The organism is Modestobacter sp. SYSU DS0875 (genome assembly GCF_054050915.1).
The window spans coordinates 1-41,413 of record NZ_JBJHAH010000034.1 but is presented as its reverse complement, the minus strand read 5'-3'; the positions used below and the strand labels follow the sequence as shown (position 1 = coordinate 41,413).

Below are 41,413 nucleotides of genomic sequence, written 5' to 3'. Positions count from 1 at the left end.
CCCCCCCCCCCCCCCCCCCCCCCCCCCCCCCCCCCCCCCCCCCCCCCCCCCCCCCCCCCCCCCCCCCCCCCCGGGGAGGACCGGTCAGGCGGACCGGTCAGGCGGACCGGTCAGGCGGAGGTGCGCAGCAGCTCGGCCAGCGGTTCCCGGACGACGCACCGGTCGAAGGCGAACGCCCCGGCCAGCTCCGCGGCCTCCTCCGGCGGCACGCCCTCGAACGCCCGCCCGAAGTCACCGACCATCGCCTCGGCGAGCACCACGTGCCGGATGATCCCGTGCAGCCACCGGTGCTGACCCCACGGATAGGGCTGGAAGTCGGGGAACTCCCGGGCGACCAGCTGCTCGATCGGCTCGAGGACGTCCCGAACGCCGGCGTCGGTGGACCCCCAGGAGTCCACGCCCAGCCGGGCCTTCTTCGCCAGCACCGGCGCGATCCGCTGCAGGTAGGGGGACGACTGCGGCACGGTGACCAGACCCTGCAGACCGATGTCCTTGTACGTCCACAGCGCCCAGCTGGCGCCGTGCTCGCGGTAGATCTCCAGCTGGTCGCGCAGCAACTGGTACCGCTGCGCGTCGCGCTCCGGGTCGCCGGTGTAGACCGGCCCGAACTCACCGACCCAGATCGGCGTCCCGGTCTGGCGCATGTACGCCGTCCGCTCCAGGAACGTCTGCTCGACCACCGCACGGTCGACGAACTTCCCGCGGCTCACCCCCGGGTAGGGGCCGCCGTCGACGAAGCCGGGCAGCGCGTAGTCGTGCGCGGTGTAGACCGTGTTGGGCAGCGGGTCGCCCAGCTGGTCGAACTGGGTGGAGTAGCGGTTGCCGTCCAGGAACAGCACGTGGTCGGGGTCGACCGCACGGATCGCGGACTCCAGCCGCCGGTAGAACGGGCCGATCGCCTCCCCCACGGCGTCGCCGGGCTCGTTCACCGGGTTGTAGCCGGCCACCCAGGGGTTGCCGCGGTAGTGCTCGGCGAGCGCCTCCCAGAGCCCGACGACGCGGTCCTGGAAGTGCCGGTGGGTCCAGAAGTGCGCCCAGTGGGTGGGGTTGTCGCTGTGCCAGTGCTGGTTCTGCGCGCCGGGCAGGGCGTGCAGGTCGAGGATCGCGAAGATCCCGGCGCGGGCGCAGGCGTCCACCGCCTGGTCCAGCCGGCGGAAGCCCTCGGCCTTGAACTCGCCGGGGCGCATGTCGTCCTCGAAGTGCCGGTAGTTGAACGGGATCCGCACGCAGTTCAGGCCGAGGGAGGCCAGGTACGCGGCGTCGGCGTCGGTGAAGAAGTCGTCGAGGAACCGGTCGAAGAACCGCCGGTACCCCTCCTCGCCCAGCGCCGCCCGCAGCGCGCGGCGCTGCTGGGACTCCGTCCCCGGGTAGCCGGTGATGAAGTTCTCCATGTTCAGCCAGCCGCCCAGGCCCACGCCGCGGAGCACCACGGTGCCTCCGCCGGGCCCGAGGAGCCGGTCGCCGTCGACGCGGATGACCTGCTGCAGGGATTCCGTCACGGGCCGATCCTGCCCCAGTGGATCGTGAGCGGCGTCACTGGCACCATGCCGCCATGCGCGGGCTGATGCAGGACGTCCCCCTCACCATCGACACGATCTTCCGGCACGCCGAGCAGCACCACGGTGACGTCCCGCTGGTCACCAACGGCCCGGCGGGGAAGGTCCGCAGCACCTACGCCGAGTGGGCCCGGCGCACCCGGCGGCTCGGTGGCGTGCTCGACGCCCTCGGGGTCAGCGCCGACGGCCGGGTGGGCACCTTCGCCTGGAACTCCGCCCGTCACCTGGAGCTCTACTTCGCCGCGCCGTGCACCGGGCGGGTGCTGCACACCCTCAACGTGCGCCTGTTCCCCGAGCAGCTGACCTACATCGCCAACCACGCCGAGGACGAGGTGGTCTTCGTCGACCGCACGGTGCTGCCGGTGCTGTGGCCGCTGGTCGACACCCTGACCACCGTCCGGCACGTGGTGGTGATGGACGACGGCGGGGACGCCGAGGTGCCCGACGACCCGCGGGTGCTCGACTACGAGGAGCTGCTGGCAGCCGCCGAGCCGGTCGAGTTCGACATCCGGGACGAGCGGTCGGCCGCGGCGATGTGCTACACGAGCGGCACCACCGGCAACCCGAAGGGCGTCGTCTACTCGCACCGCTCGACGGTGCTGCACACGATGGCGGTGATCGCCCCGAACGGCTTCGGCATCGGCGTGGACGACGTCGCGATGCCCGTCGTCCCGATGTTCCACGCCAACGCCTGGGGCATCGCGCAGGCGGCGCCCGCGGCCGGGGCGGCGATGGTGTTCCCCGGGCCGATGATGCAGCCGCAGGCGCTGGCCGACCTGATCGTCGACGAGCACGTCACCTTCACCGCCGGCGTTCCCACGATCTGGCAGGGGATGCTGCCGCACCTGGCCGGCCGCCCGCACCGGCTGCGCAAGATCGGCTGCGGCGGCTCGGCCGTGCCGGCCGCGCTGTCGCAGGCCTACGAGGAGCAGGTCGGGCTGCCGATCTACCAGGCCTGGGGCATGACCGAGACCCACCCGGTGGCCTCCGGCGGCGTCCTGGCCCGGCGGTACGCCGGCGCGGACCCGGAGACCGTCACCGCCCAGCGGGCGCGGCAGGGCATCCCGCTGTTCGGCGTCGAGGCCCGCATCGTCGAGGCCGGCACCACCGACGAGCTGCCCTGGGACGACGTCGCCACCGGCGAGCTGCAGGTCCGCGGGCCGTGGTGCGCGCAGGAGTACTACGACGCCGACCCCGGCACCGAGCTGTCCACCCCCGACGGCTGGATGAGGACCGGCGACGTCGCCGCGATGGACGCCTTCGGCAGCATCCGGATCGCCGACCGCACCAAGGACCTGATCAAGTCCGGTGGCGAGTGGATCTCCTCGGTGGAGCTGGAGAACGCGATCATGAGCCACCCGGCGGTGGCCGAGGCCGCGGTGGTCGCGATCCCCAGCCCGAAGTGGGGCGAGCGTCCGCTGGCCTGCGTCGTGCTCAAGCCGGGCGAGACCGCCACCGAGCAGGAGGTCCTCGACCACGTGCGGCCGCAGGTGGCCAGCTGGTGGCTGCCCGACGCGGTCGAGTTCATCGACGAGGTGCCCAAGACCAGCGTCGGCAAGTTCTCCAAGAAGGACCTGCGCGCCCGCTTCGCCGAGTTCCCCACCACCCGCTGAGGGCAGAAATGGCCATTTCTGCCCTCAGCGGTCACACGACGTAGCACCCTGGTCGTCCTCCGCCCACGGTCCGCTCCTCGGTCGCTGGCGCTCCCTGCGATGCTCCCGACGACGTCAGACGACGTAGGGCGGGCGGCCGGTCTCGCTGACCATCGGGCGGCCGGCGGCGTCCCACTCGCCCATCCCGCCGCCGACGTTCACCGCGTCGTAGCCGTTCTGGTTCAGCCACGCCGCCACCCGGGCCGAGCGCCCCCCGCTGCGGCAGGTGACGTACACCGGGTCACCCTCGGGCACCTCGTCCAGCCGCGCCGGCACGTCGCCCATCCGGATGTGCGTGGCCCCGTCGATGTGGCCGGCGGCCCACTCGTCGTCCTCGCGGACGTCCAGCACGACGGCGTCCTCGGGGACCTCGGCAGCCGGCACGGTCGGGATCTGCTGAGGCATCATCACTCCATCGTGGCACGGCGTGCCACGGGTCCGCCGCCCGTTCCCGGGCGCCGGAACGCGGTCCGGGCGGCCCGCCCTGCGAGGATGGTCGGCGATGTCCGTTCCCCCACCGGCCCGGGACCCCGCCTGGCCGCTGTCCCGTTCGGCCATCGGCCTGTGGACGGTGCAGGGCGCGCTGAGCACCCTCTTCTGGGCGGTCGCGGTCGCCGGCTTCTGGCTGTTCGTGCCACCGGACGCCGGCGGCTGGGTGCAGGTGGTGCGCTGGCTCGGGGTCGCCCTGCTCGCCGTCGAGGCCGTCCTCGCCATCGGCGTGCAGCCGCGGCTGCGCTGGCGGGTGCACCGCTGGGAGGTCACCGGGGAGGCGGTCTACACCCTCACCGGCTGGCTGAACCGCACCTGGACGCTGGTGCCGATCTCCCGCATCCAGACCGTCGACGTCAACCGCGGCCTGCTGCAGACGATGTTCGGGCTGGCCACGGTGGCGGTGCTCACCGCCTCGTCGCAGGGCACGGTGCGGATCTGGCACCTGGAGGTCGACGTCGCCCGGCAGGTCGCCGAGGACCTCGCCCGCCGGGCCGAGCAGGTGCGGGACGTCGCGACGTGACCGCACCGCCCCAGCCGGAGGCGCCGGCCGGCCGGCGCACCTCCCCGCGGGTGCTGCTGGTGCACACGATCACCTTCAAGCAGGCCCGCTCGCTGGTGCCGGTCGCGCTGGCGATCGCCGCCGGGCGGGGGCTGGAGGGCGGCCCCCGGGCGGCCGTCGCGCTGGTCGTCGGGGTCACCGTGCTGTCCCTGGCGTGGGCCGCGCTCACCTGGTGGCGGTTCACCTACACCGCGGGTGAGACCTCGGTGGTGGTCACCCGCGGGCTGGTCTCCCGCTCCACCCGCACGGTGCCGATCGACCGGATCCGTGGCGTGGAGATCGAGACTCCGCCGCTGCACCGGCTGTTCGGCCTGGTGCGGGTGCGGATCGACGCCGCCGCCGGCGCCGCCGGGAACGACGAGGAGCTCGTCGTCGACGGCGTGCCCCGCGCCGAGGGTGACCGGCTCCGGGAGCACCTGCTCTCCCACCGGCACGCGGCCCCGGCGGTGGCGACCGGGCGGCACTCCGCACCGGAGCCGGCCGAGGAGGAGCTGCTGCGGCTGCGCCCCCGGTGGCTGCTGTACGCCCCGCTGATCGGCACCTACCTGGTGGTGCCGCTGGCCGCGGTCGGCGCGCTGTTCCGGCTCGTCGACGAGCTGCCCGACGGCTACCTGCCCGAGCTCACCCCCGACGTCGAGCAGCTGGACGTCGTCGACGGCTGGTTCATCGCCGCCGTGGTGGCCGGTGCGCTGCTGCTCCTGGCGGCCGCGTCGGTGCTCGGCGCCGCGGTGGTCAACTGGCGGTTCCGGCTGGTCCGCCGCGGTGGATCGCTGGTGGCCGAGCGCGGCCTGCTCACCCGCCGGCACACCGACCTGGAGGTCGACCGGATCCGCGGCTGCGCGGTGAGCGACGGGCTGGGGATGCGCCTGGTCGGCGCCGCACGGGCGACCGCCCTGGTCACCGGCCTCGGCGACGCCGCCCGGCGCGGTCAGCTGCTCCCGCTCGGCCCGCGCGCGCAGGCCTGGCTGCTGAGCGACTCGCTGGCGCCCAGCCCCGGGCCGCTGCGCCCCCACCCGAAGGCCGCGCTGCGCCGCCGGGTGCTGCGCGCGCTCGTGCCCGGCGTCGTCGTGCTGCTGGCCGGGGCGGTGCTCACCGTGCGGTCGGGCTGGTGGCCGCTGCTGGTCGTGGGCGGGGTGCTGACCGTGCTGGCCTTCCCGATCGCCCGGGCGCGGTACGCCTCGCTCGGGCACGCGGCCGGCGGCCCGACCCTGGCGGTGCGGTCGGGCTGGCTGGTCCGCGAGCACGTGGTGCTGCAGCGGCGGGCCGTCGTGGGCTGGGAGGTCCGGCAGACCTTCTTCCAGCGGCGAGCCGGGCTGGCCACGGTGCAGGCCTGCGTCGGCGCGGGCAGCGGCGGCTACGCCGCGGTGGACATGGCCGCCGACGAGGCGGCGGGCTTCGCCGTCGTCGCCTCCGGTCCCTGGGCGGGCACCCTCTCCCGCTGACCGCCCCTCAGCCGGGCAGCAGCGCTCCCAGGAGACCGGCCGCGGCGGCCGCGCCACCCCGGTCGGCAGCCACCCGGTCGACCACCGCGGCGACGTCGGCCGGCGCGGCGTGCCGGAACACCCCGCCGGAGAGGACGACGAGCCCCACCCCGCGGGCGCCGGCCCCGCCGGGCCCGTAGGCGGCCTCGGCGCGCAGGTGCCGGCGCAGCGCGACGACGGCGGCTGAGCACCGCGGCCACCTCGTCGCGCACCGCCGCGTTGCCCGCGAGCACCACCGGGACGGACCAGTCCTTCCCGACGAGGGCCGCCGCGTTGTGCCGGAGCACCGCGGCGTCGCCGCCGTCGGTGCCCGCACCTCGGCGTCCCACCCCGCGGTCGCGGCGAGCACCCCGGCGACGACGTCGTCCGGGGTGGTCGGTGCCTGCCGGGTGGCCAGCAGCCGCCCGCCCGGCAGCTCGACCAGCGCCGCCTTGGTCCACGTGGAACCGATGTCGACGCAGGCCAGCCGGGTGGTCACCGCCGGACGAGACCGGCCGTGGCGGCACCGGCGGTGAGCTCCGCCAGCCCGAACGCCTGCACCGGCCCGAGGGCGCCGACCCCGGTCACCCCACCGGCGGCGGCGCGCACCGCGGCCCAGGCGAGCAGGTCGGCGGTCATCGCGTAGGGGTCGGGGCCGCTGAGCTCGACGCGGGCGACCCGCACGCCCCGCGGATCGCGTACCTCCGCGACGACGGCGGTGCGCACGTCGCCGCGGTCCGACGGCGCCTCGGCCAGCCGGCCGGCGACCAGGTCGGTGAGCCGGGTCAGGCCGGTCTGCGCGCCCGGCACCCGCCGCACCCAGGGGGCCAGCGGCGCGAGCCGGTGGGCGACCGGGGTCGCCGGCCCGAACCAGTCCAGGCAGACGCCGACCTCCCGCAGCGTCGGGGCGAGCCCGGGCAGCGCCAGGTGTTCCGACCCGCCGACCGACAGCCCCTCGCGACGGCGCCCGGCCGCGTCGAACACCCAGGTGCGCGCGCCGGCCGGCTCGTCGACAAGCCGACCGCCGGTGAAGGCGTGCCCCTCCTCGAGCACCACCCCGGCCAGCGAGCTGAACGTCCCCCGGGAGAACGCCTGACCGCGCACCCCGTCCAGGGCGTAGCCGACGTCGACCCGGTGCGCCCGCGGGCCGGCGTCGGCCAGGGCCAGCGCGGCGGCGAGGTTCCCCGGGACGTAGTCGTGCCCGAAGGCGGTGAGCAGGGCGGCGCCGGCCGCCTCGGCGCGGGGGCCGTGCCGCTCGAACACCCGGCGGAGGAAGGGCGGCTCGCCGGTCGAGTCCAGGTAGACCGCGCCGGCCTCGACCGCGGCGGTGACCACCGGCTCACCGAGCCGGAGGAACGGGCCCACCGTGCTGACCAGCACGTCCCCGGATGCCAGCAGGGCGCGGACGGAGGCGGCATCGGTGACGTCCGCCGTCGCCGTCTCCAGCGGCCCGGCGTCGGCACCGAGCCGGTCCGCCAGGTCCGCCAGGCGGTGGGGGTCGCGACCGGCGAGCACCGGGCGGGCACCGCGGGCGACCAGCGCCGCCGCCGTCCGGCCGCCGGTGTGGCCGGTGGCGCCGAGCAGCACGATCCGGTGAGCCATGGGTGAACGGTAGGCGACCGACGCCGACCCGAACCGCTCGCGCACAACGGAACTGTCCGGTCCGCGCGTGCGATCGGGCGCGCCGGGTAGGGCGCGGGCGATGGAGACCAGCGCCATGACCCCCGAGGTGTCAGGCCGCGCCGTCCTGCCCGAGCCCGATGCGGCCGGCCAGCGCAGCGGCCTCCACCCGGGTGGACACCTTCAGCTGGCGCAGCAGGTTGGCCACCAGCCGCTTCACCGTGCGCTCGGAGACGTGCAGGGTCGTGGCGATGTCGACGGTGCTCGTGCCGGCGGCGATCAGCCGCCACAACCGCCGGTCGTCGGCGCTGAGCTCAGCCGCGATGCCCTGGTCGGCCACGGGGGCCGCGTCGTCGAGCAGCTGGCGCAGCAGCGACTCCGGGATCACCGACCAGCCGTCGAGGACGGCCAGCAGCGGCCGCACCAGCGCCTCCGGGCTGGCCGTCTTGGGCAGAAAGCCGCTGGCCCCGGCGCGCAGCGCCTCCAGGGCGGCGTCGGCCTCGGCCAGCCCGGACAGCGCGACGATGCGCACCATCGGGTCGGCCCGGCGGATCGCCGCGATCGCCCGGGCGCCGCCGGGCGGCGGCATGTGCAGGTCGACGACGGCGACGTCCGCGTGGTGCCGGCGCACCAGCGCGGCGCCCGCGGAGGCGTCGTCCGTCGTGCCCACCACGCGGACCCGGCCACCGCTCTCCGGGGGGAGCAGCAGCTCCAGGCCCCGACTGAACAACGGGTGGTCGTCGATGACGACCACGTCCACGGGGGGACGGTGCTCAGCTCCGGCTCCGGGTCCCTCCACGTCACTCCCCTCCGGTCGACCGCGCCCGGCGCGGCTGACCGGGGGCAACCCCGGAGGTGCCCGTGACCCTCGCTGCCGACACACGACCCGCGTCACTCCCCGCCCTGGTCACCGACCTGGTCCGGGCGGTGCGCAGCCACCTGCCCACGCCCGGCCAGGAGGCGGTGAGCACCGGCGACGCGCTGGTGCGCGCGCTCTGCCACGACATGCGCAGCCCCCTGGCCGCGCTGGAGTCGGTGCTCGACCGGCTGGACGGCGACGCCGCCGGCCGCCCGGAACTGCTCCAGCTGGCCCGGGACCAGGCCCACCACCTGTCCTCCATGCTGCGCACCGCGAACGCCACCGCCGGGGCACCCGAGCGGCGCGGGGTGCGCCGGCTCGCCGAGGTCATCCGGGCGTCCGTCGGCGCCTCCGGCCTGGCCGAGCACCAGCTGCGGCTGGAGCTGACGCCGGACGCCGCCGACGTCGCGGTCGCCGACGCCCGGGTGCAGCGGATCCTCACCAACCTGCTGGAGAACGCCCACCGGCACGGCGGGGGCGAGGAGGTCCGGCTCGTGGTGCGCCGCCGGGGCGGCTGGGTGGAGCTGGCGCTGACCCAGCACGGCGTGCCGGCCGAACGGGTGCTCGGGCACCTCAGCCGGCCCACCCCGCCGGTCGACCTGACCGGACTGGGGCTGTGGTCGGTGCAGCGCCAGACCCGGGAGCTGGGGGGCCGGCTCGCCTGGTGCCGCGCCGAGGACGGCGCCTTCACCCTCGTGGTGCGCCTCCCCGACCGCTGAGCAGGTCGGCCCCTGCGGGCCACCGGACGGCACGGGGGTGTCACCGGGCGCGGGCATCTGGAGTGTGTCGCCCCGAACGGGGCGGACGGCGAACGGCTCGACCAGAGGAGACGCCCGTGTTCACGCACACCCACGCCCTGCAGTACGAGGCCAAGCCCGACGGCCCGGACCCGGACTTCGCGCGCAAGCTCCAGGAGATCCTGGGCGGTCAGTGGGGCGAGATGACCGTCGCCATGCAGTACCTCCTGCAGGGCTGGAACTGCCGGCTGCCCGGGAAGTACAAGGACATGCTGCTGGCCATCGGCACCGAGGAGCTGGCCCACGTCGAGATGATCGTGACGATGATCGACCGGCTGCTGGACCACGTCCCGCTGAAGCCGGACGCCTCCGACCGCAGCAAGGAGGCCGCCGCGGGCTACGGGCAGCACAACCCGCAGCACGCGATCGTCAACGGCGCCGGCGCCTACTACCGCGACAGCATGGGCCTGCCGTGGAGCGGTGGCTACGTGACCGCGAGCGGCAACCTGATGGCGGACTTCCACTACAACGCCACCGCCGAGATGCAGGGTCGTCTGCAGGCCGCCCGCCTGTTCAACATGACCGACGACCACGGCGTCAAGGACATGCTGCGGTTCAACCTGGCTCGTGACCACATGCACCAGATGCAGTGGCTCGCCGCCATCGAGGAGCTCAAGTCCGACGGGATCGAGGGCATCCCGGTGCCCGAGGCTTTCCCGATGGACGAGGAGCTCCCCGAGTTCGCCTACACCTTCATCGACGCCTCCGACGGCCCCGACGCGGCCAACGGCCGCTGGGCCAACGGGCCGGCCCTCGACGGCACGGACAACCAGCTCCGCGCGGCCCCCATCGCGGCCAACGCCGACGCGCCGATCCTGCCCCCGGGTGACCCGCGGCTGTACCCGACGCCGCAGACGAAGATGAACACGCTGATCCAGAAGGCGAAGGACGCCCTCAAGTAAGGCGTCCCCTCGCGCCGCCGCCGTGCCGGCGCCCCGACCCGCCTCCGGGCGGAGCGGGACGCCGGCGCGGCGGGCGCCCGACCTGCTGGAGGTCCCGTGCACCTGTCCGTCCCCACGCCCCACCTGCGCACCCCGCACCTGCCGGCCGTCCACCTGCCCGCGCTCCACGTCCCCGCCCGGGCGACCGCCGCCTCGGCGCTGCTGACGGTCGTCTACCTCGCCGCCCTGGCCGTGGCGGTGACCGCCCCGGCCGAGCAGGCCCTCGCCGGCTGCCTCGTCCTCGCCGGGCTGGTCAGCCGCTGGGCCGTCCGCCGGCGCCGGTCCGTGGCTGCGGCGGTCCCCGCGGCCACCGGCGCCGTCGACGCCGTGCTGCCGGCGTCCCCGCTGGTCGAGGAACCCGCTCGCGCCACCGCCTGACCGAGCCGGGACGACGGTCCGCACCCGCCGTCCCGGCTCACTCCGTGCTCCGACGGCGAGCGCAGCCGGCCGCGGTGAGCCGCCGCCCGTCCCGCACCCGCTCGTCCACGGGGCGATCCCGGGAACGACACGAGGCCCGCCCCCTGCCGGGGACGGGCCTCGTGCGGCGTTCAGCGGTGCCTGCTCAGTGCGCGACCGCCTTCTCCGCGCCGATGCCGGTCAGGGACCGGACCTCGAGCTCGGCGTACTTGTCGACGTCCGGCTTCTCCTTGGAGAGCTTGGTGCCCAGCCAGCCGAGGAAGAACGACAGGGGGATGGAGACCAGGCCGGGGTTGCGCAGCGGGAACCACGCGATGTCGAAGTTGGAGAACATCGCCGTCTCCGACCCCGAGACCACCGGCGAGAAGATGATCAGCCCGATGCAGACGACCAGCCCGCCGTAGATCGACCACAGCGCGCCCTGGGTGGTGAAGTTCTTCCAGAAGAGCGTGTAGAGGATGGTCGGCAGGTTGGCCGAGGCCGCCACCGCGAAGGCCAGCGCCACCAGGAAGGCGATGTTGATCCCGGCCTGCAGCGCCAGGATGCCCAGCCCGATGGAGACCGCGCCGATGACGACGGCGGTGATCCGGGCGACCCGGACCTCCGCGTTCGCCTCCACCTGACCCTTCTTGAGCACCGACGCGTAGACGTCGTGGGCGAAGGACGCCGACGCGGTGATGGTCAGCCCGGCCACGACCGCGAGGATCGTGGCGAAGGCGACGCCGGCGATGATGCCCAGCAGCACCGTGCCACCGAGCTCGAACGCCAGCAGCGGAGCCGCCGCGTTGACCCCGCCCGGGGCGGCGAGGATGTCCTCGGAACCCACGAGGGCACCGGCGCCGTAGCCGATGACCAGGCTGAACAGGTAGAAGGCGCCGATGAGCCAGATGGCCCAGACGACGGACTTCCGGGCGTCCTTGGCGGTCGGCACGGTGTAGAAGCGCATCAGCACGTGCGGCAGCCCGGCGGTGCCGAGAACCAGGGCCAGCGCGAGGCTGATGAAGTCCAGCCGGGTGGCGTTCGAGACCCCGTACTGGGCACCGGGCTCGACCACCTGCTCACCCTCGGACGCGATCGCCCCGCCGATCAGCGAGGAGAGGTTGAAGCCGTACTCGGCGAGCACCCAGATCGTCATGACCAGGGCACCGGCGATGAGCAGCGTCGCCTTGATCATCTGCACGTAGGTGGTGCCGCGCATGCCGCCGACCAGCACGTAGAAGATCATCAGCGCGCCGACGACGACGACGACCAGGGCCTCGGCCGCGGCACCGCTCACCCCGAGCAGCAGGGCGACCAGGCCACCGGCACCGGCCATCTGGGCCAGCAGGTAGAACAGCGAGACGAACAGCGTGGAGATGGCCGCCGCGGTGCGCACCGGCCCCTGCCGCATCCGGAAGGCCAGCACGTCGGCCATGGTGAAGCGCGCCGTGTTGCGCATCAGCTCGGCGACCAGCAGCAGCGCCACCAGCCAGGCGACCAGGAAGCCGATCGAGTAGAGGAAGCCGTCGTAGCCGTAGATGGCGATCGCCCCGGCGATGCCCAGGAACGAGGCCGCCGACAGGTAGTCACCGGCGATCGCCAGACCGTTCTGGGTTCCGGTGATGTTGCGGCCGGCGGCGTAGTAGTCGGCGGCGCTCTTGTTGGTCCGGCTGGCGCGGAAGGTGATGAACAGCGTCACCAGCACGAAGGCGCCGAAGATCGAGATGTTGATCGCCGGCTCGCCGATCGTGGCGCCGTCGGCGGCGAACACGTCAGCCACGGGTGGACTCCTCATTGCGCGGGGCGGCGAACTCGTGCGCCTCGAGGCGGGTCCGCATCTCGTCGGAGATGGGGTCGGTGTTCTTGCTGGCGTGCCGGACGTAGAGCTGGGTGATGAGGAACGTGCTCACGAACTGCCCGAGGCCGAGCAGCAGACCGAGGTTCACGTTGCCGAACACCTCGGTGGCCATGAAGTCGCCGGCGTAGGTGGAGAGCAGGACGAACAGCGCGTACCAGACCAGGAAGGCCACCGTCATGGGGACGGCGAAGCTGCGGAACCGGCGCCGGAGCTCGCTGAACTCCGGTGAGTCCTGGGCCTGGCGGTACTCCTCCGCGGTCAGCAACCTGCGGTCGTTCGGTGTGGTCACGGCACACCTCTCTGTGCGTCGCCTGAGTCGTGATCGCGGTCACCATATAGGCGGATCGCCCTGCGCATGGGAAAGATCACGTGGCGACACGTTGCAGAGAAGTTGCGAGAGCGTCCGCAACGGCCACAGAACTCCATCCAGGGGCAACGCCGGGGTAACCCACCACTGCTGACATGGGCACATGGCGTTCTCCTGGGCTGGCGATAGTCGGGGCACGGACGCGCGGACGGTGCCGGGGACGGCCGGAGACGGCGCCGGCTGGTACCCGGTGGCACGCTCGTCCGACGTCGGGACGACGCCGCTACCGGTGGGCGCGGGCGGCCGGCCGTACGTCGTCGTCCGGCTGGCGCCCGGCGCGGAGGTCACCGCCGTGGGCGCCCGCTGCCCGCACCGGCTGGTGCCGCTGACCACTGCGACGGTCGTCGACGGCCGGCTGCGGTGCGGGTACCACGGCTGGCAGTTCAACGCCGAGGGCCGCTGCACCCTCATCCCTGCGCTCGGCCCGCACGGCGCGCCCCCGCCGCGTGCGGACCTGGCGGTGCCGTGGGCGGTCGAGGAACGCGACGGCTGGGTGTGGCTGGCCCCCGACCGCACGACGGCCGCCCGGCCGCCCCGGGCCGGCGGCTCACGCCCGGCGCCCGATCCGGAGCAGGTGCCCGAGCTGCCCGAGCCGACCGGTCCGGTGCTCGGCAACCTCGACCCGGCGCTGGAGCACGCCTGGCACCCGATCGCGCTCGCCGGCGAGCTGCGCGAAGGCGGGTACGTGCAGGTACGGCTGCTGGGGCGGAACTGGACCGTGCACCGGCGCGGCGGGGAGCTGCACGCCGACCCACCGGCGTGGGGCGTGGCCGAGCGGCTCGGGCTGATCTGGCTGGCCCCCGACGAGCCACGGGACCGGCCGCTACCGGTGCCCGAGGTCGCCGACCCGCGGTTCACCGCTGCCTGGCTCCCCCCGGCCCGGACCTCGGCGCCGGCCGGCCCGCTGCTCGACGCCTTCGTCGACGTCGCGCACGTGCCGTTCGTGCACGCCACGGCAGCCGGCCTCGACGCGGAGGTGCCCGACCAGCCGGTCGTCCGGGAGCCCGGCGGATTCTGCAGCAGTCGGGAGCGGGCCGTCGCGGACGGCGTGCTGCAGGCCACCTACGTGCACCGGGTCCCGTTCCAGCTGCTGCTGCGGCTCACCCCGCCCGACGGCGCGGGGACCACCGTCCTCACGGTGCTGCAGCCGGAGGACGCCGACTCGACCCGGGTCTTCACCTGCCTCTTCCTCGCCGACGCCGACGGGCGGCCGCTGCCGGCCGAGGTGGTCGCGGCCGAGGTGGCCGCCGAGCAGGCGGCGCTGGCCGAGGACCTGCGCCTGGTGGCGGGCACCGCCACCACGGGCCTGCCGTTGCTGCTGCGCGACGAGCTGCACGTGCGCTCGGACCGGCTGGGGGTGGCGCTGCGGAGGGTCCTGGCCGACTTCGTGTCCGAGTGCGCCGCCCTGGACCGGGCCGCTGAGGTGGAGCAGCGCGCGAGCGCCTGACCTCCGGACACCCGCGTCGGTGCGCTTGGATGACGCCGTGACCGAGGTGGGGCCGTTCGAGCGGGGGACCGATGGTCCGCGGGTGATCCTGGTCGGCGTCGACGGGTCACCGACGTCCCTGCGGGCCGCGTCCTACGCGGCGGGGCTCGCCCGGCGGCAGCGGTCCCGGCTCATCGCGGTCTTCGTGACCGAGGCGGTGCCGCCGATGGCGGGCTGGGTGCCGACCGCGCAGGCGCTGGTCCGGGACGCGGCGGCGGAGGTGGACGCCGAGCTGCGGGCAGAGCTGGGGCGGGCGGCCGAGCAGCTCGGCGTGGACGCGGAGTACCGCACCGCGCACGGCGACCCGGTCACCGAGCTGACCCGGATCGCCGACCAGCTGCTGGCCGACGCCGTCGTCGTCGGTGCTTCGGAGCAGGCCGGGCACCGGGTGGTCGGCTCGGTCGCGGTGCGGCTCGTGCGCCTGGGCCGCTGGCCGGTGACGGTCGTCCCGTGACGCGGGCGTGAGCATCGCAGCGAGCGCCAGCGAGTGAGGAGCGGAGCGGCCGCGGAACGGGACCAGTGCGGTCGTCCCGTGACGCGGGCGTGAGCATCGCAGCGAGCGCCAGCGAGTGAGGAGCGGAGCGGCCGCGGAACGGGACCAGTGCGGTCGTCCCGTGACGTGGGCGTGCGCATCGCAGCGAGCAGAGGCGCACCGCTGCCGCTCCTGGTCAACTTCTTGACGAGATCTGTGGACAGGCGACTGACCTGCACATTCGCCTGGTATCTGCGTCGCCTCAGCGATAGGATCGAACGCACGTTCGAATGACGGAAGGGGTGTTCGTGAGCGACTCGATGACGCTGGAGACCCCTGCGCCGAACGTGGTGGCCACGCTCCCCGACGACGAGGGTCTGGAGGAGCTGTTCGGGTCGCCGCTGTCGGCGGCGCTGGACGCGTTGGCGGCCGAGGACCTGCACGGTCTGACGAACGGTCAGACCCTCGATCGGACGGCTCTGCTGGTAGCGGCGCGGAACCGGTTGGACGCGGAGCTGACCCGCACGGTTCGGCACGCCGAGCTCACGCAGGCCGCGGAGCACGACGGGCTGAAGTCGATGCGGTCGTGGATGATCGGACACGTGCGGTTGGCCCCGGCCCAGGCGTCGCGGATCGTGCGGGCCGGGCGGGCGCTGGAGTTCTTTCCGGTGCTGGCAGCGGGGTTCGCGGCCGGTGAGGTGAGCGCGGCGCAGGTGAACGTGGTCGCGGAGAAGGTGGGCCCCGGTGAGGTGGCCCGGGCCCACGAGCAGGGCATCGACCTCGCGGAGTTCGACCAGACCTGGGCGGTGATCGCCGCCGGTGCGCCGCACGAGTCGCTGGTCACCGCGGTGCAGGCGTTCACCGACGCCCTGGATCCCGACGGACCCGAGCCGGACCCCACGGAGGGGCGGCGGTTCACGATGGTCAAGCACGCCGACGGCAGCGTCACCGGCCGCTTCGATCTGGACGCGGTCGGGGGCGAGAAGGTGCAGGCGGCGATCGAGTCCCACGTGCAGGCCGACCGTCCCATGGGCGACACCCGCACCCGGGTGCAGCAGAACGCCGACGCGTTCGTGCAGTTGTGTGACAACCAGCTCGCGTCGGGTGGCCTGCCGACGCTGCGGACGGTGAAGCCGCACGTGGTCGTCGGGGTGGACCTGGAGGACCTGGTCGACGATGCGGCCGGCCCGGGGGCTGCGCAGACGGGTTTCGGGGCGTCGATCTCCGCAGCCCGTGCCCGGTACCTCGCCTGCGACGGCAGCATCTCCCGGATCGTGATGGGCCCCGACGGGGTGCCGCTGGACCTGGGGCGGGACCACCGGGTCGTCACCCCCGGGCTACGCCGGGCCGTCGAGCGCCGCGACAAGGGCTGCGTGTTCACCGGCTGCGGTGCCCCGACCTGGTGGTGCGACGTGCACCACCTCATCCACTGGCTCCACGGCGGCGAGACCAGCCTGACCAACTCCGCACTGCTGTGCGAGCGCCACCACACCAAGGTCCACCACGGGTTCCGGGTCGAGCGACAACCCGACGGCCGATGGCGCACCTTCCGGCCCGACGGCACCGAGATCCTCATCGGACCACTGCTCACCTGATGCAGCACCGCTGCGGACGGGTCGGTCCTGACCGACCCGGCACCGCGCTGCCCGCCGCCAGAATGCACACGGCGGCTGCGAGGATCGCCGCGTGCCCGAGCCGACCACCACCTCCCTCGACGTCGACGCGCTCGCGGGGCGGACGTTCGACGCCGTCCTGTTCGACATGGACGGCACGCTGATCGACTCGATGAGCGGTGCGCTGGCCGCCTGGGACACCTGGGCCCGCGAGCACGACGTCGACCCGGCGGTGCTCGCCGAGCTGGGCATGGGCGGCCGCCCGGCTGTCCAGGTGATCGGGCAGCTGCTGACCGCCGAGCGGGTCGCCGACGCGCTGGCCCGCATCGAGCACCTGGAGATCGAGGCGGCCGCAGAGGGCATCGCCGTGCTGCCCGGCACCGTCGATGCGCTGACCGCCCTGCCCCCGGAGCGGGTGGCGATCGTGACCTCGTGCACCCGCACCCTGCTCGCTGCCCGGCTGTCCGGCTCCGGGCTGCCCCGGCCGCGGGAGGTCGTCACCTTCGACGACGTCCAGCACGGCAAGCCCGCCCCCGACCCGTTCCTGCTCGGCGCCCAACGGCTCGGATTCGACCCGGCCCGCTGCCTCGCGGTCGAGGACGCGCCCGCCGGGCTCGCCTCCGCCCGCGCCGCCGGGTGCACCACGCTCGCCGTGGGCGACACCCACCGGCCCGACGAACTGGAGGCGGACGCGCACGCGCCGGACCTGTCCCATCTGCGGTTCGTCGTGACCCCCGACGGCATCACCGTCGTCGGCAACGCCTGATCCCGGCCGCACCGGGCTCCGCCTCCGGGTGGACGCGCGGCTCACCCCGCAGGACGACGACGACACGCCGTCCGCTGCCTACTGTCGGCAGCATGGACCCGACGGCCCTCGAGCGGCTCGCGGCCTGGCTGCGCCGGCACCCGTTCGCCGTCGACAGCGGGCTTGCGGCGCTCTTCTTCCTGTTCACCACCGCCCTCGGCGCGGGGTACGCAGGCGACGCGGGGCTCGTCCTCGGCTTCCTGCTGAGCGTCCCGCTGGCCTGGCGCCGCCGGGCGCCCGTGCCGGCTGCCGCAGCCGTCGTCGTCCTCTGCCTGATCCAGCTGCTGACCTACTCCACCGACCTGCTCGCCGCGGACCTCGCCGCACTGGTGATGGTCTACGCGCTGGCCGCCTACGCACCCCGCTGGGCGTCGAAGGCAGGGCTGGCCATCGGGCTGGTCGGCGCCGTCCTCGCCGCGCTGCGGTACTACACCGGTTCGTTCGACCCGCAGTCCCTGATCATCGTCTCCGGAGCCATCGGCGTCTCCGTGGTCGCCGCGTGGGCGCTGGGCGACCTGCGCCGGGCACGGATGCAGCGGATGGCCGGCTTGGAGGAGCGCGCCCGGCTGCTGGAGCTGGAGCACGAGCAGGAGATGCGGCTGGCGGCCCAGGCCGAACGCGCCCGGATCGCCCGGGAGATGCACGACGTCGTCGCCCACTCGCTGTCGGTGGTGATCGCCCAGGCCGACGGCGGCCGGTACGCCGGGCAGGCCGACCCGGCGGCCGCCACCGAGGCGCTGGAGCAGATCTCGGCGACCGGCCGGCAGGCCCTCACCGACATGCGCAAGCTGCTCGGCGTGCTGCGCGAGGGCGACGGGCAGGAGTTCGCCCCGCAGCCCGACGTCGCGGCGATCGACGACCTGGTGGCCGACGTCGCCGCCAGCGGGCTGGACGTCGACCTGCTGGTGGAGGGCTCCCCGCAGCCGATTCCGGCCGGCGCGCAGCTGGCCGCCTACCGGATCGTGCAGGAGTCGCTGACCAACGTCCTCAAGCACGCCGGCCCGGCCGGCAAGGCGTGGGTGCGACTGCACTGGCGGCCGGACTGCCTGGAGCTGTCCGTGCTGGACGACGGGCGCGGCGCCGCCGCGGCGATCGCCGTCTCCGACGGCCAGGGCCAGGGCCTGCTGGGCATGCGCGAGCGCGCCGAGCTGCACGGTGGCCGACTGACCGCCGGGCCGCGACACGGCGGGGGGTTCGGCGTGCACGCCGTCCTGCCCTACCGTTCGGCCCGATGAGCAGCACATCTGCCGACGGCCCCATCCGCGTCGTCCTCGTCGACGACCAGCAGCTGGTGCGCGCCGGCTTCCGCATGGTGATCGACTCCCAGCCCGACCTCACGGTGGTGGGCGAGGCCGGCGACGGCGCCGCGGCGGTGGAGCTGCTGCGATCGACGCCGGCCGACGTCGTCCTGATGGACATCCGCATGCCCGGCACCGACGGGATCGCGGCGACCCAGCAGGTGACCGCCCTCCCCGACCCACCGAAGGTGGTCGTGCTGACCACCTTCGACCTCGACGAGTACGTGATGTCGGCGATCGGCGCCGGGGCCAGCGGCTTCCTGCTCAAGGACGCGCCGCCGGAGGAGATGCTCACCGCGGTCCGCACCGTGCACGCCGGCGACTCGGTGATCGCGGCCAGCTCCACCCGGCGGCTGCTGCAGCACGTCGCCCCGATGCTGCGCGGGGCCGGATCGACCGGCGCCGCCCAGCCGCACGACGACCGGGCGTTGGCCGAGCTGACGCCGCGGGAGAAGGAGGTGCTGGTGCTGATGGCCTACGGCGCCACCAACACCGAGGTCGCCGAGCGGCTGTTCGTCAGCGAGGCGACGGTGAAGACGCACGTGGGCCGGGTGCTGGCCAAGACCGGCAGCCGCGACCGGGTGCAGGCCGTGGTGCTCGCCTACCGCACCGGCCTGGTCGCCCCCGCCGACCTGCTGCGCGACGCCCCCGCCTGAGCGCGTCCCCGGGCTTCTCCCCGATCAAGTCCCCGGGCTTCTCCCCGACCAAGGCCGGAGGGTCAGTCCCGGGGATGACGGCGGGGTCAACCCCGGGGGGCAGCGGCAGCGCCGGAAGACCAGCCCGGACGGCGACGCGCGGTGACGGCCCCGGACGAGAGCGTGAGCACCGTCAACGACCACGTCCGTCCGGAGGCCCGAAGTGTCCGTTCCCGTCCTGTCCGTCCCCGGCGAGCCGCCGGCCGCCGGCTACTCCGCCGCCGCCCGCGCCCGCGGGCTGCGCAAGACCTACGGCGCCGGCGAGACCGCGGTGCACGCACTCGGCGGGGTCGACGTCGACTTCGAGCGCGGTGCCTTCTCCGCGATCATGGGCCCCTCGGGCTCGGGCAAGTCCACGCTCATGCACTGCCTGGCCGGGCTCGACGCCGCCACCGGCGGCCAGATCTGGCTGGGCGACACCGAGCTGACCAGCCTGCGCGACGAGCAGCTCACCAAGCTGCGCCGCGAGCGGATCGGCTTCGTCTTCCAGGCCTTCAACCTGCTGCCGGTGCTCGACGCGCAGGAGAACATGCTGCTGCCGATGCAGCTGGCCGGCCAGCGGCCCGACCGGGCCTGGATGGACGACGTCGTGGGGCGGCTGGGCCTGCGCGACCGCCTGCACCACCGACCGCACGAGCTCTCCGGTGGCCAGCAGCAGCGGGTCGCCGTCGCCCGGGCGCTGCTCCCCCGCCCCGACGTCGTCTTCGCCGACGAGCCGACCGGCAACCTGGACTCCCGCTCCGGCGCCGAGGTGCTCGACCTGCTGCGCTCGAGCGTGCGGGAGACCGGGCAGACCGTCGTCATGGTCACCCACGACCCGGTGGCCGCCTCCTACGCCGACCGCGTGGTGCTGCTGGCCGACGGCCGGCTGGCCGGCGAGCTGCAGCAGCCCACCGTCGACTCGGTCATCAGCGCGCTGCGCGGGCTGGGGGACTGACCGGTGCGCACCGGGGCCATGTCCACAGTCACCAGGGCGAGCATCCGCGCCCACGCGGGCCGGCTGGTCGCCTCCACGCTGGCGATCGTCATCGCCGTCGGTTTCGTCGTCGCCACGCTGGTGCTCAACGAGACCTCGAAGGCCACCGTGCTGGAGGCGGCCGGCGCGCAGTACGTCGACACCGCCGTCGTGGTGACCACCGAGCGCGGCGAGGGGCTGGCGGCCGTCGCCGACGAGCTCACCGCCGTGGACGGCGTGCAGGCGGTCGACCCCACCTGGGAGGCCTACGCGCAGATCGTCCCTCCGGGGCGCTCCGGGGCGCAGTACGCGGAGATCCAGTCCGTCGCCGGCGAGCCGTCGCTGCGCTGGCAGCACCTGTCCGCCGGCGCCCTCCCGGTCCGCCCGGGTGAGGTGGCGGTGAGCGAGCGGGTGGGTGCCGAGGTCGGCGACGTCGTCCCGGTCACCGTCTACGACGACGAGGGCGCCGCGGTGACCACCGACGCCACCGTCACCGGCGTCGTCGACCTGCGCGGTGACCCCACGGCCGGCCTGTACGGGCGGCTCTGGGCCACCCCGGACCAGACCCGGGCATGGGGTGCGACCGAGCCGACCGAGCTGCGGATCGCCGGCACCACCGGCACCGACCCGGCCGCCCTGGCCGCCGCGGTGCGCAGCAGGCTGACCGACGGGGACCTGACCGTGCGCACCGGCACGGAGCAGGCCGAGCACGCCGCCGCGGAGATCACCGGTGACGCGGACGTCCTCACCACCATCCTGCTGGTCTTCGGCACCGTGGCCGTGCTGGTGGCCGGGCTGGTCATCGCCAACACCTTCGCCGTGCTGCTGGCCCAGCGCACCCGCGACCTCGCGCTGCTGCGCTGCGTCGGCGCCACCGCCCGGCAGATCCGGCGCAGCGTGCTCGGGGAGGCCGCGGTGACCGGGCTGGCCGCCTCGGTGCTCGGGGTGCTCGCCGGCATCGGGTTGGCCGCGCTGGTCTCGGCGATCGTCGGGAGCACCGACTCGCCGATCCCGCTGTCCGGGGTGTCGTTGCCGCTCTACGCGGTGCTCGCCGGCCTCGCCGTCGGCACCCTGACCACCCTGCTGGCCGCCATCGCCCCCGCCCGGGCCGCCACCCGGGTGGCGCCGCTGGCCGCGCTGCGGCCCACCGACCCGGCACCGCTGCGCTCCCGGGGCGGCGTCGTGCGCCTGGTGCTCGGGCTGCTGCTCGTGGTGCCGGGCGTGGCCCTCATGGTGTACGGCGTCACCTCCGCGGAGATCCTGATCACGCTCCCCGGCGGGGTGCTCAGCGCGCTGGGCGGGCTGCTGCTCGCCCAGCGGGCGGTGCCGCCGGTGGTCGCCGCGGCCGGCCGGCTGTTCGGCCGCGTCGGTGGACTGCCCGGCCGGCTCGCGGCGGGCAACGCCTCCCGCAACCCGCGCCGGACGGCGGCCACCGCGACCGCGCTGATCATCGGCGTCACCCTGACCACGGCGATGGTGGTCGGCGCCTCCTCCACCCGGGCGACGGCGCAGGCCGGGCTGGCCGCGGCCTACCCGACCGACGTGATCGTCCAGGGCGGCGGCACGGCGCTGCCCGCGTCGCTGCCGGGGCAGCTCGAGGCGGTGGACGGCGTGGTGGCCCGGACCACCCTGGTCGGGGCCACGGTCACCGGCCCGGACGACTGGGAGACCTGGGCCCTCGGGGTCGACCCCGAGGAGGCGCTGCCCGTGCTGCGCTCCACCGCGGACACGACGCTGCCCGCCCTGGGTGAGGTCGCCCTGTCCCGCTGGACCCGGGAGAGCTGGGGCACGGGGGTGGGCGACAGCGTGACCCTGACCGCCGGCGACCGGTCGCGGGAGCTGACCGTGGTGGCCGGCGACAACGACGCGCCGCTGCTCAACGACGCGGACCTGCGCGCCCTGGTGCCGGACGCGGCCCCGGACACCGCCTGGCTGCGGCTGGCCGACGACGCCGACCAGACCGCGGCGATCGACGACGTCACCGACCTGGCCGGCGTCGCCGTGCCCACGGCGTGGGTCACCGGCCTGGCCAGCGAGCGGGCGGCGATCGACCAGGTGGTCGACGTGCTGCTGCTGGTGGTCACCGGGTTGCTGGGGGTGGCCGTGCTGATCGCGCTGATCGGCGTGGGCAACACCCTCGCCCTCTCGGTGGTCGAGCGGCGCCAGGAGAGCGGGCTGCTGCGGGCCCTGGGCCTGACCCGGGGTCAGCTCCGTGCGCTGCTGGCCTGGGAGGCGGTGCTCGTCGCCGGGGTGGCCGCGGTGATCGGGGTGCTGGTCGGCGGGGCGTACGGCGCGGCCGGTGCGGCCGCGGCGCTCGGCGAGGTGGGCGAGGTCGTGGTCAGCGTGCCGTGGTTGCAGGTGGCGGCGATCGTCGTCGTCGCGACGGTGGCCGGGCTGCTCGCCTCGGTGCTCCCCGCCCGGCGCGCGGCGAAGACCCCACCGGTGGCCGCGATCGCCGGCTGATGAAGGACCTCCTCCTCCCCACCCCTCGCACGCTCAGGGGCGGGCCCCTGGAGGAGGTCGGCCCGGGCCCCGTCCACCCTGGTGGGCGGGGCCCGGACGTCGTCTGTGCCACTTCCCGGGCAGCACACAGCCGAGTCGGGGATGCTGGAGGGCGTGCCCGATCTCCGCCGCACCGCCTCCCTCACCGCCGTCGCTGCCCTCGCCGGTGGCGTGACCTGGCTGGCCCGGGCCGCCTGGGGCCTGCCGACGGCGCTCGGCGCGAGCCAGCGCCGTCTCCGCCCGACCGTGACCGGCTCCCCGCAGTTCGCCGACGGGAAGTTCCACAACAGCATGCCGACCCCCGCGCTGGAGCCGGCGAACGCCCGCAACGGCCTGCTCCGGCAGTGGCACGAGGACCGGCACAAGGGCCTGCCCGGCGCGCCGATCCCGCTGGCCACGCCGGAGGTGCCCGCGGAGGCGGGCGAGCTGGCGGTCACCTGGTACGGGCACTCGAGCGCGCTGCTCGAGATCGACGGCCGACTGGTGCTGCTCGACCCGGTCTGGGGCGAGCGGGTCTCGCCGTCCCCGGTGTTCGGACCGACCCGGCTGCACCCGGCGCCGGCGCCGATCGCCAGCCTGCCCGCGGTCGACGCGATCCTGATCAGCCACGACCACTACGACCACCTCGACCTGCCCTCGGTGCGCGCGCTGGTGCGCACCCAGTCCGCACCCTTCGTCGTCCCGCTGGGCATCGGCGCCCACCTGCGCCGCTGGGGCGTGCCCGAGGACCGGGTGGTGGAGCTGGACTGGGACCAGGCGACGACGATCGCCGGGCTGACCCTCACCTGCACCGAGGCCCGGCACTTCTCCGGCCGCTTCTTCGCCCGGGACACCACGCTGTGGTCCTCCTGGGTGGTCACCGGGCCGCAGCGGCGGGTCTTCTTCGGCGGCGACACCGGCTACACCCCGGCCTTCGCCGGGATCGGCGCCCGGCTGGGGCCCTTCGACCTCACCCTGCAGCCGATCGGCGCCTACAACGACGCCTGGCACGCCATCCACATGGACCCGGAGGAGGCGGTCCGGGCCCACGGCGACCTGGGCGGCCGGGTGCTGCTGCCGATCCACTGGGCCACCTTCAACCTGGCCTTCCACCGCTGGGCCGAGCCGGTGCAGCGCCTGCTGGCCGCGGCCGGCGAGCGCGACGTGCAGGTCGTCGTCCCGCGGCCCGGCGAACGGATCGACGTGCTCGCCCCGCCCCCGCTGACCGACTGGTGGAGCGCGGTCGGCTCGGCCGACACCGAGTCCGGCCCGGAGAGCGGGCTGGTCGGCACGGTGGCCGCGCGGGCGCGGCGGGGCCGGCTCAGCTCCCGCCGGTGAGCCGGGCGAGGGTCGCGGGCAGCCCCGTCAGGTCCTCGACCTCGTGCTCCGGCTGCGGGCCCGCCGGGTCGACCCGGTGCCCGGGGCGGGCCACCCGCACGACGGCCAGCCCGGCCTCCAGGGCGCCGCGGGTGTCCCGGGCCGAGGCGGGCACGTGCACCTCCACGCCGGCGGCGGCTGCCCGCCGGTAGATCTCCGGGTGCGGCTTGTAGGCGCTGAGCCGCTCGCTGGTGAGCACGGCGTCGTCGGCGACGAGCGCGGCGGCCCGGGTGCGGCGGAACAGCACGTCGTCCACGTTGGAGAGCACCCCGACCGTGTGCCGCTCGGCCACCAGCGGCAGCGCTCGGCCGACGTCGGGCCACAGCGGCCAGTCCGGCAGCGAGTCCAGCAGGGCGAGGACGTCGGCGGTCGGGTCGGCGTCCAGCCCGCGCGCGGCGTAGGTGGCGGCCAGCGCCCGGCGGCAGTGCTCGGCGAAGGGCACCCACTCGGCGGTGTCCTGCTGCGAGGCCTTGTTCCGGGCGTCCCAGTCGTCGTAGAGGTCGCCGCCGTCGAGGTCCCAGCCGTGCCCGGCGGCGAGCGCGGCGAACGCCGCCGACCCCCCGGTCCGGGAGTCGATCAGCGCACTGAACAGGTCGAACGTCACCAGGGCCATGGGCCCATCCTGCGCTCAGCGCAGCAGCTTGGACATCCGACGGTCGGCCAGCGGCTTGCCGCCGGTCTGGCAGGTGGGGCAGTACTGCAGCGAGGTGTCGGCGAAGGAGACCTCGCGGACGGCGTCCCCGCAGACCGGGCAGGGCAGCCCGGTGCGGGCGTGCACCTGCAGCCCGGCTCGCTTCTCGCCCTTCATGGTGGCCGCGCGCTGCCCGAGCTGGCGGTCCAGGGCGCCGGTGAGCACCTCCCGCAGCGCGGCGTGCAGCCGGAGGAGTTCGTCGTCGGTCAGCTTGTCGGCCATCTTGAACGGGGAGAGCCGGGCGGCGTGCAGGATCTCGTCGGAGTAGGCGTTGCCGACGCCGGCGAGCACGGTCTGGTCGGTGAGCGTGCCCTTGAGCTGCGCGTGCTTGCCGGCCAGCAGCGCGCCGAGCTGCTCGGTGTCCAGCTCGAGCGCGTCCGGGCCGAGGCGGGCGACCCCGGGCACCTCGCCCGGCGTGCGGACGAGGTACACCGCCAGGCCCTTGCGGGTGCCCTGCTCGGTGAGGTCGAAGCCGGGGGCGGGCGGGCCGGTGTCCAGCGGCGCGAGGTGGACCCGCAGCGCCAGCGGCCCCTTGCCGGGCTTGGGCGGGGCGGTCGGCAGCCCCTCCCGCCAGTGCAGCCAGCCGGCCCGGGCCAGGTGCACCACCAGGTGCAGCCCGGAGACGTCCAGGTCGAGGAACTTGCCGTGCCGGGACGCCCCGGTGACCTCCAGCCCGGCGAGCGAGGAGAGCGGCGGGTCGAAGGTCTTGATCGCCTGGACCGCCGCGAGGTCGACGCGCGTCACGATCCGGCCGACGGCGTTCTCCCGCAGGAACGCGGCCAGCGCCTCCACCTCGGGCAACTCGGGCACGCCCCCATGATCCACACAGGACGCCCTCCCCGCCTCCCCCCGCCCAGGTGCTTTCTCGCGAGAAAGCGCGCGCGCCTTCTCGCGAGAAAGCGCGCGCTCTTAGCCCACGGCGGCGGCGAGACGCTCGACGATCGTGCGGAGCACCGGCCGCGGCGTGGCCAGGGTGAGCCGCACGTGCCCCGCGCCCGCCGCGCCGCACTCGCTGCCGTCGATCAGCGCCACCCCGGCCTCGCGGCGGAAGAACTCCCCCAGCGGCTCCGCGACGCCCAGCTCCCGGCAGTCCAGCCAGGCCAGGTAGGTGCCCTCCGGCGGGGTGTACCGCACCTGCGGCAGGTGCTCGGCGAGCAGCTCGCCCAGCAGCCGCCGGCTGCCGTCGAGGTAGCCGAGGACGCCGTCCAGCCAGGGACCACCCGCGCGGTAGGCGACGGTGTTCGCGATCGCGCCGGGGGTGGAGCAGCCGTGCTCGGCCCGCTCCCCCACCTGGGCCCAGTGCGCGGCGTCGGCGTCGTTGGAGAGCACCAGCTGCGCGCACTTGAGGCCGGGCAGGTTCCAGGCCTTGGACGCCGACGTCGCGGTCACCGTGTGCGCGGCGGTGAGCGGCGACAGCGACGCGTAGGGCCGGTGCGCCTGCCCCGGGTACACCAGCGGCGCGTGGATCTCGTCGGCGAACACCCGCGCCCCGCGCCGCGCCACCACCTCGGCCAGGTCGAGCTGCTCGGTCTCGGTGAACACCCGGCCGAGCGGGTTGTGCGGGTTGACGTGCACGAACAGCCCACCACCGGCGAGCGCCCGGTCGATGCCGGCCAGGTCGTACGTCGGCCGACCGTCGGCGCCGGGCACCATCGGCACCTGCACGACCTCGCGCCCGCGCTCCCCGGGCACCCGCAGGAACGGCATGTAGGCGGGGGTCGGCAGCACCACCGGTGCGCCGGGCGGGGTGAAGTGGTCGATCGCGGCGGTGAGCCCCGCGACGACGTCGGCCAGCGGCGCCACCCGCTCGGCGGGCACCGGCCAGCCGTACCGCTCGGCCTGCCACCCGGCACAGGCCGCGGCCAGGTCCTGCTGGACGGCGGCCGGCAGGTACCCGAACGCCGCGGCGTCGACCGCCTCGTGCAGCGCCCGGGTCACCACCGGCGCCGTGCCGAAGTCCATCTCGGCGACGAACGCGCCGAGCGCGGTGCCGTACTTCGTCCACTTCAGACTGCCGGCGGCGCGCAGCGAGTCCTCGCTCAGCGCGTCGAAGGAGACAGCGTCCAAGGAGACAGCGTCCAAGGAGACAGCGAGGTCGTCGGTCACCGGGCCAGTCTCACCCCGGGCCCGCGCCGAGCCGGGGCGGGGTGAGGTCCAGGGGGCGGCCGGCCGCGGCGTCGTCCGCGAGCCGGCTGCCCCAGGCGATCAGGCCGGCGTCGTCCACCCCGTGCCGGCGCGCCGCCGCCCCGGCGGTGGACAGCGAACGCACCCCCCGAGCGAGCAGGGCGGCCGCGCCGGCGGCGTTGCCCCGGGCGGCGTGGGTCAGCCCGACGGCCAGCTGGGCCAGCCCGCGCCACAGGTCGCGCTCGTCGTCCGGGCCGGACTTCCAGGCGTCCTCCAGCACCTCGTGGGCGTGGAAGGGGCGGCCGGCGTCCAGCAGCTGCTGGGCCTCGGCCAGCGACTCCGCCGGCTCCCGGACGACGCCCTCGGGAGCCCGCGGCTCCCCGACCGCGCCGTGGGGCAGCGGCCGGCCGAGGGCATCCCGGGGCCGGGCATTGCGCGCCCGGCCCGCCGCGTCGCGGTCCCGGCCGGCGCTCACCGCAGGACGGTGGTCAGCCGTACCCGCACGCCCTCGTCGGTGGGGGTGATGTCGACGTGGTCGCACAGCTGCCGGGCCAGCCACAGCCCCATGCCGCCGAGGGAGAGGTCGTCGCCGTGCGCCGGCCCGTAGCCGATGAACGGGTCCTGGAGCCCGGCGCCGCGGTCGGTGACGGTGCACACCAGGCGGTCGGCGTCGATCCACAGCCGCAGGTCGACCGGCGGGCGCCCGTGCCGCAGCGCGTTGGTGGTCATCTCGTCGACGGCGAGCAGGAAGTCCTCCAGCGCCGGCTCCGACCCCGGCGGCAGGCCGACCGCGGCGGCGCGGGCGGCGAGGTCGCGACGCAGTCCACGCAGGTCGCGCACGCCGTCGGCGCGCACCAGCGGCTCGGTCCGCTCCAGCGGCTCGGGCGGGATCGGCAGCGAGGTCAGGTACTCGGCGGGGTCGACGTGGTCGGGGTTGGGCCGGAGCTCGCCGTCGACGACGACGAACGGGTGCGTCGCGACGGCGGCCACCACGAGCGGCTCGGGCACCCGCCGGGTGTCGACCAGGCAGAGCACCACCAGCCTGTCCTCACCCAGCTCGGCGGCCTCGGTCAGCGAGTGGTCCAGCACCGCGTCGTAGCGCTGCCACTCCCGCCAGGTGTCCGGATCGGGACCGGGCAGCGGCTCGAGCACCACCCGGACGACGCCGCCGTCGCCGCGGTGCTGCCCCCCGAGCCGGCGGACAGCGGTGATGGCCGCAGCCGGCCCGTTCCCGTACACGTCGGCCCAGGCGGCCCAGGCGATCTCCGGCCGGTGACCGATCCGCTCCCGCAGCAGGGCCGCGGTGGGCTCGGTGCTGACCACCACGACCGGCTGCCCGGCCGCCAGCCCGGCGTCGACGAAGGCGACCGCACCGTCGACCAACTGGGCATCGGAGGAGGCGACGAGCGCACGGTGCACCCCGGGCCCTGCTGCCTCGTCCATGCGCGCGGTTCTCCGTCCTGCCGATCGTCTGCCACCCCGTGTATCGGCAGCGTGTCCCCGGCCTCCCTACCCGGCCGCGGCGCAGCCAGTCCTCGGTCCGACCACGCCCCCCCGGACGGGTGGCCCGGGGCCCGCCGTCCCCCGGGACGCCACTCCCGAACGGGTTGCGGATCGGAGTCGTCCGTGCAAGATGGACCACGAGGACGGCGCCATCCCGGTGACCCGCCCCCGCAAAGACCCGCGGTCGTCAGCGACCGGTCCGGACCTGGAGGGGGTGGCCGTGGCCGCACCAGCACAGCCGGCTCCACCGGCACGAGCGTCTGCGGCGCCGGACAGCGGGTACGCGCTCGACGCCGACGGTGCGCGGGCCCGGATCGCCGGTACCGCCCTGCGGGCGTCCCCTCCCGGCCGGGTCGGGCTGGAGCTGGAGGCCCACGCCGTCGACCTGGCCGAGCCGGCCCGCCGGGTGCCCTGGGCGCGGGTGCGCCACGCCGTCGCGGACCTGCCCCCGCTGCCCGGCGCCAGCCTGGTCACCCTCGAACCGGGCGGCCAGGTCGAGCTGTCCGGTCCGCCGCTCCCGGACGTCTCCGCCGCGATCGGTGCGCTGCGCCGCGACCACGCCGTCGTCCGGGCGGAACTGCGCCGGGCCGGGCTCGGGCTGGCGGCGCTGGGCGCCGATCCCTGCCGGCCGCCCGGGCGGGTGTCCCCGGGGCCCCGCTACGTCGCGATGGCCGAGCACTTCGGCGCCGTCGGCTGCGGCCGGGCCGGCCTGGCGATGATGACGGCGACCGCCTCGCTGCAGGTCAACCTGGAGGCCGGGCCGGAACGGGGATGGGCCGACCGGGTGCGGCTGGCGCACGCGCTCGGTCCGGTGCTGGTGGCGGTCTCGGCGTGCTCGCCGCTGCTGGCCGGGCGGGAGACCGGATGGCGCTCCAGTCGGCAGCAGGTCTGGGGCGACCTCGACCAGGCGCGCTGCGGTCCACTGCTGGGCCGCACCGACCCGTCGGCCGAGTGGGCCGCGTACGCGATGGCCGCGCCGGTGATGCTGGTCCGTGACGCCGGCGGCGGGGCGGTTCCGGTACGCGCCCGGGTGCCGTTCGGCGACTGGCTGGCCGGCGCGCCGCTCGCCGGCCGGGCCCCGACGGCCGATGACCTCGACTACCACCTGACCACGCTGTTCCCGCCGGTCCGGCTGCGTGGGTTCCTGGAGATCCGCTACCTGGACGCCGCCCCGGCCCGCTGGTGGCCGGCGCTGGCGGCGGTGACCGCGGTCCTGCTGGACGACCCGGTCGCCGCCGACACGGCCGCCGCCGCGACCGAGCCGGTGGCCGGCGCCTGGACCCGGGCGGCCCGGCTCGGGCTGGCCGATCCGGCGCTGCACCGTGCCGCCCGGGCCTGCCTGGCCGCCGCGGCCGGGCGGGCCCCGATCGACCTGCGCCGCGAGGTGGAGGCGCTGGCCGGCCTCGTCGACGAGCACGGCTCCCCCGGCGACGCCCTGCTGTCCACCGCCCGAGCCCACGGCCCGGCGGCCGCGCTCCGGGCGGCCGCCGACGACACCTCCGAGGAGGAGACGTGACCGACCTGCGCGAGCAGCTGGCCCGGGAGCTCACCGCCGCCCGGGACCGCACCCTGCACCTGACCGACCTCGACGAGCCGGAGCTGCTGCGTCAGCACTCCCCGCTGATGAGCCCGCTGGTCTGGGACCTCGCCCACGTCGGCCAGCAGGAGGACCTGTGGCTGCTGCGCGGCGGCAACGCCGCGTGCCGCGGCCTGCTGCCGCCCGACGTCGAGCAGCTCTACGACGCGTTCACCCACCCGCGGGCGACCCGGGACCGGCTGCCGCTGCTGCCCCCGGTGGAGGCCCGCGCCTTCTGCCGGGAGGTCCGCGGGCGGGTGCTGGACCGGCTCGACCGGTTCACCGCCGAGGACGACCCGTTCGACGTGGCGATGGTGGTCAGCCACGAGCAGCAGCACGACGAGACCATGCTGCAGACGCTGCAGCTGCGCACCGGCCCGGCGGCGCTCGGCCCGGGCACCCCGCTGCCACCCGGCCGGCCGGGCCTGGCCGGGACGACGGTGCTGGTACCCGGCGGGGAGTTCACCCTGGGGGTGGACGCCGCCGACGAGCCGTTCTCGCTGGACAACGAGCGGCCCGCGCACCCGGTCGAGGTCCCGGCCTTCCGGATCGGGCGGGTGCCGGTGACCAACGCCGAGTTCGCCGCGTTCGTCGCCGACGGCGGGTACGAGCAGCCGCGCTGGTGGTCGGCGCGCGGCTGGGAGCACCGGTGCGCGGCCGGGCTGAGCGCACCCCAGTTCTGGGGGCGCGGCGGCACCCGCACCCGGTTCGGGCTGGTCGAGGAGGTGCCCGCGGACGAACCGGTCCAGCACGTCACCTTCTTCGAGGCGGAGGCCTACGCCGCCTGGGCCGGCGGCCGGCTGCCGACGGAGGTGGAGTGGGAGAAGGCCGCGGTCTGGGACCCGGTGCGCCACCGGCGCCGCCGCTTCCCGTGGGGCGACACCGACCCCACCCCGGGGCTGGCCAATCTCGGCGGGCAGGCGCTGCGCCCGGCGCCGGTGGGGGCCTACCCCGCCGGCGCCTCGGCCTACGGCGCGGAGCAGCTGATGGGCGACGTGTGGGAGTGGACCTCCTCGGACTTCACCCCGTGGCCCGGCTTCACCCCGATGCTGTACGCCGACTACTCGGCCCCGTTCTTCGGCGGTGACTACAAGGTGCTCCGCGGGGGCTCCTGGGCCGTGGGCCCCTCGGTCGTGCGGCCGAGCTTCCGCAACTGGGACCACCCGGTGCGGCGTCAGGTGTTCAGCGGGTTCCGGCTGGCCTTCGACGCATGACCGGAGCCGCCTGATGTGCCGTCACCTCGCCTGGCTGGGTCGTCCGCGAACGCTGGCGTCGCTCACGCTGGAGCCGCCGTCGTCGCTGTTGGTGCAGTCCTACGCCCCCCGCCGGCAGCGGTACGGCACGGTCAACGCCGACGGCTGGGGCGTGGGCTTCTGGGCGCCGGGCCGGGTCGAGCCGGCCCGCTGGCGTTCGGCCCGCCCCCTGTGGGGCGACGCGTCGTTCGCCTCGGTCGCCCCGGCCGTCTCTGCCGGCTGCGTGCTGGCCGCCGTCCGGTCCGCGACGGTGGGCATGCCGATCGAGGAGAGCGCGGTCGCGCCGTTCACCGACGGCCGATGGCTGCTGTCGCACAACGGCCGGGTCGACCGCGCCGCCCTGCCGCCCACGGCCGACGCCGAGTCCACCGTGGACAGCGCCCTGCTGGCCGCGCTGGTGTTCCGCCGGGGCATGGCCGCCCTCGCCGACACCGTGCGCGAGGTCGGCGCCGCCGACCCCGGTGCCCGGCTGAACCTGCTCGCCGCCGACGGCGCCCGGCTGCTGGCCACCACCTGGGGCGACACCCTCTCGGTCCTGGCCACCGACGAGGGGACGGCCCTGGCCAGCGAGCCCTGGGACGACGACCCCCGGTGGTCCGACGTCCCCGACCGGACCCTCGTCGAGGTCACCCCCGACGGCCTCACCCTCACCCCGCTGGACGGATCGGAGCCCGCCCCGTGCCCTTCTCGCTGACCGACCACCTCGGCCCGGTCGACACCGGCGCCGCGCTGCGCGCCGACGCGCTGGCCGGCCTCACCTCGACGCCGAGGACGCTGCCGCCGCGGTGGTTCTACGACGAGCGCGGCAGCGAGCTGTTCGACGAGATCACCCGGCTGCCCGAGTACTACCCGACCCGCACCGAACGGGCGCTGCTGGAGGACCACGCCGGGGAGATCGCCACGGCCACCGGCGCCGACACGCTGGTCGAGCTGGGCAGCGGGACGTCGGAGAAGACCCGGCTGCTGCTCGACGCACTGGCTCGGGCGGGCACCCTGCGCCGGTTCGTGCCGGTCGACGTCGACCCGTCGGTGCTGCGGGCGGCCGGAACCGCGCTGGCCGCCGAACGCCCGGAGCTGGCCGTGGACGCCGTCGTCGCCGACTTCACCACCGGCCTGGCCGAGCTGCCGCGGGAGGGCCGCCGGCTGGTCGCATTCCTCGGTTCCACCATCGGCAACCTGGAGCCGGCCGATCGCGCCGCCTTCCTCCGCGCGCTCGCCGCCACCCTGCAGCCCGGCGACGCCTTCCTGCTCGGCACCGACCTGGTCAAGGACCCCGACCGGCTGGTGCGCGCCTACGACGACGCGGCCGGGGTCACCGCCGCGTTCAACCGCAACGTGCTGGCGGTGCTCGACCGGAAGCTGGAAGCCGACTTCGACCTCGACGCGTTCGCCCATGTCGCGGTCTGGGACGCCGAGCGGGAGTGGATCGAGATGCGGCTGCGCTCGGTGCGGGACCAGGTGGTGCGCGTGGCCGCCCTCGACCTGGAGGTGCCCTTCGCCGCCGGGGAGGAGCTGCGCACCGAGATCTCCGCGAAGTTCCGCCGCGAGCGGGTGGAGTCCGAGCTCGGCGCCGCGGGCCTGCAGGTCACGCACTGGTGGACCGACCCCGCCGGCGACTTCGCCCTCTCCCTCGCCACCCCGGCCTGACCCGCCGATCCCGCCCGTCCCGGCAGTGGCCTGCCGGTGGACCGGTCGCGCGCCGACCCGGCTGACCTAGCGTCGTGCGGGTGAGCGACCTCCCTCTGCCCCACGACGACCTGGGCGACGCCTGGCGCGCGGCCCGCCCCCGCGCGGCCGGCACCCACCTGGACACCGCGGCGTGCAGCCGGCAGAGCACCGCGGTCCTGGCCGCGGTCGCCGCGCACGCCCACCGCCAGGCGGAGGCGGGGGCCCACGCCGAACGGGACGTCGAGGGGCTGCTGCAGCAGGGCCGGTCGGTGCTGGGCGGGCTGGTCGGGACGGCCGCCGCCGACGTCGCCTTCACCGGGAGCGCGCAGGACTCGCTGCGCACGCTGCTCGCCGGGTGGCGACTGCCTGCGGGCAGCACCGTCGGACTCCTCCCCGGCGAGTACTGGCACAACGTCACCGCGTTCACCGCGGCCGGCCTGACGCCGGTGCTGCTGCCCACCGACCCGCTGGGCCGGGCCGACGTCGAGGGGGTCGAGCGGGTGCTGCGGACCGCCCCGCCCACGCTCGTGCACCTCACCGTGGTGGCCAGCCACCGCGGCGTCGTCCAGCCGGCCCGGGAGATCTCGGCCGCCTGCCGGGCGGCCGGCGTCCCGCTCGTGCTCGACGTGGCCCAGGCACTGGGGCACGTCGACTGCGACCTGCCCGCCGACGTCACGTACGGCACCTCGCGCAAGTGGCTGGCCGGCCCCCGGGGCGTCGGGTTCCTGGCGATGCGGCCGTCGGTCACCGCCCGGATGACCCCGCAGACCGACCCGGGGCTGTACGACGACGGCGGCGCGGGCGTCGACCACGCCCGCTGGTACGAGTCGCACGAGGGGCACCTCGCCGGCCGGGTCGGGCTGGTGCGGGCGATCGGCGAGCACCTCGCCGCCGGGCCGGACCGGGTGCGGGCCCGGCTGGCCGCGCTGGGCCGCGCCACCCGCGAGCTGCTGGACGGGTGCGGCGGCTGGGCGGTCGTCGAGCCACGCGAGGAGCCGACGGCGATCACCACCCTGCGCCCACCGACCGGTGTCGACGTCCGCGAGACCGTGCAGCGGCTGCGGGTCGAGCACGGCGTCGTCGTCACCGCCGTCGGCCGGGAGCGGGCCCGGCCGGAGCTGAGCGGCCCGGTGCTGCGGGTGTCACCGCACCTGGACGCGGCACCGGCGGACCTCGAGGTGCTGGCTCGCGCACTGGCCGGCTGAACCCGGATCCGGGCGGCGCTGCATCCAGGACCGGGGGTGGGCCGGAAGAACCAGGTGACAGTCCACTCCACCGGAAGGAACGTCACCGTGAACACGTCCCGCCCGATCGCCCTGACCGCCGGCGCCACCGGCGCGTTCGCCCTGCTCTTCGCGGCCACCCCCGCGCTCGCCGACTCGCACACCGCGACCGTCTCGGTGCTGCACGGCGTCCCGGACACCCCGGTCGACGTCTACGCCAACGGCGAGCGGCTGATCGACGACTTCGAGCCGGGCACCCTCGCCGGGCCGCTCACGCTGCCCGGCGGGGAGTACGACCTGGAGCTCCACCCGGCCGACGCCGCGGACGCGTCCGGGGAGCCGCTGCTGTCGGCCATGGACGTGGCGGTCCCGGCCGGCGCGAACGCCACCGTCGTCGCACACCTCACCGAGGCCGGCGCGCCCGCGCTGACCCCGTTCGTCAACGACACCTCCGCGGTGCCGGCGGGCGAGGGGCGGCTCACCGTGCGCCACGTGGCCGCCGCGCCCGCGGTCGACGTCCGGGCGGGTGGGGAGGTCGTCGTCGACGGGCTGACCAACCCGGACGAGGAGTCCCTGACCGTCCCCGCCGGCACCGTGAGCGCCGACGTGGTGGTCGCCGGCACGGACACCGTGGCGATCGGCCCGGCCGACCTGACCCTGGCCGAGGGCGCGAACACGGTCGTCTACGCGTGGGGCAGCGAGGAGGCCGGCTACGAGCTCGCGGTGCAGACCGTCGAGGGGATGCACTCCGCGCCGTCCGGCGTCCCCGGCGGCTCGGCGGGCCTGGCCGACGAGGGCGGTCTGCCGGCCGGCGTGCTCGCGCTGTCCGCGGTCGGCCTGGCCGGCGCCGCGGTCGCCGGGCGGCGGCTGGCCAGCACCCGCAGCTGACGGCAGGACCGGGGAGGAGGGCACGCGGGAGGAGGCATGGTGCGACGCGCGGCGGCAGGTGTGGCTCTCGGGCTCGCGCTCGCGGTCGGCGCCCCGACGGCCTGGGCGGTCACCCGCCCGGCGCCCTCGGCTGGGACGCCGGTGAGCGAGGCGCTCGCGGCCGCACCGACCACCGCGCCCCCGTCGTCCACCACACCGGCGGGCAGCGCCCTCCCCCCGGTCCCCACCCGCGACGCCGCGCCCGGCGCGGCGCCGGAGGCCCGCCCGGCGCCGGTACGGCTCGCCGTACCGGCGCTGGGCGTGGACACCACGGTCGACCCGGTCGGCGTCGAGGACGACGGCCAGATGACCATCCCCGCCGAGGTGGACCGGGTGGGCTGGTACCGCTTCGGGCCGGTGCCCGGCGCGGCGGGCTCGGCGGTGCTCGCCGGGCACGTCGACAGCCGCGAGCAGGGCCTGGGCGCCATGGCACCGCTGCGGGAGGCGGAGCCCGGCCAGCAGATCGAGGTCACCGACGCCGCCGGCGCGGTGACCCGCTGGCAGGTGACCAGCCGGGAACTCGTCTCCAAGCAGGAGGTGCCGCTGGCCGAGCTGTTCGGCCGCACCGGCGACCCCCGCCTCGTGCTGGTCACCTGCGGCGGGCCGTTCCTGCCGGAGCTGCGCAGCTACCGCGACAACGTCGTCGTCGTCGCCACGCCACTGCCGTGACCGCCGGAAGGGCGACCCTCTACGGTCGAACCGTGCGGTCGGCCGCTCCTCAGGAGCCCCTCGACCCGGGCGACGACGACGTCGCGCGGCGGTTCCGCGCTGGCGACGAGCAGGCACTGGCGCTGGCCTACGACCGCTGGGCCGGCACCGTGCACGGCATGGCGGTGCGCGCCTTCGGTCCCGGGCCGGACGCCGAGGACGTCACCCAGCAGGTCTTCATCAGCGCCTGGACCGGCCGGGCCGGCTACTCCCCGGACCGGGGTCCGCTGCCGGCCTGGCTGGTCGGGGTCTGCCGGCACAAGATCGCCGACACCTGGGCACGCCGGGAACGGCAACGCCGCTCGACCGAGGCCGCCGTCGTCGACGCGCAGCGCCGGCCGGCGGGCGGGCCGGACGACGGGCTGGACGCCGCGGTCGCCGACCGGGTGCTGCTGCTCGGCGAGTTGGACCGGATCGGGCAGCCGCAGCGGACCATCATCGAGCTGGCGTTCTTCGCCGACCTCACCCACGCCCAGATCGCCGACCGCACCGGTCTGCCCCTGGGCACCGTCAAGAGCCACATCCGGCGCACACTGGAGCGCCTGCGCAGCCGCTTGGAGGTGGACGGTGCCGCACTGCACCCCTGAGCAGCTGTCGCTCGCCGCCCTCCGTGAGCCGCTGCCCCCCGAGGACGCCACCCACCTGGCCGGCTGCGCCGAGTGCCGGGCCGAGGTCGCCTCGCTGCAGCGCAGCGTCGGCGTCCTCGCCGTCCCCGAGCTCGCCGCCCCCGGCGAGCCGGTGCAGCCGCCACCCCGCGTGTGGGCGGCCATCGCCGCTGCGACCGGCGTGGCGGCGGCCCCCGCGTCCGCGCCGCCTCCGAACCACGTCCGGTCACTGGCGAACGGCGACGGCGACGGCGACGGCGACGGCGACGGCGACGGCGACGGCGACATCGTGCCGTTGAGCCCGCGGCGGGCACCGGCCCGGCGCTGGCTGGCCGTCGCGGCAGCCCTGCTGGTCGGCGGGGTGGTCGGGGCCGGCAGCGTGACGGTCCTCCAGGACGACCGCGGGACCGTCGTGGCCCAGGCCGGTCTGGACCCGCTGGACGGTGAGGAGGCGTCGGGCCGGGCCGAGGTGCGCGAGGCCGCCGGGCGCCGCGCGCTGCGGATCGACCTGGCCGCGCCGGCGCTGACCGACGGCTACTACGAGGTGTGGCTGCTGCGGCCGGACGTCTCGGGCATGGTGCAGCTCGGCACGGTCACCGACGGCGCGACGTCCCTGCCGCTGCCCGACGGGGTCGACCTGGGCGAGTACCCGGTGGTCGACGTCTCGGTCGAGCCGCTGGACGGCGACCCGACCCACTCCGGCGTCTCCGTCGCCCGGGGTGAGCTGAGCCGCTGACGGCCGCGGCACGGGATCCCGGCAGCGCCGGGACCCCGTGCCGGCCGGAGCGTCAGACGACGAACTGCGCGACCCGGCTCTCCAGGTCCGCGGCCCGGCCGGCCAGCTGGTCGGCAATGCTGCGGGTGGCCTCGACGCGCTCGGCGCTGGTCTCGGCCGAACCGGTGACCGCCTCCGCGCCGGAGGCGATGTCCCGGCTGCCCTCGGCTGCGACGCCGATGTTCCGGTCGATCTCCGCCGCCGCGGCGGTCTGCTGCTCCACCGCCGCGGCGATGGTCGCCTGCAGCTCGTTGATCTGCCCGACGGTCTCACCGATCTGGGCGATCGCCTGCACCGCCTGACCGGAGTCGGCTTGGATCGCCTGGATCCGCATGGAGACGTCCTCGGTGGCCTTCGCGGTCTCCTGGGCCAGCTCCTTGACCTCGGTGGCGACGACGGCGAAGCCCTTGCCGAGCTCCCCGGCGCGAGCCGCCTCGATGGTGGCGTTGAGCGCCAGCAGGTTGGTCTGCTCGGCGATGCCGGTGATCACCTTGATGACGTTGCCGATCTCGGCGGAGGAGTTGCCGAGCTGGTTCAGCGTGTCGTTGGTGCTGGCGACGATCCGGACGGCGTCGTCGGCGACGGCCGCGGCCTGCTGGGCGGAGCGGGAGATGTCGCGGATGGAGGCGGTCATCTCCTCGGCGCCGGTGGCCAGCTGCGCGACGTTGCCGGAGACCGACTGGGCGGTCCCGGAGACCGTGTGCGCGTGGTCGACGCCGGTGCGGGAGGCATCGACGACGTCCGCGGTGGCGGTCGTGAGCTCGTGGACCAGGCCGGTCATCGAGCCGGCCGAGCCGATCACGTCGGCGACCATCTCGCGGATCCGGGACACGCCCTGGGACAGCGCACCGCTCAGCTGACCGAGCTCGTCCTCGGACGTGCGGTCGATCTGATAGGTCAGGTCGCCGCGAGCCAGGGCGTCGGCGGCCGCGCGGACCGGCTCGATGCGGCTGCGGATGTCGCGGGCGATGAGCCAGCCCAGTCCGACCGCGAGCAGGACCCCGGCGGCCAGCAGGATCAGGGTGAGGGTCTCCGCGGAGGAGAAGCTGTCGCCGATCGTCTCCCGGCTGGCCTCCTCGTCGGCGACCAGCGCGTCGGCAAGCTCGCCGACCTGCGCCTGCAGCTCCAGGTACGCCGCCGTGGCGATGTCGCCGAGCTCCTTGGCGTTGGGGAGCCCGGCCTGCAGCCCGGCCTGGTAGGCGGCGTCGGTGTCGACCATCTCGACCCACTGGTCGCGCAGCGCCTCGGCCTGCGCCCGGAACTCCGCGGGGACCGTGTCGACGACGGCGGCGACCGAGGCGTCGGTGGCGGTCTTCGACTCGACCTGCAGGCCGCCCTGCAGCTGGGCGGTGGCCAGGTCGCCCGTGGCGGCGCTCAGACCGGCGACCAGGCCGTGCACCGAGTAGGACTGGTAGTCGTCGGTCAGCTGCTGGAGGTGCGCCAGCGGGGTGACGTCCCGGGCCGAGAGGTCCTCCACCTGCCCGTGGATGGAGTTCATCTGCCCGACGTTGGTCAGACCGAGTGCGACCAACAGGGCAGCGACGCCGAGGAAGGCGGCGATGAGCTTCGTGCGCACGCTGCGGCGCAGGAAGGAGGGGGTGAGCGACGACACCGAGGTGGCTCCCGAGATGAGATCAGTTGGTCTTCCTGTCATCGGCCGATCGCGTACCGGACTGGAGCCGAGCTGCGACCACGACCGTGTGATCTCCACCGAAGGGGTCACCGGGACGCGGCGGGGTAGGGGCCGCTCGCACCCCCCACCATCCAGGAGGTACGCATGACCAGTCCCGACGACGACCTGAAGGCCCGCGCGAAGCAGCACGTCGAGCAGTTGCCGGCCGAGACCGCGCTCGGCAACGCCGATCCCGCCGGCGGGGTGGACGACGACCCGCAGGTGCTCGACCAGGCCGCCCGCGACGAGGACGAGCAGCAGAGCTGACCCACTGCGCCCCCTCGGTCCACCGCGGCCGAGGGGGCGCCCCTCCCGCCGGCCGTCGCAGCGGCGACCGGCCCAGGTCTCTTGTGCCCGTGGCACGCCCAGATCTATGGGCCGCTACATGAGTAATGAACCAACGAGCCGCCAGGCTCGTCTCGTTGGTGCCGGGGCGACGTGAACGAGGACGCCGGCCCGATCTTCCGGCAGGTCGCAACCCAGCTGGAGGACGCGATCGTCGACGGCTCCCTCCCGGAGGAGAGCCAGGCCCCCTCGTCCAACGAGCTGGCCGCGTTCCACCGCATCAACCCCGCAACCGCCGCCAAGGGCCTGAACCAGCTGGTCGCGGACGGGGTTCTCTACAAGAGACGAGGAGTGGGGATGTTCGTCGCCACCGGCGCCCGCGAGCAGCTGCTGAAGCGGCGGCGCAGCGAGTTCGCCGACCAGTACCTGACGCCGTTGCTGATCGAGGCCGAGAAGGTCGGGATCAGCGTGCCCGAGATCGCCGCCATGCTCCGGGAACGGACGGGCCGGCCATGAGCACCGCCGCGACGCTCGACCGGGTCACCATGCGGTTCCGGGGCCACACCGCCCTGACCGACGTCTCCGTCGGGTTCCAGGCCGACACCATCACCGGGTTGCTCGGGCGCAACGGCGCGGGCAAGACGACCCTGATGCAGCTGCTCACCGGGCACCGCGTGCCGACGTCCGGCCGGGTCGAGGTGCTGGGTGGTCGCCCCTACGAGAACGACTCCGTGCTCAGCCAGGTGTGCTTCATCAAGGAGAGCCAGCGCTATCCCGACCACTTCCGGGTGCGGGACTCCGTCGACGTGGCGGCGACGTTGTACCCACGCTGGGACCGGGACCTGGCCGAGCAGCTGCTGGACGACTTCGACCTGCCCCGCAAGCGGGCGATCAAGAAGCTCTCCCGCGGCATGACCTCCGCCGTCGGCGTGGTGCTCGGACTGGCCTCACGCGCGCCGCTGACCCTCTTCGACGAGCCGTACCTCGGACTGGACGCCGTAGCCCGGCAGCTGTTCTACGACCGCCTGCTGGCCGACTATGCCGAGCACCCGCGGACCGTCGTGCTCTCCACGCACCTGATCGAGGAGATCAGCGACCTGCTCGAGCACGTCGTCCTGATCGACCGGGGCCGGGTGCTCCTGGCTTCCGACGCCGAGTCGCTGCGGGCCACCGCACTGACGGTCTCCGGCTCCGCACCCGCGGTGGCCGCGTTCGGCGCCGCACACCAGGTGCTGCGCACCGAGTCCCTCGCCGGGCACGCACGCGCGATCGTCCGGGCCGGCTCGCTGACCGACCGCGACGCCGCGATCCGGGCAGGCCTCACCGTGGAACCCACGCCGATCCAGCAGCTGGTGGTCGCGCTGAGCCAGGCCGCGACCCGCGGGCCGGGAGCCCCCGTCGACCCGGCCCTCGAGGAGGTCTCCCGATGAACCGCGTCCTGGCCACCGCCCGCATGCACCTGGCGCACCCGCTGGTGATCCTGGGCGTTCCGTGGATGGTCGTGACCATCAGCTTCGTGATCAACCTGGGCATCTGGGGACTGGGCGACGTCGCCGCGCGGGAGCCCGGCGGCGGGATCACCGGCGGGCTCGCCTCGCTCTACATCACCGTGCTCATCGTCTTCATCCAGGCAGTGACCCAGATGTTCCCCTTCGCCATGGGCGTGAGCCTCAGCCGGCGGACGTTCTACCTGGGCACCGCCCTGGTCGCCGCCGTCCAGTCCCTGGGGTACGGCATCGCCCTGACGGTGCTGCAGGCCATCGAGAGCGCCACCGATGGCTGGGGCGTGGGACTGCCATTCTGGGCCCCCGGCCCCCTGGACGTGGGCAATCCGGCGCTGCAGGCCCTCGTGTACGGCCTGCCCATGCTCGCCTGCGCGTTCCTCGGCATGGCGATCGGCGTCGTCTACAAGCGGTGGGGAACGACCGGGATGTGGGCGCTGGGCATCGGCGCGCTCCTCCTGTTCGGAGGACTGACCATCCTCATCACCGGCCTGGGCGCGTGGACGACCGTCGGCCGCTGGCTGGGCGGCCAGACCGTGCACACCTACACGCTGCTGCTGCCCACGGTTGCCGCGGTGGCGCTCGCCGGTCTGTCCTGGACCGGGTTGCGCCGAGCCGTGCCCTGACCTGAGAACGGCGAGGCCAGTGGCCGGTCACCCGAGGTGGCCGGCCACTCGGCTGTCCGGGTGGCCCAGGGCGGCTCCGATCGACGTCACGTGACGCTGGCCGGTCATCCGCCGTGCCGGCGGGTGCGCCGGCACCTCCGCCACTACGAGCACGGCCCGACCGGGGCGGACACGTCCCCGCGGCGCCAGGCGCGCTGATGCCCCGCCTGTCGCCGTCCGGACCCCACCCGTACCCCCGGTGCGCGAGCCTTCTCGACGGCACCCGGGGCTTCCGCCAGAAAGGCCCGGGCGCGTGTCCGAGAGGGCCCCGGGATTCGAACCCCGAAGGCGCGGGCGTCAGCCCGAGAAGGCCTCGGGGTAAGACCCGAACAGGATTGCCCGGCTCAGCCCGGGAAAGGGGCGGTCGGATGGCCGGTGACCGACCCCGGAAACGCCGGAACGGGGCCGCAGCCTGTGGCTGCGACCCCGTTCCGGGAAAGATTGTCCGGCGGCGTCCTACTCTCCCACCCGGTCCCCCGGGCAGTACCATCGGCGCT

The 41,413-nt window shown here is 75.3% G+C and carries 41 protein-coding genes and 1 pseudogene; 28 read left to right on the top strand and 14 right to left on the bottom strand.

Features of this window, described 5'->3' with window-relative positions:
* Nucleotides 1-110: 110 nt before the first annotated feature.
* On the bottom strand, nt 111-1,499 hold the full coding sequence (locus ACI79Y_RS17065; RefSeq protein ID WP_457159639.1) for a glycoside hydrolase family 5 protein: 1,389 nt from the start codon (nt 1,497-1,499) through the stop codon (nt 111-113).
* A gap of 53 nt (nt 1,500-1,552) precedes the next feature.
* Between ACI79Y_RS17065 and ACI79Y_RS17060 the strand changes: the two genes are divergently transcribed.
* The gene (locus tag ACI79Y_RS17060) at nt 1,553-3,169 is read left to right on the top strand and encodes a long-chain fatty acid--CoA ligase (RefSeq protein ID WP_457159638.1); all 1,617 of its coding nucleotides are present in this window, start codon (nt 1,553-1,555) and stop codon (nt 3,167-3,169) included.
* A 114-nt stretch (nt 3,170-3,283) separates the two neighbouring features.
* On the opposite strand, the gene ACI79Y_RS17055 is transcribed toward ACI79Y_RS17060, so the two are convergent.
* The gene (locus ACI79Y_RS17055) at nt 3,284-3,613 is read right to left on the bottom strand and encodes a rhodanese-like domain-containing protein (protein WP_457159637.1); all 330 of its coding nucleotides are present in this window, start codon (nt 3,611-3,613) and stop codon (nt 3,284-3,286) included.
* Nucleotides 3,614-3,710: 97 nt separating this feature from the next.
* On the opposite strand from ACI79Y_RS17055, the gene ACI79Y_RS17050 reads away from it, so the two are divergent.
* Together ACI79Y_RS17050 and ACI79Y_RS17045 are read left to right on the top strand one after the other, a co-directional pair.
* Nucleotides 3,711-4,220, top strand: coding sequence for a PH domain-containing protein (locus tag ACI79Y_RS17050; RefSeq protein ID WP_457159636.1), 510 nt, complete (start codon nt 3,711-3,713; stop codon nt 4,218-4,220).
* Nucleotides 4,217-5,701 (top strand): PH domain-containing protein, encoded by a 1,485-nt coding sequence (locus ACI79Y_RS17045; protein WP_457159635.1) that lies wholly within the window; start codon nt 4,217-4,219, stop codon nt 5,699-5,701. Before ACI79Y_RS17050 ends, ACI79Y_RS17045 begins: the two co-directional genes overlap by 4 nt.
* On the opposite strand, the gene ACI79Y_RS17040 is transcribed toward ACI79Y_RS17045, so the two are convergent.
* The 4 genes and pseudogenes from ACI79Y_RS17040 to ACI79Y_RS17025 form a co-directional block, all read right to left on the bottom strand.
* Nucleotides 5,614-6,027: a hypothetical protein gene (locus tag ACI79Y_RS17040; protein WP_457159640.1), complete on the bottom strand. Its 414-nt coding sequence runs from the start codon at nt 6,025-6,027 to the stop codon at nt 5,614-5,616. The genes ACI79Y_RS17045 and ACI79Y_RS17040 overlap by 88 nt on opposite strands.
* A gap of 44 nt (nt 6,028-6,071) precedes the next feature.
* Nucleotides 6,072-6,218, bottom strand: a pseudogene (locus ACI79Y_RS17035) (glutamate mutase L); the annotation flags it as partial.
* Nucleotides 6,215-7,321: a saccharopine dehydrogenase family protein gene (locus ACI79Y_RS17030; protein ID WP_457159634.1), complete on the bottom strand. Its 1,107-nt coding sequence runs from the start codon at nt 7,319-7,321 to the stop codon at nt 6,215-6,217. The gene ACI79Y_RS17030 and the pseudogene ACI79Y_RS17035, both read right to left, overlap by 4 nt.
* A 130-nt stretch (nt 7,322-7,451) precedes the next feature.
* Nucleotides 7,452-8,099: a response regulator gene (locus ACI79Y_RS17025; protein ID WP_457159633.1), complete on the bottom strand. Its 648-nt coding sequence runs from the start codon at nt 8,097-8,099 to the stop codon at nt 7,452-7,454.
* Nucleotides 8,100-8,200: 101 nt separating this feature from the next.
* Here ACI79Y_RS17025 and ACI79Y_RS17020 point away from each other — a divergent pair, with 101 nt between their 5' ends.
* The 3 genes from ACI79Y_RS17020 to ACI79Y_RS17010 all read left to right on the top strand — a co-directional run bounded on the left by ACI79Y_RS17020 (nt 8,201) and on the right by ACI79Y_RS17010 (nt 10,314).
* A complete protein-coding gene (locus ACI79Y_RS17020) occupies nt 8,201-8,917 on the top strand; it encodes a sensor histidine kinase (protein ID WP_457159632.1) in 717 nt (238 codons plus the stop codon).
* A gap of 116 nt (nt 8,918-9,033) precedes the next feature.
* A complete protein-coding gene (locus ACI79Y_RS17015; protein ID WP_457159631.1) occupies nt 9,034-9,897 on the top strand; it encodes a manganese catalase family protein in 864 nt (287 codons plus the stop codon).
* Between the two features lie 96 nt (nt 9,898-9,993).
* On the top strand, nt 9,994-10,314 hold the full coding sequence (locus ACI79Y_RS17010; protein ID WP_457159630.1) for a hypothetical protein: 321 nt from the start codon (nt 9,994-9,996) through the stop codon (nt 10,312-10,314).
* Between the two features lie 184 nt (nt 10,315-10,498).
* Here the strand turns inward: ACI79Y_RS17010 and ACI79Y_RS17005 are convergent, their stop codons facing one another.
* Entirely contained in the window at nt 10,499-12,112 is a 1,614-nt protein-coding gene (locus ACI79Y_RS17005) for a solute symporter family protein (protein WP_457159629.1), read from the bottom strand.
* On the bottom strand, nt 12,105-12,479 hold the full coding sequence (locus tag ACI79Y_RS17000; protein ID WP_457159628.1) for a DUF485 domain-containing protein: 375 nt from the start codon (nt 12,477-12,479) through the stop codon (nt 12,105-12,107). Before ACI79Y_RS17000 ends, ACI79Y_RS17005 begins: the two co-directional genes overlap by 8 nt.
* A gap of 268 nt (nt 12,480-12,747) precedes the next feature.
* Between ACI79Y_RS17000 and ACI79Y_RS16995 the strand changes: the two genes are divergently transcribed.
* From ACI79Y_RS16995 to ACI79Y_RS16955, 9 genes are all read left to right on the top strand, one after another.
* Entirely contained in the window at nt 12,748-14,004 is a 1,257-nt protein-coding gene (locus tag ACI79Y_RS16995; protein ID WP_457159627.1) for a Rieske 2Fe-2S domain-containing protein, read from the top strand.
* A 37-nt stretch (nt 14,005-14,041) separates the two neighbouring features.
* On the top strand, nt 14,042-14,497 hold the full coding sequence (locus tag ACI79Y_RS16990; RefSeq protein ID WP_457159626.1) for a universal stress protein: 456 nt from the start codon (nt 14,042-14,044) through the stop codon (nt 14,495-14,497).
* Nucleotides 14,498-14,823: 326 nt separating this feature from the next.
* A complete protein-coding gene (locus ACI79Y_RS16985; protein WP_457159625.1) occupies nt 14,824-16,110 on the top strand; it encodes a DUF222 domain-containing protein in 1,287 nt (428 codons plus the stop codon).
* A 91-nt stretch (nt 16,111-16,201) separates the two neighbouring features.
* Entirely contained in the window at nt 16,202-16,894 is a 693-nt protein-coding gene (locus ACI79Y_RS16980) for an HAD-IA family hydrolase (RefSeq protein WP_457159624.1), read from the top strand.
* Between the two features lie 92 nt (nt 16,895-16,986).
* Nucleotides 16,987-18,168 (top strand): sensor histidine kinase, encoded by a 1,182-nt coding sequence (locus ACI79Y_RS16975; protein ID WP_457159623.1) that lies wholly within the window; start codon nt 16,987-16,989, stop codon nt 18,166-18,168.
* The gene (locus ACI79Y_RS16970; protein ID WP_457159622.1) at nt 18,165-18,887 is read left to right on the top strand and encodes a response regulator; all 723 of its coding nucleotides are present in this window, start codon (nt 18,165-18,167) and stop codon (nt 18,885-18,887) included. Before ACI79Y_RS16975 ends, ACI79Y_RS16970 begins: the two co-directional genes overlap by 4 nt.
* Before the next feature lie 202 nt (nt 18,888-19,089).
* The gene (locus ACI79Y_RS16965) at nt 19,090-19,863 is read left to right on the top strand and encodes an ABC transporter ATP-binding protein (RefSeq protein WP_457159621.1); all 774 of its coding nucleotides are present in this window, start codon (nt 19,090-19,092) and stop codon (nt 19,861-19,863) included.
* A gap of 18 nt (nt 19,864-19,881) precedes the next feature.
* The gene (locus ACI79Y_RS16960) at nt 19,882-22,344 is read left to right on the top strand and encodes an FtsX-like permease family protein (RefSeq protein WP_457159620.1); all 2,463 of its coding nucleotides are present in this window, start codon (nt 19,882-19,884) and stop codon (nt 22,342-22,344) included.
* A 153-nt stretch (nt 22,345-22,497) separates the two neighbouring features.
* A complete protein-coding gene (locus ACI79Y_RS16955) occupies nt 22,498-23,700 on the top strand; it encodes an MBL fold metallo-hydrolase (RefSeq protein ID WP_457159619.1) in 1,203 nt (400 codons plus the stop codon).
* Here ACI79Y_RS16955 and ACI79Y_RS16950 read toward each other — a convergent pair.
* From ACI79Y_RS16950 to ACI79Y_RS16930, 5 genes are all read right to left on the bottom strand, one after another.
* Nucleotides 23,684-24,352 (bottom strand): haloacid dehalogenase, encoded by a 669-nt coding sequence (locus ACI79Y_RS16950; protein ID WP_457159618.1) that lies wholly within the window; start codon nt 24,350-24,352, stop codon nt 23,684-23,686. The genes ACI79Y_RS16955 and ACI79Y_RS16950 overlap by 17 nt on opposite strands.
* Nucleotides 24,353-24,367: 15 nt before the next feature.
* Nucleotides 24,368-25,240, bottom strand: a complete 873-nt coding sequence (locus ACI79Y_RS16945; RefSeq protein WP_457159617.1) for an Fpg/Nei family DNA glycosylase — start codon at nt 25,238-25,240, stop codon at nt 24,368-24,370.
* Nucleotides 25,241-25,339: 99 nt separating this feature from the next.
* Nucleotides 25,340-26,497 (bottom strand): MalY/PatB family protein, encoded by a 1,158-nt coding sequence (locus tag ACI79Y_RS16940; RefSeq protein WP_457159616.1) that lies wholly within the window; start codon nt 26,495-26,497, stop codon nt 25,340-25,342.
* A gap of 49 nt (nt 26,498-26,546) precedes the next feature.
* A complete protein-coding gene (locus ACI79Y_RS16935) occupies nt 26,547-27,029 on the bottom strand; it encodes a DUF309 domain-containing protein (protein ID WP_457159615.1) in 483 nt (160 codons plus the stop codon).
* Nucleotides 27,026-27,997 carry an anti-sigma factor RsbA family regulatory protein gene (locus tag ACI79Y_RS16930; protein ID WP_457159614.1) on the bottom strand — a complete coding sequence of 324 codons (972 nt, stop codon included), beginning with the start codon at nt 27,995-27,997 and terminating at the stop codon, nt 27,026-27,028. Before ACI79Y_RS16930 ends, ACI79Y_RS16935 begins: the two co-directional genes overlap by 4 nt.
* 280 nt (nt 27,998-28,277) lie before the next feature.
* Between ACI79Y_RS16930 and egtA the strand changes: the two genes are divergently transcribed.
* The 9 genes from egtA (at nt 28,278) to ACI79Y_RS16885 (ending at nt 36,753) form a co-directional block, all read left to right on the top strand.
* Entirely contained in the window at nt 28,278-29,573 is a 1,296-nt protein-coding gene (gene egtA / locus ACI79Y_RS16925; RefSeq protein WP_457159613.1) for an ergothioneine biosynthesis glutamate--cysteine ligase EgtA, read from the top strand.
* The gene (egtB, locus tag ACI79Y_RS16920) at nt 29,570-30,847 is read left to right on the top strand and encodes an ergothioneine biosynthesis protein EgtB (protein WP_457159612.1); all 1,278 of its coding nucleotides are present in this window, start codon (nt 29,570-29,572) and stop codon (nt 30,845-30,847) included. The genes egtA and egtB overlap by 4 nt, the downstream gene beginning before the upstream one ends.
* A gap of 13 nt (nt 30,848-30,860) precedes the next feature.
* Nucleotides 30,861-31,580: an ergothioneine biosynthesis protein EgtC gene (egtC, locus tag ACI79Y_RS16915; protein WP_457159611.1), complete on the top strand. Its 720-nt coding sequence runs from the start codon at nt 30,861-30,863 to the stop codon at nt 31,578-31,580.
* Entirely contained in the window at nt 31,565-32,533 is a 969-nt protein-coding gene (gene egtD, locus ACI79Y_RS16910) for an L-histidine N(alpha)-methyltransferase (protein ID WP_457159610.1), read from the top strand. The genes egtC and egtD overlap by 16 nt, the downstream gene beginning before the upstream one ends.
* 80 nt (nt 32,534-32,613) lie before the next feature.
* Nucleotides 32,614-33,759, top strand: a complete 1,146-nt coding sequence (gene egtE, locus ACI79Y_RS16905) for an ergothioneine biosynthesis PLP-dependent enzyme EgtE (protein ID WP_457159609.1) — start codon at nt 32,614-32,616, stop codon at nt 33,757-33,759.
* A gap of 87 nt (nt 33,760-33,846) precedes the next feature.
* A complete protein-coding gene (locus ACI79Y_RS16900; RefSeq protein WP_457159608.1) occupies nt 33,847-34,665 on the top strand; it encodes a DUF4397 domain-containing protein in 819 nt (272 codons plus the stop codon).
* 36 nt (nt 34,666-34,701) lie between these two features.
* Nucleotides 34,702-35,373 carry a class F sortase gene (locus ACI79Y_RS16895; protein WP_457159607.1) on the top strand — a complete coding sequence of 224 codons (672 nt, stop codon included), beginning with the start codon at nt 34,702-34,704 and terminating at the stop codon, nt 35,371-35,373.
* Between the two features lie 32 nt (nt 35,374-35,405).
* Nucleotides 35,406-35,999 (top strand): RNA polymerase sigma factor, encoded by a 594-nt coding sequence (locus ACI79Y_RS16890; RefSeq protein ID WP_457159606.1) that lies wholly within the window; start codon nt 35,406-35,408, stop codon nt 35,997-35,999.
* Nucleotides 35,980-36,753, top strand: coding sequence for an anti-sigma factor (locus ACI79Y_RS16885; protein WP_457159605.1), 774 nt, complete (start codon nt 35,980-35,982; stop codon nt 36,751-36,753). Before ACI79Y_RS16890 ends, ACI79Y_RS16885 begins: the two co-directional genes overlap by 20 nt.
* A gap of 52 nt (nt 36,754-36,805) precedes the next feature.
* On the opposite strand, the gene ACI79Y_RS16880 is transcribed toward ACI79Y_RS16885, so the two are convergent.
* Nucleotides 36,806-38,404, bottom strand: coding sequence for a methyl-accepting chemotaxis protein (locus ACI79Y_RS16880; RefSeq protein ID WP_457159604.1), 1,599 nt, complete (start codon nt 38,402-38,404; stop codon nt 36,806-36,808).
* A 165-nt stretch (nt 38,405-38,569) separates the two neighbouring features.
* Between ACI79Y_RS16880 and ACI79Y_RS16875 the strand changes: the two genes are divergently transcribed.
* The 4 genes from ACI79Y_RS16875 (at nt 38,570) to ACI79Y_RS16860 (ending at nt 40,877) form a co-directional block, all read left to right on the top strand.
* Nucleotides 38,570-38,731, top strand: coding sequence for a hypothetical protein (locus ACI79Y_RS16875; RefSeq protein WP_457159603.1), 162 nt, complete (start codon nt 38,570-38,572; stop codon nt 38,729-38,731).
* A 171-nt stretch (nt 38,732-38,902) separates the two neighbouring features.
* Nucleotides 38,903-39,265: a GntR family transcriptional regulator gene (locus ACI79Y_RS16870; RefSeq protein WP_457159602.1), complete on the top strand. Its 363-nt coding sequence runs from the start codon at nt 38,903-38,905 to the stop codon at nt 39,263-39,265.
* Nucleotides 39,262-40,179, top strand: coding sequence for an ABC transporter ATP-binding protein (locus ACI79Y_RS16865; RefSeq protein ID WP_457159601.1), 918 nt, complete (start codon nt 39,262-39,264; stop codon nt 40,177-40,179). The genes ACI79Y_RS16870 and ACI79Y_RS16865 overlap by 4 nt, the downstream gene beginning before the upstream one ends.
* Entirely contained in the window at nt 40,176-40,877 is a 702-nt protein-coding gene (locus ACI79Y_RS16860; RefSeq protein ID WP_457159600.1) for a hypothetical protein, read from the top strand. The genes ACI79Y_RS16865 and ACI79Y_RS16860 overlap by 4 nt, the downstream gene beginning before the upstream one ends.
* Nucleotides 40,878-41,413 lie beyond the last annotated feature (536 nt).

What these genes read in the sequence shown, in the direction of transcription:
- ACI79Y_RS17060 (WP_457159638.1), top strand. Translation starts at nt 1,553, where the DNA reads ATGCGCGGGCTGATGCAGGACGTCCCCCTCACCATCGACACGATCTTC.
- ACI79Y_RS17055 (WP_457159637.1), bottom strand. Translation starts at nt 3,613, where the DNA reads ATGCCTCAGCAGATCCCGACCGTGCCGGCTGCCGAGGTCCCCGAGGAC.
- ACI79Y_RS17050 (WP_457159636.1), top strand. Translation starts at nt 3,711, where the DNA reads ATGTCCGTTCCCCCACCGGCCCGGGACCCCGCCTGGCCGCTGTCCCGT.
- ACI79Y_RS17030 (WP_457159634.1), bottom strand. Translation starts at nt 7,321, where the DNA reads ATGGCTCACCGGATCGTGCTGCTCGGCGCCACCGGCCACACCGGCGGC.
- ACI79Y_RS16975 (WP_457159623.1), top strand. Translation starts at nt 16,987, where the DNA reads ATGGACCCGACGGCCCTCGAGCGGCTCGCGGCCTGGCTGCGCCGGCAC.
- ACI79Y_RS16970 (WP_457159622.1), top strand. Translation starts at nt 18,165, where the DNA reads ATGAGCAGCACATCTGCCGACGGCCCCATCCGCGTCGTCCTCGTCGAC.
- ACI79Y_RS16960 (WP_457159620.1), top strand. Translation starts at nt 19,882, where the DNA reads ATGTCCACAGTCACCAGGGCGAGCATCCGCGCCCACGCGGGCCGGCTG.
- ACI79Y_RS16950 (WP_457159618.1), bottom strand. Translation starts at nt 24,352, where the DNA reads ATGGCCCTGGTGACGTTCGACCTGTTCAGTGCGCTGATCGACTCCCGG.
- ACI79Y_RS16930 (WP_457159614.1), bottom strand. Translation starts at nt 27,997, where the DNA reads ATGGACGAGGCAGCAGGGCCCGGGGTGCACCGTGCGCTCGTCGCCTCC.
- egtC (WP_457159611.1), top strand. Translation starts at nt 30,861, where the DNA reads ATGTGCCGTCACCTCGCCTGGCTGGGTCGTCCGCGAACGCTGGCGTCG.
- ACI79Y_RS16895 (WP_457159607.1), top strand. Translation starts at nt 34,702, where the DNA reads ATGGTGCGACGCGCGGCGGCAGGTGTGGCTCTCGGGCTCGCGCTCGCG.
- ACI79Y_RS16875 (WP_457159603.1), top strand. Translation starts at nt 38,570, where the DNA reads ATGACCAGTCCCGACGACGACCTGAAGGCCCGCGCGAAGCAGCACGTC.
- ACI79Y_RS16865 (WP_457159601.1), top strand. Translation starts at nt 39,262, where the DNA reads ATGAGCACCGCCGCGACGCTCGACCGGGTCACCATGCGGTTCCGGGGC.
- ACI79Y_RS16860 (WP_457159600.1), top strand. Translation starts at nt 40,176, where the DNA reads ATGAACCGCGTCCTGGCCACCGCCCGCATGCACCTGGCGCACCCGCTG.